Below are 50,083 nucleotides of genomic sequence, written 5' to 3' on the forward strand. Positions count from 1 at the left end.
ACATGCCCCCCTGGCGTTGGTTTGGAGGAAGGGGCGGAGGCGTTGGGTGTATGATCGGCCAAGAGCACACTGTCCGGTTACAGGATTTTGCAGCAAAGGACGCACAGGGGTGAGATCCGCAATACGTCTCCCGCTCCTGCACCCTTTATAGGGATGGGGTCAAGGATACTGGAACGTGCAAGATGCCATTCTGTTGCGGAGTGATGTTATGATGCCGCAATTGTGTGCGTTTTTAGGAGAGAACGAGCACGCCAGAATGTTTTGCCTTGTCGCTTGGCTCGACATGGATGTGGATGGAAGCGCGGCCGAGTTCGTTGCGGATGGCGGCTTCAACGCGGTCACAAATGTCGTGCGCTTCGTCAACGGTCATGTCGTTTTGTACGACGAGGTGGAATTCAACGAAGTGTAACTCACCAACCTTACGGATACGGACATCATGCGCTTCAATGGCACCTGTAGCGCTTTGGGAAATGGCGTATCGGACATTATCCATGCAGTCCGGGGCGGGCGCTTCATCCATAAGGTCAGACATGGATTGACGCATCATCGAAAAGCCGGCGCGCAAAACATTGATGGCGACGATGGCTGAGAGCAGTGCGTCGAGCCGGTCCCAATGTAAAACGGGGATGAGGGCAACGCCGATCACCAGTGCGACGGTAGCCCACACGTCAGACTGGACGTGTTCACCCGCTGCGAGGAGGGCTTGGGAGCTTTGTCGGCGGCCAACGCCGATCAAGATACGGGCCCAGATGAAATTAATGAGGCCCGCTAAGGCATTAAGCGCGACGCCGAAGAAAGGGGCATCGACGGGGTGTGGGTGCATCCAGTCAAGGATAGAGATGAGCAAAATGCCGAGTGCTGTCAGAACGACAAGGACGCCTTCGATGACGGCTGAGAGATATTCCGCTTTGCCGTGGCCGTAAGGGTGGTTGTCGTCAGCGGGGCGTGTGGCAACGATGAGGGCAAAGAGGGTGCCGCAGGCCGCAATGACGTTGAGGATGGTTTCAATTGCGTCAGAGAGCAGTGCATCGGAGTTTGAAACCCAATACGCGGCATATTTAACGGCCAGAACGATGAGACTGACGCCAATAGAAAGGCGTGCAACGGTACGGCGGTCTGTCATTACGCTGGCTTTTGGCAGTTTTGGTGTGTGGGAGCGCAAGACGCGTGGGCATCTTCGATCTGGAAGGTTGGGTGGCCAATGCTGAAGCGTTTGCGCAACTGTGCGCGGGCGGTATCAATCATGTGTGCGTTGGTGATGGTGTGGTTGTTGGGGTCTCTTAAAATATGAACGGTGAGTGCGGTTTCAGTGGTGCTCATGGGCCAAACATGCAGGTGGTGAATGTCCTGCACTCCGGGAAGCGCGCGCAGCGCTGCTTCGACTTTGGCGATATCAATGCCTGCGGGGACCCCATCCAGCGAAAGGGTAACGGCGCCGCGTAGAAGCGACCATGTGCCGCCGATGATGAAGAGGGACACGAGCAAGCTGACAGCAGGGTCAATAACCGTATGTCCTGTCCATGCGATGGCAAGCCCTGCGAGCACGACCGCAAAGGCCATGACCGCGTCTGACGCCATGTGTAGGAATGCTCCACGCACATTGAGGTCATCTTCTGCGCCGCGCATGAAGAGCAATGCGGTTCCGCCATTAACGAGAATACCAGCTAAGGCGACCCAACTGACGACCTCTCCAGCAACAGCGGATGGCGTTAAGAGCCGCAATATGGATTCCCATATGATTCCGCCGGTGACGAGGAGCAGGAAGACGGCGTTTGCGAGTGCGGAGAGAATGGTGGCGCGGCGCATACCGTAGGTGAAGCGGTTGCTTGGTGCGCGTCGGGCAAGAATTTGTGCAAACCATGCGCTGGCGAGGCCCAGGACATCGGACAGGTTGTGTCCGGCATCAGCCAGCAGGGACATGGAATGAACGCGCAGGCCCCAGACCGTTTCAACCAAAATATAGAGAATGTTTAGGCTGATACCGATGGCAAAGGCTTTGCCGAAGCTCGCCGGGGCGTGATGATGGTGCCCATGCCCATGCCCATGCCCATGCCCATGCCCATGCCCATGGTGATGGCTGTGGTCATGATCATCATCATGGTCATCATGGTGGTGCGTGTGTGTATCGGCTGCCGTGGTGTGGGCATGCTGATGCGAATCGCTACCGCAGGACGTCGGGCTCTGGGGGGAGGTATCTGTCATTTTCGGAGAAGGCTGTGAGATGGAGTGCTGTTCATAGCGTAGTTTTGGGGTGGAGCCAAAGAGATGTCGTGCAAGAGAGCGCATAATTTTGCTCAAGCTGCACAAGAGAGTGGCGAAAACACAGGCAAAATCGTAGTAGAGGGGCCATGACTGACATGCCACATAATCACACTCAAGAGGCCGCAGAGACGGTCTCTGTCTCATCTGCTGCGCCAGCTCCCAAGGCAAGCCGCTCCTTTGAAAAATACATCGAGCGTGGATTTTTCGCGACGCGCTGGATCGCGGCTCCGTTGTATTTCAGCCTGACGATTGGTTTGTTGTTGGTTGCGTTTAAGTTCTTCCAGCAATTGGCGGGGCTGCTCTTGCATGTGCAGCATTTGGACTTTGATGATGTTTTTGTTGGGGTTCTGGATCTGATTGATCTGGTGCTGTTGGCGAATCTTCTGCTGATCGTGATGTTTTCTGGCTATGAAAACTTTGTGTCGCGGTTGGATATTCGTGAGCATGCGGATTATCCGTCATGGATCGGGCATGTCACGTTTGGCGATATTAAGATCAAGCTGATGGCCTCTATTGTTGCGATGTCCGCCATTCATGTGCTGGCGGATTTTATCCGCGTGGATGAGACAACGACGCGTGCGCTGGAATGGAGCGTAGGGATTCATTTGGCCTTTGTTGTCTCTGGCCTTTTGATGGCGTTGATGGATCGGATTATGGAAGGGACGCCAGATACGCAGGCGGCTGAACCAGAGCACGCTGCCAAGCATCACGGTGGGCGCCCATGATACGCTTGACTGAAATACGCCTGCCGTTGGAGCACCCGGAAGGGGATCTGGAGCAGGCCGCGCGGACAAAGCTGGGTTTGGCAGCACATCAGAAATGTCAGGTGACAGTGGCACGGCGTGGGTATGATGCACGTAAGCGCGGTCATATTGTGCTGGTTTATAGCCTTGATTGTGACGTGGATGATGAGGCGCGACTTCTGGCAGCGCATGAGGGCGACCAGCATGTACGCCTCCGCCCAAACACGGAATATCGTTTGCCGCAGGTGAAGGTAGGGCCGCAAACGCCACGTCCGGTTGTAATTGGGGCGGGGCCTTGTGGCCTCATGGCTGCGTTGACACTGGCTCAGGCAGGGTTGCGCCCGATTGTGCTGGAGCGCGGTAAGGATGTGCGTTCGCGGACGAAAGATACGTTTGCGCTGTGGCGGCAGTCTGTTCTGACCACAGAAAGCAATGTTCAGTTCGGGGAAGGTGGGGCTGGTACCTTCTCGGATGGTAAGTTGTATTCTGGTGTGTCTGACCCTCGTAATTTGGGCCAGCGCGTATTGGAAGAGTTCGTACGCGCGGGGGCACCAGAAGAAATTCTGATGATTTCCAAGCCACATATTGGCACGTTCCGTCTGGTGACGATGGTGATGTTCATGCGTGAGGAGATTGAGCGCCTCGGGGGTGAATATCGCTTCAGCACGCGTGTTGATGATCTTGTTACGGAAGGAAGCGGGGAAGAGCGCCGTTTGACGGGGCTTCGCTTAGCGAATGGCGAGGTACTCCCGGCATCTCATGCTGTGCTGGCAGTTGGACATTCAGCGCGTGACACGTTTGCGATGTTACATCGTCAGGGCATTGGCATGGACGCCAAGCCGTTTTCGATTGGGGTGCGTATTGAGCATCCGCAAGCAGTGATTGATGCAGCGCGCTTTGGAGCGCAGGCAGGGCATCAACTGTTAGGGGCTGCGGATTATAAGCTGGTACATCATGCGTCAAACGGACGTGGTGTTTACTCTTTCTGCATGTGTCCGGGCGGGCAGGTTGTGGCAGCGACTTCGGAGCCTGAGCAGGTTGTGACCAATGGCATGAGCCAGTATTCGCGTGCTGAGCGTAATGCAAATGCCGGGATGGTCGTTGAGGTGAAGCCGGAGCTTGACTACCCTGATGATGTTTTGGCTGGCGTTGCGTTCCAGCGGCATTGGGAGAAGGCTGCGTATCGTGCGGGTGGTGGTGGTTATCGCGCGCCAGCACAGCGCGTTGGTGATTTCTTAGACGGTAAAGCCTCGACCACGTTGGGGAGTGTTGTGCCGTCTTATACGCCGGGTGTTACGCCGACGGATTTGACGCTGTGTCTGCCAGATTTTGTCACGGATGCCATGCGTGAAGCGTTGCCGCGTTTTGAACGTAAGTTGCGCGGTTATTCTATGGCTGACGCGGTGATGACAGGTGTGGAAACGCGGACGTCTTCTCCGATCCGTGTGCGCCGTGGCAAAGATGGACAAAGTCCTACGCTTAAGGGGTTGTTCCCTGCGGGTGAAGGCGCGGGTTATGCGGGTGGCATTTTATCAGCAGGGATAGATGGTATTCGCGTGGCGGAGTGGGTGGCCGAGGCTTTGTAAGCCTGTGTGGCCCGATATTTTTCTTGGTTATAAAATGCCTTAGTTTTTGGGGCGTATTGTCCTCTGCTGCTCTGCCGCCTTTTAACGCGCGGCAGAGTGAGTGTTTTTAGAGGTCTTCTTCACGCATATTATCATGGGGAATGCTGAAGGAGAGTGGCGGTATGTTCATAATTCGAGAAGATGATCTGTCTGGGGAGCAGACGCGTGCTTTGATTGCACTGCATCTTGCAGGGATGCATGCGTCTTCGCCGCCGGGGAGTGTGTTTGCGCTTGATCTGTCGGGCTTGCAGGGAGCAGGGACTACGGTCTGGACGGCGTGGCGTGGGGATCACGTGGCCAGTATTGGCGCGTTGAAAATGGGCAACGATGGTATTGCTGAGGTGAAGTCCATGCGTAAGCATCCAGATTTTTTACGGATGGGGGCTTCAGCAGCTATTTTGGAGACGGTTATCGTAGCCGCGCGGGAGCGTGGTGCACAGCGGTTAAGTCTTGAAACGGGTCGTGGGCCAATGTTCGAGCCAGCTTTGCAGTTGTATCGGCGTCGAGGCTTTGTAAGTGGCGCTGCATTTGGGGATTATGTGCCCGGTGCGTTCAATCAATTCCTGCATTTGGAACTGGTTTGACTTTTTTACACCTTCGAATGTTGAGAAAAAGAGGGGCTTAATGCCCCTCTTTTGGTTCGTCTTCATCCCCTTCCATGATGGCGCCGGGGAGATGTTTCGGTTGAAGCAGGGCAATGCCTGCGGTCAGAACGGATGAGCCGATGACGAGCGATTCTGCGGCGATTGGCAGTGTGAGAGGCGTTGGGCCAAAGCCGGGGATGAGACGGCTTGCAAGGCCTTGCCCTAAGGAGCCGAGAGCATAACCTAATCCCATGCCGAAGCTACGTGTCTCGGAAGGGAAGCACTTGGAGAGGTAGTGGGGGACGAGTGCGAAGATACCAGATGCCGCTCCGCCCATGACAAAGGCAGCGAGTAACAAGAGTGGCCATGAAACGGCATTAAGGAATGGCCAGATTGTTAAAACGATGATGCCGAGCGCGCCCAGCATGACTTTGAGGTCACCAAACTTCTGCGCGAGCCAACCGCAGAGCAGTTTCCCGCTCAAGGAGCCGATGCAGTACAGCGTGACGGGCCAGAAAATACTGTGCAGTACGGGTTGGTGTGCGGTGCGCAAAATGGTGGGGTAGAATGTGTAAATTGCAGCTTTTTGGAACTCAAGCACGGCCATAAAGGCGATGGCTTGTATGGCGGCGGCGTCAAAGCGGAATTTGGGGCGTGGACGCTTTGTGCTGGAATCATGCCCACTCAAGAGCTCCGCACGTTTGCGAAGCCAGACGGGGCTTTCTTTAACGCCGATGCGGATAAAGATGGCGAGGAGCGCCGGTAAAAGGCCGATGAAAAAGAGGGCACGCCAGCCGTAATGTGGTAAAATGAGCTCTTGTGCGGCATTGGCTGCAAAATAGCCGACTTCATAGCCAGACATCATGATGGCAGAGGCCATGGGGCGGGTGCGGGCTGGGACGCTTTCCATGAGCAGTGCAGCGGAAGCCGTCCATTCACCGCCAAAGCCAATGCCGAACATGAATTGTACGACAATCAGGAACAGGATGCTGTGTGCCAGCCCGGTCATGGCGGAGAAAACGGCAAACCATATAACGCCGAGCATAAAGGCAAAGCGGCGGCCGTAGCGATCAGAGAGCCAGCCCCAGCCGGTATTCCCAATAGCGCGTCCGATGGCTTGGGCCATTAAGACACCGCCAAGCGCGGTTAAGGTGCAGCCGAGATCTTTTGCGATGTCCGGCAAAGTGAACTGAAGGCTTGTTTGATCAAACGCATCCAGAAACCATCCCAAGAACGAGGCCAGTGTGATTTGCCAGAATGGGAGCAGCTCTCGGAAGGGGCTGCGGGCCGGTGTGGCGGGGCCGGTGCGTATGGCGGTAGCCGTCATGTGCAGGGTCCTTGGTCGAGCTAAGAAGATGTTTGGGAGGGATGTGCTGTGCTGTCTCGTGGCTGTGTGACGTCACTGAGGCATGCGGGTAAGAGTGGGTAGAACGTGAAAGGGATTAAGGCGTTGCACTCTGTATTGTGGAATAGCTTAGTCTATTTCTGCGGGTATGCGGAATGAATAATTTACGACGAAGTTTATCTTATGATGTTTGTGGCTGGTAAAATATAAAAATTATTTGGGAATTAAGGAAATATAAGGGGTCTCATCGTTAGTATCTTTGAAAATAGAGTAGGGGATGCCAGCATTGAACACCTTTGAAGAGCGTGTTGCCATGATGTCTTTAGGGCGGACAGAGGCTTTAATGCCAAAGGAAGAAGAAGCCGAAGGCGCGCCATGGTTGAAGCGGTCACGAGGTGATGTGCGGGTCACTTCTGTAGAGAGTGATGTGCTCAATACGCCTAGTTTTGCCAGTACGCTGCGCAGCCGTCGGGCACGGCAGAAAGGGGGGGCGCCTATTGTGCGGTGGCAGTCTCGGTTCGGTTTTGATGGTGCGGATAATGTACGGTTATTGGGGGCATCAGTGGATATGAATGCTTTGGGGCCGTCAGTGCCGAGGCATTTTGTCCGTAAAATACGCGGTCCAAAGGCTGAAACGACGTTCCAGAACATGGACCGAAATGTGCTGTCTTTGGCGTGTTTGCAAGCGGCGCAATGGGGGGCAGGTCTGCGCCTTATGGTGAGTCTGACGGATATGTTTGCGCCAGATCCGGCGTTTAATGTGCGGTTGGGGGAGGTTTTGGAAGAGACGGGGTTTGATCCCTCTTTGTTAGACTTGATTTTCCCGGAAGCGGGGTTGCAGCAATATGATGCTGAGACATGTTTTACCTTAGCGGCTTTGCGGGACCGAGGTGTTGGCATTTATCTTTCGGGTTTTGGTGAGGGGCCTTCAAGTTTGACCTTACTGAAAGAGCGGGCATTAGGCGGCCTTTTAGATGGTGTGCAGTTCGATTGTGCTGTGCTGTTGAGCGCGGGGCATGTGTGTAAAAAATTTGATGAAACATCTGTGTTGGAGCCGGTCAGTGTTGCGTTTTATCGCGACTCTTTGAGGGCCATGCGTTCTTTAGGGCTGAGGGTTCGTGCATGTGGTGTCGAATTGCCGGAGCAATTGGCTTTTACGCGTGATGTGGGGGTGGACGAAATTGCAGGTGGTTTGCTGGCGGCGCCGGAGACGATGCTACAGTCTTTGATGCCGAAGTCACGGAAGGGGCGGTATCGGGTGAAGAGGCTTCCTGAGTCTGTATGATCCATTTTTACAGGGCTCGGAGGTGCTGAGTACTTGGCGTTATGTGGGATGCCTCTTACATAGGGCCGAGCAGGAGAAAACGTGATGAATTATGATCAGATGTTCCAAGAGGCGCTTGATGGGCTGCATGCCGATGGCAGCTATCGTTATTTTGCGGATCTAGAACGTCGGGCCGGGCGCTTTCCGAAGGCATTTCATCACGGTTTGGGCCAAGAAGTCACGGTGTGGTGCTCCAATGATTATTTGGGGATGGGCCAGAATAAAGCAGTTTTAGACGCTATGCATGCTGCTTTGGATGAGACGGGTGCAGGTGCAGGCGGAACACGCAACATTTCTGGCACGAACCATTATCACGTTGAACTTGAAAAAGAGTTGGCGGCTTTGCATGGCAAAGAGGCGGCGCTGCTATTTAATTCGGGTTATCTGTCCAATTGGGTAACGCTCGGCACGATTGCTGGGCGTTTAAAAGAGTGTGTGGTGCTATCGGATGCGTTGAATCATGCGTCCATGATCGAAGGTATTCGTCATTCTCGTGCTGAGAAGCAGATTTTTCGTCATAATGACGTGGAAGATCTGGAGCGCCGTTTGCAAGCGCTGCCTGCTGATGTGCCCAAGATTATTGCCTTTGAGTCGGTATATTCAATGGATGGGGATATTGCCCCAATTGAAGCTTTTTGTGACCTCGCGGACCGTTATGGTGCGATGACGTATCTCGATGAGGTGCATGCTGTCGGTATGTATGGTGAGCAGGGTGGAGGGATCGCTGAAAAGCTTGGTCTGTCTCATCGTTTGACGATCATTGAAGGAACGTTAGGTAAGGGCTTTGGGGTTGTGGGCGGCTATATTGCTGCGTCTGCCCCCTTATGTGACTTTGTGCGTTCTTTTGGGTCAGGGTTTATTTTTTCAACGGCTTTGCCACCGATGATTGCGGCTGGTGCATTGGCGAGTGTGCGTTATTTGCGGGACAATGCGGCAGAGCGAGAGGGGCAACAGCATGCTGTGGCTCATTTGCGTGCTGCGCTGGATGCTAAGAGCATTCCTCATGTCGGTAATCCGAGCCATATTGTGCCGGTTATGGTGGGTGACGCGCAGTTGTGCCGTGAACTGTCTGATGCATTGTTACGACGGTTTGGTCATTATATTCAGCCTATCAATTATCCGACTGTGCCACGTGGAACAGAGCGCCTGCGGATTACTCCGGGGCCGCTGCATGATGATGGTATGATTGATGAATTGGTTGAAGCATTGGATACGTTGTGGCGTGAGTATCAATTGCGCCGCACAAATGGATTGTAATGTTTATATAGTGACTGGTTGATTGGAGTATCAAAGTTCTTCATTTATGATAAATGAAGAAATTTGAATTTTATATATTAGATATGACCATCAACAGTAAATCCAAATGCGCGGGGTTGACCAACTTGCGCTTGAAGGCCAGACCACAATTTTTGTCCGCTATAGATGATGTGGTCGTTTGTTAGGTTTTTTATGTATAGGCGTACGGTGTAGTATCGGGATACGTATCCGATATTAGCATTAAGAATATTGTAGTTCCCAGAAGGTACGCTTTGTCCGCTTGCTATTTGCGGTGAGTAACGCCCTACATGGTTGAAGTTTGTTCCGATGAACACGCCGTTCCTGAAGGTTTTTTCAAGCCCGACATTGAAGGTCGCAGTGGGAGCGTTACTGAATTTTGTGCCGTCAACGTTTTTATACTGAGCAGGTGCATCTGTAATTTTGGTGGCAAGTAAGCCCAATCCACCAAAAGCTCGGAAGCTGCGTGTGAAATTATAGAGGGCTTCGGCTTCAAGGCCCAAACTATGCCCATGTAGAATATTGACGAATGTATAGTTTAGGAGGTCTTGGTAAGAGTGGTAATCATTGTAGAATAAATTGGTATTAAGGTTGAGCTTTTTGTTGAGGATTTCTGTGTGTCCTCCTAGCTCATAAGTGGTAACAGTTTCTTTGTTATACTGGTAGTACGATCCCGTATACCAGTTAATGGCTCCGCCTCCGGGGTTATAGCCGCGTCGAACCGTAAAGCTGGCGCTGGTAACTGGGGTAAATGTATAGCTTAAACCGCCTTTAGGTAAGAACATTGTCGTGCCAATGTCGCTTTGTACTTTGCCCCATGAAAGAGACACATTGCGTTTCTGCTCTTCGCGTTCCACGCGTGCGCCAGCAATCAGGTTAAGGCCACCAATAAGATGAAGAGTGCCATCAGCATAAGCGGCGTAGGTCCGTTCGTTGTCGGGGCCATTTACACCTAAGCTAGACTTAATATCTTGGTCGCGGTTGAAGTAATATAAACCACCCACTGCGTTAAGTCGTGATGCTGTCGGTGCGTAAATGAAGCGGTCTTCAACGGTATTGTTTTGTTCTTTAAGCGTAAAATGAGCGAGGCTATTTTTGCTGGCAAGAGCATTGGATTGGCTGAAGATAGCATCGTACCAAATATGGCCGTAGGTGAGTTGGTTCGAAAGGGCGCTGGATATTTGGTAATTCGCTCGAAGGCTGGCTTCATTGATGCTCGAGTCTGTAACGCGGGTATTCATGTTGCTGTTGTCAAAGCGGTATTGGAATAGGTCCGGTGCTGTGGCGGTGTAGAGATATTCGCCATGTTGTTCACGGTGCCAACCCATGAGAGTTACGTTGAGTTGAGGGAGGGCTTTAGGTGTCCATAAAAGCTTTCCGCGGACTGAGGTTTGGTTAATTTCTCTTGGGTTAAAGGGCCATTTGGTGCCGGGGTAATGAATATAACTGTTGCCGCGCACGCCATCGGCAGTAATGCGGAAGGCAAGTTCGTCTTTAATAATGGGGCCTGAGAGCATTCCGGCAAATGTGCCTTTGCTACCAGCGCTTTCGTAACCGCCACGGATTGCGGCTTGCCAGAATTGAGTGGGGGCTTTGCTGGCGAGTGTGATGGCGCCGCCTATAGCGTTGCGGCCTTGTGTCGTTGCCTGAGGGCCGCGCAAGACGCTGACTTGTTCCATATCCCATGTGCCTGCATAGGCATAACGTTGGCCAGCGTATGTTTCGGGAAGACCGTCAATAATGACGGCGGTACGTGGGCGGCTTCCAGACATAATAGTGAAGACACCGCCGCCAGCACCAGAGCCTGTTAAGCCACGTATTGTTGGGATGTCTGCGGCATTGCCGATCATGTTCGGGACACGATTTACAACGTCATAGAGTGATCGATATTCGTTTGAATCGAGCTTTTTAAGCACAGTGATTGCGCTGTTTGTATTTTGTAAGTGATCAATCTTTTGCCCAACGACGACAATGGATTCTGTTGATCCGGTAACGGTGGGTGTATTTTTATCGGTAGTAGATTTGAAGGGTGTTTGAGCGGTTATCGCTTTAGGAACGATTGTGTCAGCAGCATATGCCTTTGGGGGGGCGAAGAAAGAAATGTTTGCGCAGATGATGGTAAGCGCTGTGCAAACGAGGAAGTGCTTTCTGTGAGAGGTGGTGTTGTAAGCGATGAACATTGCTGTTTCCGTAGAATTGTGTAAAAAATTTTACAAACTTATAAATGATAATAATTCTCATTAGCGATAGTGCGTATTTTGATATTTTTGATGTTGAGGTAAATCAGTGATATAAATGTCACGGTTATGTCAGTCTGACCGTAAGGCTGCACAGTGTTGTGAGCGGTGCGGTAAGGAATGCATGATTGACAAAATGAAGTAGAACGCTGATTCTTATCTGTACCAGGGGGAGCTTCACCGACGAAGCTGAGAGGTCATTGGTTTTCTTATGTGTGTGAGAAAACGGTGTGACGACCCTGCCGGGCGCCATGGTGTCGTCCGGGGAACCTGATCCGGTTAGGACCGGCGGAGGGAATGGTTATGCAGGGCGCTTGGACTCTTATGGTCTGTCGTTTCGTGTCTTCCCCCGTTGGGGTGTGGAGGACGTATGGGCGACACTATACAAAATTTGAACGGGCATGCTGCGAAGGCACAACGTACAGTTGGGCAGGTGACAACAGGGCCCATTGAAGGCTCTATTAAGAAGTGGTCTGCGGCTCCGGGACATGATGATATTGTGGTCCCGTATCGCGAAATTGCTCTGCATCCTTCGGCAAAGGAAGAGCCAGTACGGGTGTATGATACGTCTGGCCCCTATACGGATACGAATGTTGAGATTGATGTTGCCAAGGGGCTGAGTAAGCCGCGTGCGCCGTGGGTTGCGAAGCGTGGTTTTCGTAAGGTGGATGTGCGCCGCCGGGTGAAGCCAGAAGACAATGGTTACGTGAGTGAAGCTCAGGCGGTACCGTCTTGCCCGGCCGAACATGAGGTTTTTGACGGGCAGGACGCGCAGTACGTCACGCAATATGAGTTTGCGCGTGCGGGTATTGTCACGGAAGAGATGATTTACATCGCGCATCGTGAGAATGCGTGCCGTGCGGAAATGGCCGAAGGTGCGCAAGAGCGCCGTGCAGATGGTGAGGATTTCGGGGCCGAGATCCCAGCCTTTATCACGCCAGAATTTGTGCGAGATGAAGTGGCGCGTGGGCGCGCTGTCATTCCGGCAAACATTAATCACCCTGAAATTGAGCCGGTGATTATCGGGCGCAATTTTTTGGTGAAGGTGAATGCGAATATCGGTAATTCTGCTGTGACGTCATCGGCAGCAGAAGAGGTTGAGAAGTTGGTGTGGGCCATTCGTTGGGGTGGTGACACGGTGATGGATCTGTCCACGGGGCGGAATATTCATAATATTCGTGATTGGATCATGCGTAACTCTCCTGTGCCGATTGGTACGGTGCCGCTCTACCAAGCGCTGGAAAAAGTCGGTGGCGTACCAGAGAAGCTGACATGGGAAGTGTTCCGTGACACCTTGATTGAGCAGGCGGAGCAGGGGGTCGATTACTTCACGATCCATGCTGGTGTGCGTTTGCAGTATATCCCTCTGACGGCAAAGCGGACGACGGGCATTGTGTCTCGTGGTGGTTCTATTATGGCCTCATGGTGCTTGGCGCATCACCGTGAGAGCTTCCTTTATGAGCATTTTGAGGAAATCTGCGATATTATGCGCCGGTATGACATTACCTTCTCATTGGGTGATGGGTTGCGTCCGGGGTCGATTGCGGATGCGAATGATGCTGCGCAGTTTGCTGAGCTTGAAACGCTGGGTGAGTTGACCAAGATTGCGTGGGCCAAGGGCTGCCAGGTCATGATTGAAGGGCCGGGTCATGTGCCGATGCACAAGATTAAGGTGAACATGACCAAGCAATTGGCTGAATGTGGCGAAGCGCCGTTTTATACGCTTGGCCCGCTAACGACGGATATTGCGCCGGGTTATGATCATATTACGTCCGGTATTGGTGCGGCGATGATTGGTTGGTTTGGCACGGCGATGTTGTGCTATGTTACGCCAAAGGAACATCTTGGTCTGCCGGACCGATCTGACGTGAAAACGGGTGTCATTACTTATCGTATCGCGGCTCATGCGGCGGATTTGGCGAAAGGGCACCCAGCAGCGCAATTGCGTGATGATGCGATTTCGCGTGCGCGCTTTGAGTTCCGTTGGGAAGATCAATTCAACTTGGCGTTAGACCCAGATACGGCGCGTAGTTTCCATGATGAGACGCTGCCGAAAGAAGCGCATAAGACGGCACATTTTTGTTCCATGTGCGGTCCGAAGTTTTGCTCAATGAAAATTAGTCATGACATTCGGCGCGAGTCGGAGCGTAAGGCTGGTATGGAAAAAATGAGTGAAACATTTCAAGGGCATGGCGCTCAAATTTATGTTCCGCAGGCAGAAGTCGTTAAATAAGGGTAATAAAATGCTCATTCCGCAGTGTTAACCTTGCATTGAGTGGAAAATTATACGCATCATCGGGGGGATGCCACGTAGAGACCTAAATCCCCCCTTTGAGCCGAATAAAAGTGTTAACCGTTTGGCACGAAAAACAGGCGGATGTGCAGCGCATTGTGTTGTGCAAGTCATGCAGAACAATCGCTCAGGTCTGGCGCGGGAAGGTGCGCTGTTGATGGGCTTCCTCGAACAAATTTGGCAGAAGAGGGGAGTCGATATCTGTGATGTATGGGCCGAATTGGAGGCGCGCTTAGAGCTAGCGCAGAATTTGCGTGAGCAAGGCATCCGGCCACGTAAGAATGGACGCTATCGTTCGACGAAGTTGCCGTAAACGGTAATCCGCTTTTTTGTGATGAGAACAAAAAGAGACTCTGTTGTATTTTTCCGGTACATATCGGTGCCATTATGCAGAGTTTTCCCGATGTGTCTTATGGTTCTCTTGATGCGTTAACCCGCTTTGATGATGTGGTGCTCGCGCTCATTATTTTGTCGGGCATCGGGGGATTCGTACGGGGCATTGCCACCGAAATATCGGGTCTATTTTCTTGGGTCATGGCCATCGTGATGACGAATCGCTTGCACATGATGTTTGAGCCTTATTTGGCGCCGTATGTACATGATGTATGGCTGTTGCAGATTTTTAGCGGTATTCTTGTTTTTCTGGTGACCCTTCTGTTCTTGGCGATGGTAGGGCGTAAGATTGCGGGTATCGCCCGTGTTGGGCTGTTGAGTGGTGCCGATCGTCTTCTGGGGTTTGGGTACGGTCTTTTCCGTGGGTATTTAGTCATCGTCACACTATGTTTGATAGGGGGGGCTTTTTTTGGGGCGACCACCTCTTATCTGATGCAAGGAAGTCTCACAGCGCCGTATATTGTTGCCGGAGAGACGCGTCTGGTAGGATATCTGCCCTTATCATGGCGTTCACATCTTGCATCCTCGGCAACAAGCAGTCATGACGCCCCGTGAGATCCGTCTAGTGGAAAGGCTACGCTGCAATGAACCTGAACGAAACATCCAACCGCCCTTATGAAGAATGTGGCGTGTTCGGCGTTTGGGGCGTTCCGGACGCTGCGGCGTTGACTGCCCTTGGCTTGCATGCGTTGCAGCACCGTGGGCAGGAAGCGGCGGGCATTGTGTCCTTCGATGGAGAGCGCTTTCACCAGCATAAGGGGCTTGGCCTTGTTGGTGATGTGTTTGGCGATAGCCGCGTTATCGCGTCATTGCCGGGGCCGGTGGCCATTGGCCATAACCGTTACGCGACGACGGGTGGCACGCATGTTCGTAACGTACAGCCACTTTATGCTGATTATGAGTTCGGTGGTTTATCCGTTGCGCATAATGGTAACCTGACGAACTCAGCGACGCTGAAGCAGGCCTTGGTTAAGCGTGGCTGTATTTTCCAATCAATGACAGACACAGAAGTGTTTATTCATTTGATTGCGATTTCGCTCTATTCAAATGTTTTGGATCGTTTCCTTGATGCTGTGAAGCAGGTTAAGGGGGCGTATTCTCTCATTACCTTGACGCCGAATGATGGGCTGATTGGTATGCGGGATCCGCTCGGTGTGCGGCCGCTGGTGTTGGGCCGTCTGCCGGGTCATGAGGCGGGGAATGGCGGCTGGGTTCTGTCATCAGAAACCTGTGCTCTGGATATTATCGGCGCGGATTACGTGCGCGATATTGAGCCGGGCGAAGTTGTGGTGATTGATGAGCACGGTATTCGCTCGCTTCATCCATTTGGTGACCAAGGGGCACGTTTCTGTGTGTTTGAGCATATTTACTTTGCTCGCCCAGACTCTGTGTTGGAAAATGTTCCGGTTTATGAAGCGCGTAAAAAGATCGGCGCTGAATTGGCTCTGGAAAGTGGGGTTGAGGCCGATGTTGTGGTGCCTGTGCCGGATTCCGGTGTACCATCCGCCATTGGCTATGCCGCGCAAAGCAAAATCCCTTTTGAGCTTGGGATCATTCGCAACCATTATGTTGGCCGTACCTTTATTGAGCCTACGGATCAGATCCGTAATTTGGGCGTAAAGATGAAGCATTCTGCTAACCGGGCTGTTCTGGCTGGTAAGCGTGTGATTTTGGTGGATGACTCCATCGTGCGTGGTACGACGTCTCGTAAGATTGTGGATATGGTGCGTGCGGCGGGTGCATCAGAAGTGCATATGCGGATTACGTCACCGCCGACCAAGCACCCTTGTTTCTATGGGATTGATACGCCTGAAGAGAGCAAGCTGATGGCGGCGAACCATACGGTTGAAGAAATGGCAAAAGCGATTGGCGTAGAGAGCCTCGCCTTTGTGAGCTTTGATGGTTTGTATCGGGCGCTGGGTCACTCGGGGCGTGATGAAGGGGCAACCCGCTATTGTGATGCGTGCTTTACGGGCGATTACCCAATTTCATTGGTCGATAAGGAAGGCAACCTGGTCAGCTAAACGCGCTGGGCGGTTATTTTTGTTCTACCATAGGTTCGGGTTACCCGGAGTATTGGACTGCCGCGCTGGTATAGGTGCGGCAGTTTTTGTAAGAAAATATAGAAGGCGCTGCGCGTCGTGATGGTGTAACGGGCTGTGTTGGGGGGGAGGAGCACAGGGGGGGTGAACGATCATTTTTGAAGCGTTTTCACGACGTCTTAGTACTGTGATTGTGGCTTTCCCATTGAGAAAGGGGCCTTACCTAGGGCTTACATATGAAAGTCGTTCGGGTAAGTTTCGCGTTGTTTCCGGTCGTTGAAAACAAATTTTTGACGAAATACTCTCTTTAAAACTACTCACAACTCCGCCAAATCAAGGTTGATTACGAGCGATCCACAGGCCTTAAAATTTTATGCGTAAGCTCTGAGCCCTCACCATTGCCACATAGGGGTTGAAGCGGGGTCGTGCGGTATGTTCTTGCGCGGAGGGGAGCGGTTTATTCGGGTGATGTGTTTAAGGGCGTGCTGAGGGTGGCTGATCAGGCGGACTGTCAGTGTGTATAGCTCATGGTGCTATTGAGGGGGCAGGCGTTTTTCGATTTCTCTTGCGCCAGAAATAATTTCTAATGTTTGGGCATGCGCGATGAGGAGTAGGCCATAATGCTGTATGGCACCCGGGCGATAAATAGTTCTTGGTCGTACTGTGTGGGGGGAGGAAGAGAGTGTTGTTGAACATCAATGAGGGATGTCGACGAGGCACTCTTTCCTAGTCTTGGGGTTTAGGGTGCACTCGGCAGCGTGTAGTATTTTGGCGTGAGAGAAAAGCGGAAGAAGGCTTTTAGCTTCTTCCGTTTCGGTTCATATTGCCTTTTAGTGTGTGTTTGTATTTATCCAACTTTGTACGTCGGAAGAAAAAGCGTGACGGCTTTCTGGCCGTAGATACAGCATGTGCCCGCCTTGGTAGAGATGCAGGGACACGCGATCAGAGCCGACGGTCAGGTGATCTTTCATCCAGTGCGCCGTGCCGAAGGGGCAGGCGAGGTCATAATAACCATTCGCGACGAAGATGCGCAGGGATGGGTTGAGGGCAAGCAAGCGATTCAGAACCGGGATTTGGTGAACAGGGCTTGGGCCACCGTCGCTCCATTTCCAGCTTGCATTGACGGACATAGAGAGAAGGTCATAGGTCAGTGGAGTGTGGAAGCCGAGTGCGCTGGCTGCATAGCCTGAGAAGGCATTGCCGTATGCTCGCCCAAAGCCAAACAGCGTAGGGTCTGGGCTTTCATCTAAGCCATCTGCCGCCGGGTCTGCGATGGTTTGGGTGTAGTCATACAAGCCATGCAAGCGACCATCGATGGACATGACATCATGAGAGCCAATGGCAGGGATGCCGTGTTGGCGTGCAATGACGCTTTCTGGCAGGCCCGTGCGTGTCGCGACATCGTGGTAAAAAGCGGTGTCATTATCCGTAATCTTGCCAGCGACTTTGGTGAGGTAGGTCGTCATAGCCCACTGGTAGGCAGCATCAGCCGTTTGAGGGGTGGTGCTGGGGCTTTGATGTGCGGAGATGAGTGTGGGCAGCATGAGGGCTGCGGAGAGGGGGTTATCTTCTGTATCTAGCAGCGGCATTTCGATGGCGGGGGAGAGCATGACGAGCCCATCGAGCAGTGTATTTTGCTCAAGTTGAAGTGCATTTGCCACTTGGATAGCGCGAATACCGCCATAGCTTTCGCCGACGAGATAGTGGGGAGATTCTTGGCGGTTGTTATTAGCAATCCAAAGCTGGATGACTTTTGCAAAAGCGCTGGCATCTTGCTTCACACCATAAAATTCACCAGCAGCTTTTGCTGGGTCGGTCGGTCGTGAATAGCCGGTGCCGATGGCATCAATGAAGACCATGTCGGTTGTTGGCAGCCAGCTATCGGGGTTTTCACCGAGTGTTGCGTGTGCGCCGTCTGTTGGGTCTTTGCTCGGCATAGTGAGGGCAACGGGGCCAGCAGCGCCGAGGTGCAGATAAGCGGTGCCACCACCAGGCCCGCCGTTGAAGAAGAAAGAAACGGGGCGTTTGGCTGCGGTTGCACCGTCTTTTGTGTAGGCCACGTAAAAGACGCGGGCTGAAGGTGCGCCGTTTGCGTCACGCAAGGTCAGGGTGCCCGCATGTGCGGTGTAAGCGATGGAGCCGTAGTGATGTTTGGTGGTGCTATCTGCCGGGAGCAGCGCAGCAATACCCGTAAAATGGTCGTCTGGCTGTGCAGAGGGGGCAGGCTTTGGTGCGGTGTCTGCGGCGCTGATTGTGGCCGCGCTGCTGAGAAGGGCGCAGCCGAGGAGGGCTGCACGGAGTGGAAAGCGCATTAGAGCAAAATCCTGAGGTGGTTATTCATAAAGTTATATTATTACGAATAACCACGCTCATTGCGAAAGCGCTATGGATTCAAGGTAAAGTTTTTGTAATCAAACTTTAGGTGTGACGCGGATATTCGGTGCCAGCATGTGCCGTGGATCGGCGACGCGGTCATAGTCTTCTCCGGTCATAACACCGAGGGCCAGTGCGGATTCACGTGGGCTGTTGCCAGTTTCCACGGCATGATGCGCGACTTTAGAGGCTGCATCATAGCCAATGGCCGGAGACAGTGCTGTCACGAGAACCAAAGAGCGGTCTAGGTCTTGTTTCAGGCGTGTTTCGTTGGCGCGGATGCCTTCAACCAAGAAGCGGCGGAAGTTTTCAGAACCATCATTGAGCAAGGTGATGCCTTGCATGACGTTGTGAATAATGAGCGGCTTATAGACATTCATGTCCAGCATACCGCTCGCCCGCCCATGCCCAACTACGACGAACATCATTGCTCATGACTTGCAGCGTGAGCATTGCCAAGGCCTCGGCTTGGGTTGGATTGATTTTTCCGGGCATGATGGAGGAGCCGGGTTCATTTTCCGGCAGATGCAGTTCGCTTAAGCCTGCGCGGGGGCCGCAGGCGAGGAGGCGAATATCATTCGCAATCTTGAACAATGCGCCGGCTGTTGTGCGGAGACAGCCAGAGAGATGCACGAGGGCGTCATGTGCGCCTTGAAGGGCAAATTTATTCTCGGCGGCGGTGAAATTGATGCCCGTTTGTTCGGCCAGTGCCGCGCAGGCACGCTGGTCAAAGCCGGGGTCTGTATTCACGCCGGTCCCGAGGGCTGTTCCACCGAGGGCGAGGGGAAGCAAGCCATCACGCGCGGCTGTGAGGCGTGCGATGTTGTCCGTGAGCATGCCTGCATAGCCGTGCCATTCTTGGCCCAATGTGATGGGAACGGCATCTTGCAAATGGGTGCGGCCTACTTTGACGAGGTCTTTCCACTCTTCAGCTTTAGCGGCAATTGCATCCCGCAAGCGTGTCAGAGCAGGGATAAGGCGGTGCTCTACGCCGAGGACGGCGGCAACATGCATGGCAGTGGGGAAGTTACAATTGGTGGATTGCCCCATATTGACGTGGTCATTGGGGTGCAGAGGTGTTTTGCTGCCTAAAGGTGCACCTGCAATTTGGCTGGCGCGGTTGGCGATGACCTCATTGACGTTCATGTTGAACTGTGTGCCTGATCCGGTCATCCAGACGCGCAATGGGAACATGGCGTCGTGCTGGCCAGCAACGATTTCATCACAGACGACATGGATGAGCTTGGCGCTTTCCGTATCTAGTCGGCCGCTTTGTGCATTGGCCGTCGCGCAGGCTTGTTTGACCAAAGCATAAGCTTCGATCATTTCAGGCGGCATGAGATCTCGGCCGATGCTAAAATACTGCAATGAACGCTGTGTTTGCGCGCCCCAGAGAACGTTTTCTGGCACATTTACCGGGCCCATGCCGTCCGTCTCGGTACGGTATCCAACTGTCGTCATCGTTTTATTTTCCCTTCACCTTTGAACCAGCGATCAACACCAAAGCGGACATGGGCATAAAAGAAACCGACGCCGATGCCTATGAGCGCGAAAAGAACGGTCCATAATGAAAAGGGGCGTACAAGCAAAGAGACACCGGGCAGCAAAACGCAACCGCCAACCATGCTGCTGATCACTTCAATCTTGCGCGGGCCAAAATGCCGCTCTGCACCGCAGGATGTGCAATAATCTGCGGTACTGCGCAGGGGAGCGCGGCACAGTGGGCAGGGTATGACAGCAGTGCTGTTAGGTCGCATCACGGGGCGGTTGTATCCTTACTGTTGTTCACCAAGGTCATGTTCACCTTCAGCGACCCGTGCTTCTGCTGCCATGCGCCATGAGGCATCATGTGGGGCTGCGGCAAGGGCACGCCGATAGAGGCTGAGTGTATCACGATTGATGTGACCGTCGCGTTTTACCATAGCTTCGGCAAGGCTGAGGGCTAATTCTGGTGAGAATTGTGTCTGGAGTGCAGCTTGCCAATCGGCAATTGCAGCGTTGGTTAGGCCGGAGCGGAGTTCGACCTGCCCCAGAAGCGTGTGGCCCGGAACGTAAGATGGGCTTTCGGGCGGGAAGGTAGCGACTGAGGCTTGTAACTTCTGGATGAGTGCCATTGTGTGCGGGTCTGGTGCAATCCCACGGGAGGCAAGGGGTTGGGGTGGTAAGGCTGGGTGGCCGTTTGAAATATACAGAATGCCCGCGCAGACGGGGATGCTGATTCCAAGGAGCAGGAAGGGGAGAAGCCGCCGTTTTTGTATGGTTGAGGCGGTAATACTGTTGTCAGTGCTGCTATCCGCAGCAAGGAGGCGGCGTTGGATTTCAAGCTGTGCGGCTGAATAGTCAGACCCCGTGACGAGGCCGAGGTGCTTATCACGATCAAGTTCGGCTAACTGCCCACGATACAACGCGAGGGCCGATTGACGTGCGCCAACGCGGAGTTGTGCCCAACGCAGGCCGACCATGACAGGGAGCAAAGTGATGAGGGTGATGAGCAGAAAGCTGATCCAACTCATGATTGATTCTCCCGGGTAAGCATGGCGAGGCGTGCGCGTTCGTCTTCGGTTAAGTCATTGCTGGGTGTTGCGTTATTGCGATGGCGGAACTGCCACCATGCCAGCCCGATGCCACTGAGAAGGGCAAGGCCCGGCATGATCCAAAGGAGGGCGGTGGTGATGGACAATGGCGGGGAGAGGCGAATGAACGTGCCGTAGCGGTCTGTCATCCACATCATGATTTGTTGGTCTGTTTTGCCCGTTTCGACCTGTTCACGCACAACGCGGCGGAGGTCACGCGCGAGGGGGGCGCTGCTATCCTCGATGCTCTCATTTTGACAGACGAGGCAGCGCAGCTGTGCACCAATGGTTTCTGCACGTTGTTCTTGTGCCGGGTTTGGCAGCATTTCGTCCGGGCTATCAACAGCAAAGGCTACCCCCACAGCGCTGATGCTGAAGGTTAGGGCGCAGAGAAGGGAGAGGTGTTTTTTCATCGGTAAGGCGCCAGAAGGGGGCGGATTTCCGCGTCAAAAAGCTGGGGGGTGAGGCCGGAAGCATTGTGCCATAAAATGCGTCCTCCCGGTGCTATGAGGAAACTTTCAGGTACGCCGGTGACGCCCCAATCAATGGCGGCACGTCCGTTTTGATCGGTGGCAACGCGGGCATAAGGGGAGCCATCACGGTGGATGAAGGCCGTGGCATCTTCTGGTTTATCTTTATACGCAATGCCCCAAATGGGGATCTCTTGAGCGATGATACGTAACCCCGGCATTTCGGCCACGCAGGGAATGCACCAAGATGCGAAGAAATTGAGCAAAATGGGTGTGTGCTGGCTTTGTAGCTCTGAGGCATTGAAGCCGGTGGTTTGATCGGCGTTAGCCCCGGATGCTGGAAGGCCGGGGAGGGAAAAATGAGGTATTGGGTGGCCAAGCTGGGGTGTATTGACCGCACGGGGGTCAAAGCCGCCATTTTGCATGCCGTGCAGCATCCGCCAAAACCCGAAGCCTAAGGCGCTAGCCCCCACAATGGGGAGAGCCGTCAGGAGTTTACGCCGTGATGTCGTGCTCATGATGTTTTCTCCGCAAGGGCTGTTGCGCGGCGTGGGGCACCGATGCGTAGGCGGCGGTCAGACAGCGAGAGGCCACCCCCAATAGCCATAATCAGCGCGCCGAGCCACATCCATGGGGCGAGAGTGTTGTTGTGCAAACGCAAGACATAGGTTGTGTTCGCACCTGTGCCTTGTTGGTCACCGATGACGCCGTAGAGATCACGTAGGAAATTGGTGTGAATGGAGACCTCGGTTGTGGTTTGATGCTGTGAGGTGAAATCTCGCTTTTCAGGGTGCAAAATGGTGATGACATGCCCGTTATGGCTGATGGTGATGTCGGCTCGTAGGGCATTATAATTCGGGCCGCGCAGATGGCGGATGTTCGTTAAGGTCCAATCATCCCCGGCGAGGTGGGTTGTATGTCCGATGGGGACTTCAACAATGGCGTGCTGTGCGCTGGACATGCCACTCAGGCCGAGAACCGTAATACCCGCGCCGATATGGGCCAGTGTAGCGCCCCATGAGGAGCGTGGGAGTGAGCGCGCGCGTGAGAGCACGGAACGGAGAGTGCCGCCGGGCAGGCCGAGGCGGCGCGCCATATCCGCGATGGATGCCGCGATAACCCAAACAGATAAAACACCACAGGCGATGGGGAGAATGCCTGAGAAGTGCCACCAGCAGAGCGCTAACCCGACGAGGGTGAGGGGAATGGCTGTACGCAAATGAGCAAAGCTACGGGGGAGATGCGCACGTTTCCACGGTAGGGCGGTGCCGAGGCCCATGGCCAGCAAGAGCGGGAGGGTTAGCGGGATAGTGGCTGCATCAAAAAATGGTTTGCCGACGGAGATGGTCCGCCCGGCGAGGAGTTGCATAAAGGGCGGGTACATTGTGCCCGTGACGACAACGGCACAGATGGAGCAGAGCAGAATATTATTGAGCACCAAGGCGCCCTCACGGGAGACGGGAGCAAACAAGCCGCCCGCCGTGAGGGAGGGGGCACGCCATGCGAACAGGCTGAGTGAACCACCAATGACGATGGCTAAAAGTGCCAAAATGAACACGCCGCGTGCGGGGTCATTGGCAAAGGCATGCACGGAATTCAGGATACCGGACCGGACGAGGAAGGTGCCGGAGAGTGAGAAGGAGAAGGTGGCGATGGCGAGCAATACCGTCCAGATCTTTAGGCCTTCTCGCTTTTCCACCACGATGGCGGAATGTACGAGGGCCGTTCCCGTGAGCCACGGGATAAGGGAAGCGTTTTCCACCGGGTCCCAGAACCAATATCCGCCCCAGCCGAGGACGTAGTAAGACCACCATGAACCGAGTGCGATGCCACAGGTGAGGAAGGCCCAAGCCGCGACGGCCCAAGGGCGCACCCAGCGACCCCATGCGGCGTCAACGCGGCCTTCAATAAGGGCGGCGACGGCGAAAGCAAACGGCACAGCAAAGCCGACATAACCCGTGTAGAGAATGGGTGGATGAAAGGCGAGGCCAGGGTCTTGCAGCAAGGGGTTCATGCCTTGCCCGTCCATAGGCGCGGGGTATAGCCGCTCAAAGGGGTCTGAGGTCAGCAGGCAGAAAAGCTGAAAACCAGCAGACACACCGCCAAGAATGGCAAGGACACGGCCGCGTAAAATATCGGGGAGGTTGCGCCCAAAGAGAGACACAGCACCACCGCACAGGGCCAAAATTAAGGTCCAGAGGAGGACGGAGCCTTCGTGGCTGCCCCAAACGCCGGTGATTTTATACAGGAGGGGTTTGGCAATGGCGGAGTTTGCTGCGACGTTTTGGACGGAAAAATCATCGTGTACGGCGCATAAAATCAGGCTGAGAAAAGAGAGGCTGAGCGCAATAAGTTGGCCAACGGCTAAAGCTGGTGCCAGTGCGACCAAGCGTTGATGTTTGGCGCTATGAGCCGCCCAGAGCGGTATAGCGCATTGGAAAACGGCTAAGACGCAGCCAAGGGCGAGGGCAAAGTGCCCTTCTTCAGGTCCAAAAAACATGGGTCGTTAACCTCCCGTTTTTGTATTTTTGTGGGAGGAATCCTCGGAGGAGGTCATCGTGTTCCAACTTGCCGCATCTGGCGCTTTGCCAAAGCGTGGATCCCATTTCCCTGTGCGGCGCAGTTCTTCAGCCACTTCTTTGGGCATATAGGTTTCATCATGCTTGGCGAGGACTTCGCTGGCGGTGAAGGCTCCACCACGCTCTACGGTGCCAAGGGCGACCACACTTTGTCCCTCACGGAAGAGGTCAGGCAGGATGCCAGCATAGCTCACGGTGATGGCGGCCTGGCCATCGGTAATTTGGAATTCATTGACGGGTGTATTGTGTACCACAATCCGGTGCAGTGATCCCGCTACGACCATACCACCAAGCCGGATGGTGCGGTCTGGGCTTGGTGGGTGCGCTCGAACCTGTGATGGTGCCATGAAAAACACGATATTGGAGGAGAAAGCGCGGAGCGTTAGGCCAGCAGCAAGCCCCAAGCAGGCAAGGCAACTGATGACCAGCCAGAGGCGGCGTGTTTTGCGTGTCACGATGCTTCCTCCTGTGTGGTGGTGCGTGTGGCGGCGGGGGAGCGTCGGTGGTCAAGCTGGGCCAGACGTGCGCGGGCACGGCGTAAACGCAACGTGGCCGATACGCCGAGGAAAAGCGCGGTGCCCAAGACCAAGCCGTAAGATGCGACGATATAGTCCCAGTGGTGCGGCAGGGTTATCATAGGGGTGGGGCCTCTGGCAGTTCGGTGGCGTGCGCTGGTGCAGTGTGAGGAGTGGAGATGGATGCTGTACGATTGCGCGAGCGGGTGAGAATTTGCCGGGTGCGGCTCTCAAAAATGCCAGAGCTAATACGGGCAATGATGACCGCCCCAGTGCCGAAGCTAAAGCCGATCGTGGTGATGAGCAAAGGCCAGAGCATGCTCATGGACATGGTGGGGGCGCCGGTGAGGGTGATGCTGTCCGGCTGATGCAGGGTGTTCCACCATTGGACGCTGAATTTGATAATCGGCAGATCAATGGCGCCAGCAAGGGCGAGGATACCTGCCGCGCGTTGTCCACGGGCGGGGTCATCAAACGCACGAATGAGCGTGATATGCCCAAGATAGAGGAAGAACAGCACAAGCATGGAGGTCAGGCGTGCATCCCAAACCCACCATGCTCCCCACATGGGTTTGCCCCATAATGAGCCAGTGATGAGGCAAAGTGCTGTTGCGCACGCGCCGACGGGACCGATCTCAAGGGCGGCAAGGTCGGCTAATGGGTGCCGCCAGACGAGGGATAGCAACCCGCAGATAGCCAGGCTGAGATAACAGGATGAGGCCAGCCACGCTGTTGGGACGTGAATATACATAATCCGAACAGTATCGCCCTGCTGCCAATCGGCTGGAGCGTAAATAAGCCCCCAGATCACGCCGACGGTCAAAAAGATGAGTGCGAGGGCTGTGAAGATCGGAAGGACAATACGGGCCAAGCGTAAGAATTGGCCGGGATTGGCATAGCGATGCAGTAAGCTGGGCGTTGTTCGCACTGTTTCTCTCATCTCCGTTGCGCTAGGGCTTGTTCCAGATAGTCGTTACCGGTTTTTGCGGGAAGAGGTGTGCTGTCTCTTTCTTCCTATGACTGTTATCACAAAATCCGTGATCGGCGGTGGCAGGTTATGTCAGAGGCTTCATGAAGGAGAACGATGCAGTGGCTTATTGGTTGATTAAGTCTGAGCCTGAAGCGTTTTCATGGGCACAGCAAGTTGAGAATGATGTCGAGCCATGGACGGGGGTGCGTAACTACCAAGCGCGTAATAATCTCTCTGCGATGCGCTGTGGTGATTTGGCGTTATTTTATCACTCTGTGAGTGAAAAGCAGATTGTTGGTGTCGTTGAGGTGGTGAAAGAAGCTTATGCGGACCCTACGACGGATGATGCGCGTTGGGTCTGTGTGGACGTGCAGGCTAAAGGCGCTTTTTCAGAGCCGGTGACGCTCGCGGCGATTAAATCCGACCCTGCTTTGGTGGATATGGCGCTGCTGAAGCAGTCTCGTTTGTCCGTCGCGCCGGTAACGGATGATGAGTTTGCGTATTTGACCCGTTTGGGGGCTTGGCACGGCAACAGATAAGGTATCACTGGAACGAGGCTAGCCTCGTTCCAGTGTGTTTGGTTAGTGAATGTCGGATGAATCACCATTTACGAGGAGGTCTGTAGAACCTTTGGTGGTCTGGCCGGCATAGCTGCTGGGTGTGCGGTCGCTCTGATAAGGGGCGATGACAGGCGCGTTAAATTTTACGGGCATGCCGAAGATACTGAAATGAGAGGGCAGATTATTGGGGCCATTTGTGCGCTGCTGTGCGTTGCCGCCGGGTAGGCCGAGTGGTGCGTGGGTGCGGGCTTGTGCGCTGAAATTGCTCAACGTTGCCTCTGTGTCTTCCACTTCTGTGTAGCCATGGGGTGGGGGTGGGGCGCCGCCATCCGGCAGGGCGACTTGCTGTGCCGGTGTGAGGGGTTTTGCTGGGCTATTGTTCAGCATATGCGCAGCGCTGGGGGGAATCTGCGGTAGGGTGCTTGTATTGCCAGCATGATGTGTGTGTGCGGCGTAAGCAAGGCATGGGGCCATACTGAACAGAAGGGCGGTTGCACGGAGTTTTTTGAGAACAGCAGCCCGTATATTTGAGGGAGCGTCCCTGTAAAAAGCGATGGTCATGCTGCCGTCCTTCACTGCGGGATTATTGAGCTTGATTGCCAAGTTTCCCAATACTGTATGAAACCTGCTATCCACTAAACGGTTTCCCGTCCAATAAACAGGAGTTTTGACCGTCATGACTGTAACGAATGGCGCACAGCTTCCGTCTAGCGAATTCGTCTCGCGGGCGCTGGATGGTGAGGCATTAGCCCAATTACAAGCTGTATTGGCGCGGGTTGAACAAGGGCGTGGGACTCTTGTGCGCTTAGCTGACTTGATGGGCGGTGCCGTGGGGCAGGTGACGCGTCTTGGTATGCGTGGCCTAGGGATGGCGCCTGCTGTTCAGCAGCGAATCGAACAAACTGCCGAGAAAGCGTTGCGGCATGCTTTTGACGTCGCGATTGTTGGGATGGTTAAGGAGGGCGAGGTCACGCCCTCTGTGTGGCGTGAGAATGCGAGCCAAGCCGTGGTTGCCGTTTCTGGTGCGCTGGGCGGCTTTGGCGGTGTGTTCGGGTTAGCGCCTGATATTGGCGTAACCACACTGACGATCATGCGCGAGATTGCGCGGATTGCGCGTGAAGAAGGCGAAGACCTGACATCAGAAGACACGCGCCATGCGTGTTTAGAAGTGTTTGCACTGCGGAGTTTCCCATCGCGCAATAGTGGTGAGGAGGGGGAGCTTGGTTTCTTCTCTGCGCGCGCGTTGTTGCGTGGCCGCCCGATTGTCATGTTGATGTCTGAAGTCGCGGCGCATTATGGCATTGGGCTGTCACGCAAATTTGCATTGCAGATGGTGCCGGTTGCGGGGGCTTTGTGTGGTGCGTCTTTGAATGCGGCGTTCTTGTCACATTATCGTGCGTTGGCACGTGCGCATTTTACCATTCGCCGTCTTGAGCGGAAGCATGGTCGTGCTGTGCATGAGGCCGCGGTGGATTTGCACGCGGCAGGCCCGGATTCTTCTGAAGCCTTTTAGAACACTCTGGTTTGAGCCGAATGTTCTGGGGGTTAGGACGTTCGGCTGAGTTTTCTGATCTCAAAGAGTGCGGAGACGAAAAAACCTGCCAGCATGAATTTTCCGAGCAGGAACATAAGGGGGGCAGCGTCCGGTTGGAGGACGCTCATAATGGCGGTGATCAGTGCGCCGGATAGATACACAAAGGCGAGCGGCATCGTGTAGGCTCCATAGTTGTGATGTGGGGAGGGTGGAAACCACGCATGATGCGTATCATATGCCGTGTTCATGGTGCTAGCGCACGATTCCAGGAGTATGGCGACGCATGATTGAAACGCTGTTGGAGCGTTTGACGCCGGATATGCTGCTGCAAGCTTATGCTGCGGGTGTGTTTCCCATGGCTCCAGACCGGGAAAGTCTTGAGTTGTCGTGGTACAGCCCGGAGGAGCGTGGCGTTATCCCGTTGGATGGGATGACGATACCGCGGCGATTGATGCGAACCGTTCGTTCCGGGGCTTTTACCGTAACGGCAGACCGTGATTTTCAAGCGGTGATCAGGGCCTGTGCGGAGCCTGCACCCGGCCGTGAAGAAACATGGATTAGCGAACGCTTGCAGCATCTTTATGAAGCGCTCTTCGCTTTGGGGCATGCCCATTCAGTTGAAGTATGGGACGGTGAGGCGCTGGTTGGTGGTTTGTACGGTGTGTCTCTCGGCGGTGTGTTTTGTGGTGAGAGTATGTTCTCACGTGTGCGTGATGTTTCGAAGATTGCGTTGGTGCATTTGGTTGCCGGGTTAAGGCATGGCGGATTTTGCTTGTTGGATACGCAGTATACAACGCCGCATTTGATGCGTTTGGGTGGGGTTGGTATTTCTGGGCAGCGTTATCGTGCGCTGTTGGAAAAAGCCTTGCCGGTTGAGGCTGTTTGGCCTGAGAATTTTTCATTGGCTGCGCTGCGGTCAGAGATCGAGAGACTTCATCCTTCGGAAGGGATACGTTCATGAAAGCAGCTCTAGACCGATTGAAGCGAACGGCACCGCAGGCATTGCGTCGTGGTGTGTGTGCGGCTGTTATTGGGGGGTTAGGCGCGGGGCAAGCCCTTGCTGCGACGGATGGAGATCATCCGCGCTTGGCACCGATGCGTGATGTGACGGTGGTATACCGCCTTTCGCCACAGACGGTAGGCGCGGTGGGGGCCGGTAAGGATGTGAAAGTTGCCTTTTCAGGCTCGGGCGACTTGGTGCGTATTGATTCTGCTGATGGGCAGGGTGTGACGATTTTGGATCGTCCGCATAATGTGGTCACGTTGATTATGCTGGAGCAGCATCTTTATACGCAACTGCACGCGAAGCAGGGGCTGCATAATCCGTTTTTGCTTGATCTTTCGATGACCTATACGCGCACGGGCCACGATGTGATTGCAGGGGTGCCGTGTGTGAGCTGGGACGTATCGAACACGCATGGCAAGGCGCAAGCATGCGTGACGGATGATGGCGTTATCCTTTCAGAAAATGGTGTGGATGCGGATGGTGCGGAAGGGTCTATTCGTGCTGTCTCTGTAACGTATAAGGACCTTCCAAGCGCGACCTTTGCGCCGCCGGACGGTTTCCATCGTTTGTCTGCTAAGCCCCATGCACCGGGCACGTCATCCGCGGTGGCACCGCCGCCTTCTGCGCCTTTGGTGGATGGTAATGGCACAGTGGTGCCTAATGTAGAGGGTGGGGAGCCGCCGGTGTCGAATGATTCTGTCACGGATGGGACGGTTTCTCAGCCGGATCAGCCACCAAGTCTTTCGGGGAGTGCGCCTGAGGGGGGGCCTTCGCCGAGTGTGGGGGGCGGGCAGTGACATTGTCGGTGAAGTCTTGGTTGGCTTGTGGTGTTTTGTGGTGTGGTCTGGTTGGGCAGGTCGTGGCGCAAGATGCAGGGACAGAAGGGCAAAGTGTTAGCCCACTTTCTGCACCGTATGTGACGCCCAGTGTTGATGCGGATATTGATTACGTCATGAACGGCCCCAATGGAGCAAAACTGCACCAGCGGATGCGTTGGAGTGCGGCTTTGTGGCGTCAGCGTGTTGAGTTGGAAGGTTCGGCCACGGTGATGCTGACCGATTACCGGAATCACCGTTTGATGGTGCTGAACACGGCAGATCATAGCGCGACGGTTGTACCGGCTCCCGGCAGTTCTTTTACGCCACCGGGCGTATCTGCGCCGGGTGTATGGCACCAGATTGGGCCAGCAATGATTGCGGGCCAAGCGTGTACCGTGTGGGAAAGTGGCGATAACGTGAAGCAGCCGACGGATTTCTGTTACACGACAGATGGTTTGTTGCTGGGCGCGACGCAGGGTGGGCGCTTGGTTGTTCAGGCGCATCGCGTGGAGCGTAAAGTACAGGATACGGCTCTTTTTGATCCGCCATTAGGGTATCATCGGCAAGATCAATAATGCTGCGTGCAGGGTGTTTGGTAAGGCATGGAGGGGTGTTACAATTTCTTCCGTTCTTGCCATGATCTGTGTCTTTTTCCGCCATGATCGGGGTGCAGTCTCCTCAAAATTAGGAGGGGCATCAGCAGAGTGATGTCCGGTCGGGCCAAGCGGCGCCAGTATTGCTGGCGGTGGTTTGTGCTCAGGATAACAAGGAGAATGGCCATGCGTCGTTTTGCACGTGCTGCAGTGGCTGCTGTTTCTGTTTTAGCTCTGTCGGGTGTTGTCGCTCCGGGAATGGGTGTGACGCAAGCTCATGCACATGGTGGCTGGGGTGGTGGCCCTTCCGGCTGGGGTGGGCGTGGCCCCGGTTGGGGCGGTGGTCCGCCAATGGGTGGTGGCGGCTGGCATCATCATAACAACACGGGTGCGGTGATTGGCGGCATTTTGGGTGGGTTGGCTGTCGGTGCTGTGGGTGGGGCAATACTGAGCCATCAGGGGCCGCCTCCTGTGATGTACGGTCCTCCGGCTCCGCCCGTCGTGTATGCGCCACCACCTGTCATTTATGGGCCGCCTCCGCCGCCTGTGGTGTATGCAGCACCGCCAACGGTTGTGTATGGCGCGCCGCCGGTTGTGATGTATCGGGGTTATTGATGATTTTAGGGCGCCTTTTCCTTGCTTGGGAAGGGGCGCTCAGGCAATGGTAGCGTATGACTGATACTGTGCTGAAACCGGGTGATCTTGCACCTTCTGTCTCTTTGTCTTTGGCTGATGGGCGCGTGTTGCAAAACGCTGACCTCGCTGGGCAGCCTTATCTTTTGTATTTTTACCCGAAGGCCGATACGCCGGGCTGTACGACGCAGGCATGTGCGATCCGCGATAGTAAAGACAGCTTAGCCGCTTTGGGTGTGACCATTATTGGGGTCAGCCCTGATCCAATCACGAAAATTCAGAAATTTGATACGAAATACACGCTGGGTTTCCCGTTAGCGTCTGACGAAGATCACGCTGTTGCTGAGGCCTATGGCACATGGGTGGAGAAATCCATGTATGGGCGTAAATATATGGGGATGGAGCGTAGCTCTTTCTTGGTGGACAGGGCCGGTGTGATCCGCTTTATCTGGCGCAAAGTGAAGCCAGCGGATCATGTGCGCTTGGTGACAGAGGCTTTGGCGCAGCTTTCGTAAGCGCTGATCGTGTTTGAGTGTCTGGCGTTTTGGTTTGAAGGGTTCTCGCTAGGCTGTTTCTGACGTTGAACCTAGGGAACCGGGGTGCCCGGATTTTTTGAACATGTCCTCCCGTCACAGACATGCGGCGCACTCTTATTATCACGATCTTATAGAGCATGGCCGCCGCTTTCGCGGTGGTGTGCATTTGCCTCGTCATTGGCATGTGGCGCGCTGGGTCTGCCTTGCGCTGATTTTGCCATGTGCGGTCTGTGCCGTGGTTGGCGCTGTATTGGCGTGGCGCTTAGCGCATGGGCCATTAGAGGTAACGCGGGTTTCGCATCTGTTGGGGCCGGTGCCTGTCGTGGGGGGGCGTGTACCGGGGCATCCAGCGGGGCAATTGGCGTGGGAGCGGTTATTCCTTCAGTGGCAGCCGACGCGTGATGGTGTGCCCGCAGGTATTATGCTGGAAGCACATGGCCTGACTGTACGGGGGCTTGATGGGCGCGTTGCTGAAAGTGCGGGTGAGGTTGATACGGTTCTCTCTCTGGCACCGCTCTTGCATGGGGTTATTGCGCCGCGACGGCTGCGGTTACAGCAAACGCATATTGCCCTGCGCTCCATGCCGGGTGGGGCTTTGGAGTTAGATTTACCCCAGCAGGGTCATTCTGGCCGAGGTGTGCCGACGCAGTTAGATCGCCTGGGGGTGTTGGATATTCATGATGTCACCGTGTCGGTGGCGGGGTTATTGCCGGGGCAGATGGTGGTATTGGGGCCGGTTGAAGCACATGGTATTTGCCGTGCCTTATCTGGTGGTGGCTGTGCATGGGTTGGGCGTTGGGCAAGTACCTTGCATGTGGGCGATGTCAGCTCAGATTTTCATGCGGAGGGAGTAGAAAAGGGGCAGATGGGGGCGTGGCATTTTGCAATGACGCCTATTGCGCCATCAGCCCTTGGGTCACTGCTTCCGTTAGCTGGGCAATGGAAACTTCCTGTTTCTTTGGAAGGTGATGCGCTTTTAGTATCACGCGGCTTTGAGGCGCGCCCCGCCCATTTGGCGCTGGCCGTACAGTTGGGTGATGGGCAAGTAGAGCAGGTTCAGGGGGATCCCATTCATGTGGTGAATGGAGGAGCGCACCTTGTTCTGGCTATGGATAAACCCGGTTTTTCAGGGGGGGTTAAAGCCGACATCACGGATGCTTCTATCGTGGTGCAAGATAGCGCCGGTCATGTCACGCATGTGACGGCGGCGGGTGAGGTGACTGCGGATAATGTGCGCGACCCGGTGCATCTGGATGGGCAAGCACATGCGCAGATTGATGCGCTCGATTTAGAGCATCTTAGGACGATTTGGCCTTTACGCTTTATCAAGGGCGCGCGGCAATGGGTGACACGTAACCTAACGTATGGTCAGGGTCATGCGTTGACGTTGGTGTCTCATGTTCATTCGGATCATGGTGTGGATGGTTTGCGCCCGACGGTGATGGATGGTCATTTTACGGCCGATGATGTGACCGTGAATTGGCTGCGGCCGGTTCCTCCGGCGGAGCATGTGGCAGCTGAGTTGCATTTTGATGGGCCAGAGACATTGGTGATTGATGTCGCCCATGGGCAGCAAGGGACGTCTGCCGGTGTGGTAACAATCCCAGATGGTGTGGTGCGGATTGAGCATCTCTATGATCGGGGGCCACCAGCCACCATTGCTGTGCATGTGGCTGGGCCGGTCGCAGGGGTGCAGAATATTTTGTCGCACCCGCGTTTGCATCTTTTAGCAAAACATCCTCTGCCGTTTACGGAATATGCGGGTGCGATGGATGGTCACCTGACGTTGACGATGCCGTTGCTGCCAAATGTGCGAGATGACGCAATGCATGTTGGGGTGCAGGCGTCTTTCCGTGATGTTGCATTAGGCAATGTACTTTTGGGGCGGCGTTTGGATGGGGCGGAAGGTACTTTACAGGCTGATGAAAACCGCTTGACGCTTCATGGTGCCGGCCGTCTTTCTGGGGTGCCGGTGCAAGCGCAAGTGCTGGAAGTCTTTCGGGCAGCAGGGGCGCAAAGTGTGATGCAAGACATCACGGCACATGCGTTGTTTACTCCACAACAAGCCGTGCAAGCTGGCGTGAATATTCCCGGTTTTGTTGCGGGGCAGTCTGCTCTTCAGGCGCATTATGTTCAGACGGCTGATCATCAGGCGGATATACGCTTGGGGCTGGATTTGGCATCTGCGACGGTGGATTTGCCTATGTGGTCGAAACCTGTGGGGGAGGATGCGCAGGTTTCCGCGCATATGGTGCTTTCCGGGAACGAAATGACGGCGCTGGACGGGTTGCAGGCGCATGGGCAGGGCTTGGATGTGGCCGGGCGCGCTTTTACGGATCATGGGCGTGTGAATCGCGTGGTTCTGGAAGGTTTCCGCGTAGGGCGGAGTTTGGGGGATGCTCAGGTGGATTTCCCAGAGGGGGGGGCGCCAATGCGCGTGCATGTGCATGCGGATCCTTTGGATATTATGCCTCTTTTAACACGGCTGAATGATCGTTCTGAGCATCATGCGGAGTGTATAAAGTGTACAGCGCAGCCAGTAACGCATGATGGGTGGTCAGTCGTGCTCGACGCGCCGCATGTTTATTACAGTGCGCGTGGCATGCTCTCGGGGGTTAAGGCACAGATGGAGTTGCGAGATGGGCAGTTACGGTCTGCACGTTTTGCGATGGAAACGCCAAGCCGCGTGCGTGGTGTTCTAGCAGATGCTGGGACGGAGCAGCCTTTGGTTTTGGATATTGATAATCTGGGCGCGTTATTGAGTGGCCTTGGGTTATTTGACCGGATTAGCGGTGGTGTAACCCATTTAGATGGGCGTTTTAAGAACGGTGATCGTGTGTTCGGCAGTGCGGGGGTGGGGCTTGGGTTGCCGCCTTTTACTGGGCATGTGGACGTAGGTGCGTTTGATGTTCTGAAGCCGCCTTTAGGGGTTACAGTCGCGTCAGATCTCTCGCCGTTGCATTGGGCGAGTACGCGTGTGGATCGGTTTACGATTCAGCGTTTTACCAGCAGTCTCGCGCTTTCAGATGGGCAGGTCATGCTGCGTGATGGGGCGATTGGCAATACGGCGCTGGGAGCGACGCTTGAGGGGCAGATCGGTGTTAATGATATGGCTTTAATGTTGGATGGAACGATTGTTCCTTTGTTTGGATTGAATGCGCTGCCCGGGCACTTGCCGGGGGTTGGGCGGCTGTTAAGCCCGGAGAAAAATGGCGGTTTACTGGCGGCGACTTTTCGTGTGCGTGGGCATTTATCGGACCCGGCTCTGACGATTAATCCGTTCTCGATGTTGTTGCCGGGGGCACTGCGTACGTTGGTGCATTAGGGGCTTATCAGGGTATGTGCCTTAAGCTGTTGGTGGGGCTGCGACAGTGTAGGGGTATTCTTGTGAAGAGGATTTTCTTGGTCAGTGTAAAGGTTCATCCCATTTGAGGGATTCTCTATGTGAGAGGCGTTAGGGGCTGTAGTGGCGGAAAAGGGTGATTGTGACGATGTCTGACTTGTTCGGTGAGATGCCCACGGCTCAGGGAAGGGGTACGTCTAGGAAGGAAAATGTCGGGCCGGGAGGGCAGGGCAGTGTGCGTCAGGCAGGTGCTGCGCCGCCCCATAGTGGAATGCGAACACCTATGCCTAATGTGCAGGCAGCGCCACGGACGCAGCCTTTAGCAGATCGTTTACGTCCCAAGCGGTTGGAAGATGTGTGTGGGCAGGATCATTTGCTGGGGGCGGAGGGTACGCTTACGCGGATGTTGGCGCGGGGGACATTGTCCAGCTTGATCCTGTGGGGCGGTCCGGGGTGTGGAAAGACAACGATTGCGCGGCTTTTGGCTGGACAATCGAATCTTGCTTTTGCACAAATATCGGCTGTTTTTTCGGGTGTAGCGGAACTGCGGAAGGCGTTTGATGAGGCCGAGCGCCGTCAGCAAATGACAGGGCGTGGCACGTTATTATTTGTGGACGAAATCCATCGTTTTAACCGGGCGCAACAGGATGGATTTTTGCCATTTGTTGAGCGGGGGACTGTGGTTTTGGTTGGCGCGACGACGGAAAACCCGTCTTTTGCGTTGAACTCAGCCTTGCTGTCACGCTGCCAAGTCTTGGTGTTGAATCGCTTAGATGATGCCAGTTTGGAAGGGCTATTGAAGCGTGCGGAAGCCGTGCTGGAGCGTGGTCTCCCATTGGACCGAGAAGCACGGGCGAGTATCCGAGCGATGGCTGATGGTGATGGGCGTTATTTGCTGAATATGGTTGAGCAGATTGCTGCCTTAGGGGATGTACCGTCGCTGACGCCGAAGGATTTGACCGGTCTGCTGGCGCGGCGTGCCGTATTGTATGATAAAGACCGGGAAGAGCATTATAATCTGATTTCAGCGCTGCATAAATCGCTGCGGGGTAGTGACCCGGATGCCGCGCTATATTGGTTTGCACGGATGCTCGAAGGGGGCGAGGACCCGCGTTATATTGCACGGCGTTTGGCACGTTTTGCGGCGGAAGATGTTGGGCAGGCTGATCCATCCGCGCTGAATTTGGCGGTGGCGGCGTGGCAGAGTTTTGAGCGTTTGGGTTCTCCTGAAGGCGAACTGGCATTGGCGCAACTGGTTGTACATTTAGCAACCGCGCCGAAGTCAAACGCTGTGTATGCGGCGTATAAAGCAGCACGGCGCTTGGCCCGTGATACAGGGAGTTTGATGCCGCCGGCTCATATTTTGAATGCTCCGACCAATTTGATGAAGGACATTGGGTACGGGCAGGGCTATGAGTACGATCATGATTCGGAGGGGGGCTTCTCCGGACAGAATTATTTCCCGGATGGTATGCCGCGCGCTGTGCTTTATCAGCCAACAGAGCGAGGATATGAAGGAAGATTACGAAAACTTCTGGACAGCCGGGCCGCGAAGAGGGCATCCCGCGAGGCATGAGAGTTAACAATCGTATCGTAACTGAAGATGAGGCCGATCTGCGCCTTGATCGTTGGTTCAGACGTCATTACCCGAACTTGACGCAAGGCGCGCTGCAAAAGCTGTGCCGTACGGGGCAGGTGCGTGTGGATGGTGGCCGTGTGCAGACCAATACGCGTTTGCTTCCGGGGCAGAATATCCGTATTCCGCCTATGCCGGATGTGAGCCGTCCAGCACCACCGCCGCCGCCTGATCCGCATTTGGTGCGCGAAATTGAGAAAATGGTCATTTATCGTGATGATCATTTGATGGTGTTGAACAAGCCATCTGGTCTGGCCACGCAAGGCGGTCCGGGGATCATGAAGCATGTCGACATGATGTTGGATGGTTTGCGTGGGGAAGATGGTGAGCGCCCACGTTTGGTGCATCGTATTGACCGTGACACGTCTGGCTTGTTGTTGATTGCCCGTACGCCGGGTGTTGCGGCGAAATTGGCTGAAGCGTTCCGTGGCCGGGATGTGAAGAAGACATATTGGGCGATTGTCGTTGGGCGTCCGCAGCCAGCATCGGGCGTGATTGATCAGCCTTTGGCTAAGGTTGGCGCGGGCGGTGCGGCGCTGGTTGTGCCTGTGGACCGTGGTGAAGAAGACGCGCAGTCTGCCAAGAGTGAGTATGAGACGATTGATGCGGCGGGCAAGAAGATCACATGGCTTGCCCTGTCTCCTTTGACGGGGCGTACGCATCAATTGCGTGTGCATTGTGAATCTCTTGGTACGCCGATTTTGGGTGACCCGCGTTATGGTGGGAAGACGGCGCATCCGGATGGGTTCTTGGACCAGTTGCACTTGCATGCACGCGAGTTGGATATTCCGCATCCAGCAGGTGGGCGTTTGATCGTGACAGCGGCACTGTCCCCGCATATGCGTGAGACGTTTCGGACGATGGGTTTTGTGGCGGGTGATACGCCAGCACCAAAACGCATTCGGGGTAAAAAGGCTTAAGCGCAGCTCTTAAGATGTTTTAAGGGGCGCGACTTTGAAAAAGGCACTGACCATGTGCGTAACGTGGTTCAGTGTCTTTTCGTATGGTGAGGGAAAGCTTCGGCATGAGAAAGTTGGTTGCTGCCGTTATCGTGTTTGTGGTGCTGCTTGTGAGTGTAAGCATCGCGGCCAATGTCCTAGTGGACCAAAAGGCCTTGCGTGCGCGCGTTGCGATTGCACTGAAGCAGGAAACGGGGTTGGACCTGAAGGTCGAGCAGTCAGCGGTTCAATTTTTGCCGTGGCCCTCTATTGTCGCGCAAAATGTGGTGTTGTCCCGGGCGGGTGATGTTCCGGTATTTCAGGCGCAGTCTTTGCATGCGGGTTTGTCTGTTCTCGCACTTTTGCAGCGTGAGATACGGTTTCAGGATTTTGTGGCTGATGGTGCGCGGATTTTTGTGCACCGGCGGGCTGATGGCCGTATGGACTGGATGGCGCATGCGTTGAACAGTCAAGAGGAAGAAGCCCCTCTGCCAGTCAATGGTTTTCAAGCGCGGCGTATTGAAGCGCATTGGGCTGTGGCGCTGGACGCGTTGCATCTGACGAATAGTACCGTGCAATGGGATGACCGCCGCTTGGGCGTGAGTGGTGGTTTTGCCGTTCAGGCTGTGGATTTGGCGGGGCTACGGACGCCGAGTCCATGGATCAATCTGGCCGGGCAGCATGCGGGTACGCCTTTTACCCTCAAAGGGCATGTGAGTGCGTTGGGCGCATTGTGGTCCTCTGCCTTGCCGGCGGGCGGGGCACCGTGGTCGTTTAGTTTAGCAGCAACATTAGGGCCGGACAGCCATCGTGATTGGTTGGAACTGGATGGTTCTTTGCAAGATCCGCGCCATGTGCAGGGAATGACGGTCCATCTGCGTGGAGAATGGTTGGATTTGCAGGATGCAGAAGAGCTGTTCCCGCACGCCGGTCTGCCGCATGTGCCGGCACTAGGGGGGGATGTGACCTTGGCAGGGAATGTGGATTGGTCCGCATTGCGTGCGCAAAAAGGCGGTGAGCGGCAAGGCTGGTGGCCCGTACCGGGTTTGACGCCGGTCGCGCTTCATCTTCATGTGGGGTCTATGCCTGTCTGGGGGGTAGAGCTGGGTCATGTGACGGTTGCGGCTGATTCTGTGCAATCCCCTTTGACGGTCGAAACTGACATTGAGTGGCGTGGCCGTGATTGGCATGCTTCGGGCCAGGCCGGTACATTGGGTGGCATGGTCGGGTTTGTGCAGAGTGCGGGGCAAGGGACTTCTGTGCCCGTGCAGGCAGAAATACGCAGCCAGTCTCTATCTCTTTCGGCAACGCTAAATGCGCCGCATGCAGCACCACCGTTGAACAGCCAAGATGCCTTAGTGGTGACGCTAAAGGGCGCTGTGGGTGCGGCCTCTCAGCTTATGGTACAGGGTCGTGCGGGTCAGTTGTCGACGCCGTGGGCTCTTTTGCATGATGTGACTCTCGGTGGACACATAGCGCTGGGTGGGGAAGGTGCATACGCCTTGAAGGGGCTGGATTTTGAGAGCCGTGAAGCAGCTTTGTCTGGGGATGTGAGTGTGGCGTTTCTGGCGCAGGGTACGCCCCATATTCATGGGGTGTTGACGTCTTCGCATTGTGATGTGGATGTGTTGCGCCAGATGGCTCCGGCAGAACCGGCATCAACAGATGAGCCTACAGCGCATGCTGCCACGGTGCCGCAAGCGGTTTTGAAAACGGCAATGGCGGCCGGGCATGAGGTGCAGGGGCCTGATGGTGTTTCTACCACTGCGGTGAGGAATACAGTATCCGTTCCGCATTGGGTGAAGCGACTGCGTGCGCAAGATATGGATGTAGCGGTTTCTGTTGATCAGTTGCATGTTGGTGGCGCGGATTATACGGGCGTATCAGGGCATGTGGCCTCTACGGCGGGGCATGCCATTCTGCATGTTGTGAAGGGGCAGGGAGCGGGTGTGACGTTGGGTGGTCTGGTCGATGTAGATGCTTCGATCTGGCCTATGCAGATGCATCTTCAAGCAGCTTCTTTAATGTTGCCAGCGCATTGGGTGCAGCAGGTGGTGTCTATGCCCGATATGCTGCATGGCGCCGTGCAGATTGTTGGTGACGTACGCGGGCAGGGTTATGATGTGCAGAGTGTACGTGACACGCTCGAAGGTGAGCTGGGCCTTTCTATGGTGGATGGTCAGGTGAGCGGTACGTTACTCGCGCGTTTGGCAGGGCCTCAGGCGGCCTCTTTCATTGGTTCCGGTCAGCATGGGTTGCGGTGTTTGGGGGCGCATATGGCTTTGCTTGGCGGTAAGGCTGAGATTGATCATTTGGGCTTGCAAGCCGGGAATGTGCAGGTGTCTGGTCAGGGGCAGGTCGGCTTGGTGGCGCAGACCTTGACCTTACATGTGCAGCCCTCCGTGGAGTTGGCGGGAGCCGCGGCTTCTGTGCCTTTGATGTTGGACGGGCCATGGACGAATGTGACGGTACAACCAGAGCGAGATGCTGATGGTAACGCGCAATTGACACTGGGTAGTGCAGCACCTGCGGAGCAAGACCCGTGTGTGGCGTGGTTGGCTGCCGCGCGGAAAGATCAGCCCGGCCCGCAGCCTGTTATGGCCGCGAAGCATCAGAGCCGCGCGGGTGATCTGCTAAAAGCATTAGGAGTATGGCATTGAGCGCGAAGAGACGGTTTTGGAAGACAGTATCTGTTCAGGAAAAGCAAGAGGATGGGCAGGGTCTTGTTTACATGCCGGTGCTGGATGAGCGCCCCATTCGTTTGCCCAAGGGCAGTGTGCTTGCCCTAGAGAAACGCGGATTAGCGGATGCCATTGCTGCGGAGTGGGCGCGTATTGGTGAAGGGAGTTTTCAGCCGGATGCTCTGCCTTTAACGCGCATCGCAGGGACTATGATTGAGCGTATACGGCCTGATCTTTCCGTGACGCGTGCGGCATTGCTCAGCTTCGGGCTGGATGATGCATTGTGCTATGATGGTGGTACTGGAGAGCCAGCCGTACAGGCTCTATTCGGCTGGTTGGAGGAGCGCGGGTTGCGCCCTGTGGTGACGGCGGGCTTGATGCCAGTTACGCAGTCTGATGCTTATGTTACGGCGTTAACGCAGTGGTTGGCGCGGTGTGATGAGGCAGAACTTGCCGTTTTGGGTGTCTTGGCTCAAGCGGGGGGGAGTTTGTTGGTTGGTTATGCGCTGCTGGAAGGCGGGCTGACATCTGAGCAAGCGGTGGCGATTATCACGGCAGATGAGCGCAAGCAGGAAGCTGTTTGGGGGGGCGATAAAGAACTTACAGCAACGATTCAAACCCGACAGAATGATGTACGGGATGCTGTGTCTTTTCTGCGCCTCTCTAGGTAAAGTTTTTTAGAAAATATGCATTCGTGGCAGGGTGGGGTTTGATTTTCATCTTGCCGCCATAATCTCCTGTCAGAGCATCAGCCAATGTGACATTTCGAGATGATACGTGACTGGCTTTTTACACCAGCAAGTCGTCATATCTGTTTCGAAAGAATATATGTGGCCCTGTGTCACATCGAGTGAATGAAGGCTGGATCTAAATGTCTGACGCGACGTGTAAATCGTTAAAGAATTTTCGTGCGCGTGCTGTGCGGTTTGGTTCATTGGGGGCGTGGGCTATTTTGGCCGCTACACCCTTAATTGTTATCGTATGTGCATTGCACGGTTAATTTTTATTGGGATTGCTTGCACAAGACAACTTGAACACTAAGCCTCTTAACCAATCTCCTTAAAAGGCGTTTACTAGCGCCAAAGCCAAGAGTCGCTGGAATGATGTGGCACTTGCGGCTTCGCTGATGAGCAAAGGAGCTTCCAATGGCTTACGCAACGATCAATCCCTATACGGCTGAAACGCTCAAAACCTTCCCTGAAGCGACAGATACAGAAGTGCATAAAGCACTGGATGATGCCCATGCGGCTTTTATCCAGTGGCGCGATGTTTCTTTTGCAGAGCGTGCGAAGGTTATGGCATCGGCAGCGTCTATTCTGCGTCGTGATATTGATAAATATGCACGTTTAGCGACGTTAGAAATGGGCAAGCTCTTCAGTGAAGCGAAGCTGGAAGTTGAACTCTCCGCTGATATTTTCGACTATTACGCGCAAAATGCTGAGACCTTATTGAAGCCAGAAGACCTGCCAGTTGCAAAGTCAACGGAAGGTAAGGCGAAGCTGGTTCATCAGCCGCAAGGTATTGTGTTCGCGGTTGAGCCTTGGAACTTTCCTTTTTATCAGGTCGCGCGGATTATTGCGCCGCAGCTTTCCGCAGGGAACACAGTGTTGTTGAAGCATGCAGGAAATGTGCCGCAATGTGCGGCTATTTCTGAAGAGTTGATGCTGGAAGCGGGCTTGCCTAAAGGGGCGTTCCAAAACTTGTATGCTGCCCGCCATCACACTGCGGTGATTTTGGAAGACCCGCGTGTATGTGGTGTAGCGCTGACGGGGTCTGAGGCTGCTGGTTCCGTCGTTGCGGGGGTTGCTGGTAAGGCACTGAAGAAAGCGACTCTGGAACTCGGTGGTGCAGATGCTTTTGTTGTGCTGGAAGATGCTGATGTTGAAAAATCAGCGAAGTGGGCGGCTTTTGGGCGTCACTGGAATGCAGGGCAAGTGTGCGTTTCATCCAAGCGCTTGATCGTTGTGGATGCGATTTATGATCGTTTTCTTGAAGTCTATAAAGCAGAGGTAGCGAAGTTGAAGGCGGGTGATCCGATGGACCCAGCCACGACTTTGGCGCCGCTTTCTTCTCAAAAGGCGGCTGACGATTTAGCCAAGCAGGTGGAAGAGGCCAAAGCTGAAGGTGCACAGGTTGAAGTGATTGGTGCGCCTGTTCCAGAAAAAGGTGCATTTTTTCAGCCACTGTTGATGACTGGTCTTCATGGTGAGAATAAAGCGCGGCATTGGGAATTCTTTGGGCCAGTGACGCAGCTTTATCGTGTGAAGGATGAAGCAGAAGCCATTCGCGTGGCGAATGACTCGCCTTTTGGCTTGGGTGGTTCCGTCTTTACGAAGGACGAGGCGCGCGGCTTTAAGGTGGCTGAGCAGATCGATACGGGTATGGTCTATGTAAACCACCCGACGATGGTGAAAGCCGATCTACCTTTTGGTGGTGTGAACCGTTCGGGCTTTGGTCGTGAACTGATTGGTCTGGGTATCAAAGAGTTTGTGAACCACAAATTGATTGATGTTGTGGATATTGATGCACCATTCTGATTGATATTATAGCACACAAACACTTAACCATTATACGGTTGAGTGTTTGTGTTCTTAATTAAATAATATAATTTTTATGTAATTATCATTTATATTTCCACAAAGTTGTGGTGTATTTCGTATCAATACTATTGTGTTCAACGTTGAATAGAGATGCTTGTTTTCCTAGAATAGAGGCTTCTTGATTCAGGGATGCGATAGCCGTCGTGTTTTCTTCGACGAGAGCTGCATTTTGCTGAATGGTTGATGTCATGTCATGTACGGTTGAATTGATGCTCTCTAAGGCCATTGATTGGCTAGTAGACGCTTTTGCAATTGAAGCAACAAGATGATCAATATCGTTCATTTGTTGAAAAATAGTGTTGAGAGCATTGCCAGCGCTGCGGACTAAATGAGCACCATCTGCCATAAAGTCTGCTGAATTTGAGATGAGGTTTTTAATATCGCGTGCGCCCTCTGCCGAGCGGAGGGCGAGGTTACGAATTTCTGTTGCAACAACTGAGAAGCCGCGACCTGCTTCTCCAGCACGAGCCGCCTCAATTCCAGCGTTGAGTGCCAGAAGATTAGTTTGAAACGCGATCTCATCGAGGAGGCGGACAACCTGATTTATTTCCTCAAACCGGGCTTCGATTTCGCTGATAGCTGTAACAGCAGAACGTACGATTTTGCCGGAATCCTCTGCGCTTTTACGTGCGCCATCAGTCACTTGTGCAGCTTGAGTCGCATTGGTTGATGATATACGCACCATTTCTACGACGCGGTTAAGCTCGCTAGAGGCTGTTTCAATATTTGCGGCCTGTAATTCTGTTCTCTGGGCCATATCTTCTGATGCGCTAGTGATTTGTTTTGCGCCGCTGCCGATGGTAATAACCCCTTTTTGTACAGCTGAGATAGTTTTTTGCAGTTGCGTGCAGGCGGCATTGAAATCGGTTTTCATGACTTGAAAGCGTTCTGGGAAGTCATCTGTAATACGATAGAGCATATTACCTTCAGCGAGTGCGGAGAGGCCCTCTCGGATTTTTTCGGATACGTGGTACTGTTCTTTCTCTTCCTGTTCCTTTTGCCGGGCGATTTGTGCGCGCTCTTGCGCATTTTTCTCGCGTTCTAGGAATTGTTGTTGGGTATTCTTCTCTGCTTGGGAAAGTGAAGAACGAAATTTTTCAAGTCCACGAGAAATGGCACCAATTTCATCAGTACTTTGCGTATTTTCAAATTTGTAGTTGTATTCTCCTCTTTCTAAAATGGAAATTTTATTTAAAACCTTTACTAGAGGATTTTTCAGTGAATTATTTAATAATTTTAACATTATAAATGAAGATAAGAATATTAAAAAAATTCCAGGAATAATGATTTTGGCAACATTTTTGTAAATTTGGATGTTAAGATCTTTTTTGGGAATGTTGGCAATGATAGTCCAATTTTCGTTAAATTCTGGAAAATTTATAGTTGAAAATATACGTATTGATGATCCATTATTGTATGAATAATCTATGTATGTTTTGTGATATTGAGTTGGTTTATTTTTAATATCCGTGGCTTTTTTAAGAATTATTTCTTTATTTTTATTAAAAATCCAAAAATCTTTATCAGACAATAAAGAAATAGATGAATTTGTTGTGATGTGTGTATTAGAAAGAAGATTGGATAACCAGTCTAGAGGAATGTCCACCCCGACGACAGCAATGCGTTTGCCATTGAGAGATATGGGGTAGGTTGGAGATACCATCGGGACTTTGGTTTCGAAATCTATATACGGTTCCAAGCCAGAGATTTTTCCAGTTTGGATAACGTTGTTATAAATATCACTGTAATGTTCTAAGGGAGTATGAACATCAATAGTATTGTTTTTATTTCTAATCAAATAAGGAAGGAATATACCGTGTTGGTTTGTACCTAAATTTGTTTCATCTTCCCTTTTGGGTGGTAATCCATTGGGTATTTCTTTGAAATCAATTCCATAAAGTTTTTTGTAGTCTTTCATATTTTCCATTAAAAGATCAAAAATTTCTTTTCGGCTTATCGTTTGGTTTTCTCCACTATTTTCAATGGATATTTTTAGTGAGTTAACTATATTGCATTGTTCATTTATTTCATTAATAATTGATTTTGATATATTGTCTAATTTTATAATAGATATTGTTTCTGTATTGTTTCTTATGTTTTTTATCATTAATATGCTGGCGATTAATGTTGCAAATATTTGAACGGATATTAACAATGACAACGTAATTATTAATATTTTTCTTGGAAGAGATGCTTTAATATAGTTTATCATGATAATTTCTGACTCCAAAACCATGACTATTATGGAGTTTGTTTAATTTTTTATTAAATTTATCTTTGGGCCGTAGAACGTCGATGATTATGTTGCGAGGAAAATCGCCTCAGAAGCTGCGAAGTCGCTGCTTCTGAGTGCTGTATTTAGCTTAAACCTCGCCGGAATCAGGCACCATAATACTGACGGTAGCCGTCGCGGCGATGCCCTCTTCACGTCCCGTGAAGCCAAGGCGTTCTGATGTGGTTGCCTTAACGGAAATACGGCTGGCGCTGACCTTGAGAAGATCGGCAAGGCGTTCTTGCATGGCTTGTGCATGTGGGCCGATTTTGGGGCGTTCACAGATCAGGGTGATGTCTGCATTCACTAAAAATCCACCGCGTGCGCGGATGCGTTCACCTGCATGAATGAGGAAGCGGGCGGAATCCATATCTTTCCACTCGGCTTCGCTGGGGGGAAAGTGACGGCCAATATCGCCTTCGTTCAATGCGCCATAAATGGCATCACAAAGGGTATGGATACCCACATCAGCATCAGAATGTCCGGCGAGGCCACGTGTGTGGGGGATTTCAATGCCGCAGAGGATCAGCTTACGGTCATCCGCAAAAGCATGAACGTCATAGCCCAGGCCAACGCGGGGTAGCATGTTTCCGGCGAGTATTCCTTCAAGGCGCATCATATCCTCCGCGACGGTCAGTTTAATGTTGTTTTCAGAGCCCGGTACGATAGCGACGTGGTGGCCACCTTGTTCCAGAAGGGCGGCATCATCCGTGCGGGCATCTGGGTGATTGCGGTGCAGGGCAAGGAATTCGTTGAAACGAAAACCTTGAGGGGTTTGGGCACGGTATACGCCATCACGTGGAACGGTGCCGGTGATGATATTGTTTTCAACTTTTTTAAGAGTATCGCTGACCACAACGGCTGGGATAGCCCCGGCATGTGTTTTGAGAGCGTGAATCACGCCTTGGACAACGTCTGCGGGTACGCAAGGGCGCGCACCGTCATGCACCAAGACAAGGTCCGGCGGTTCAGGCAGGGCGGTGAGGGCTTCTAGTCCATTGCGCACGCTGTCATGGCGCTCAGCACCGCCGGGAACGGGGGCAAGGATATCGAGCCCTGCAAGACTTTCGGCCAGTAATGGGTCATCCCCAACAGGCAAAAGAATATGGACATGGGGGAGCAAGGCTTCAGCCGCACGACGGATGACTGGCTTTCCGTGGAGCAGGCGGAATTGTTTGCTGGCACCGTCAGCATGCGGTGCAGATTCGACGAAGCGCCGACCACGGCCGGCAGCGAGGAGAAGGGCAGCGATACGCATGAAAGGAGGAATGGTCTGCCCATCGCGCTCCGTCAAGGGGAGAAGGGCTCTTTTGAGGGGTTATCTGCGCGCGCGTATGAGGGAACGGTGAATTGTAAGGTGATGGAGGGCGTTGAGGGGTATGCTGACGCGCTTTGGCAACAGGAGGTCAGCGGTATGAAGCGGTATCAATATGTCTGGGGTTTGGTCTTGTGGTCATTATATGCCGCACCTTTGGCGGTGGCTCATGATAAAACGGGCCAGACTGCGAAGGCGGATCGGTTGTTACAGGCTGATCATTCTTGGAACGGAGAAGCGTATCAAGCTTACCCACGAGGAAGGCCACAACTCACGGTATTAAGGATTACGATTGCGCCGCATACGGCGCTGCCGTGGCATACGCATCCGTTTCCGAACGCTGGTTATGTTTTAGAAGGTTCATTAACGATTGAGGATAAGGCCACAGGTCAGACAAGGACGTTCCATAAAGGGGAAGCCTTTGCGGAAAGTGTGAATGATCCTCATCGTGGTATTGCGGGAGATGAGCCAACAATTCTGCTGTTGACCTATGCGGGAACGTCGAACGAGCCGACGTCCATACCGTTGGCGGGTGAAAAGAAAGAGTATTAGTTGTTTGCTATAGGTCTTGGTGAATGTGTTGTCGGCGTTTTATGGAGTTAAATGGGCTGGTATCCTTGCCATTCTGCGTGCAGGGCGGTGCCGGTAGGGTGCGGTTCTAGATGGATGAATAGACCGTCGATTTTATCGATGAGGATGCAATCATCAATATCCATTAGGTTGTCGTGATGTTGTAAATTCCGGTCTGTGAGGAGGAGTTGTTTTGCCCGTGTTTTCGCCTCTTCTGCGGAAGGGGCGACGAGGAATGTGAAAGCGTGATCTTCACAGAGTGCTCCGGGCGTGTAGCCGCCCATATTGATAAAATAGAGCTTATTGGTGCTGGCTGACGGTGTTGTGTGGATGGATACAGCGTGCCCATCAGCCCATGTGACGATGCCATAGGCATCTAAGTGTAACGAATCTCGCGTGCCAAACCATTTTTCGATGAGGAGAGGATGTGCTTCTTCTGGGCGTTCAACTGCGGCGAATTGGACGTCATGGACCTCAATATTGGCTCCTGGTGCATCACCACCTAAGTAAAAAATGAAAAGCTTTTTTGATGAGAGCATGAGAACCAACTGGGAATTATATTCTATTTCGTTAGTGTACTAAACTATGCTCATGCGGGCTGTCGAGGCTAAAAACGGGGATTTTTATGTCGAAGCGTTGGCCTGATGTGGGTTCGACCATGTGATAGGTGCCGTGCATAAAACCGCTTGGGGTCGTGAGCATGGCGCCGGATGTATAAACATATGGTTCTGAGCGGCTGATGAAAGGTTGCTCCCCCACGACACCATCGCCGTGGACATGTTCTGTGCGTCCTAATCCATCGACGATTTCCCAACTGCGTGACACAAGTTGGACTGTGTCGCTGCGGGTACTCTCAATACTGATGTGATAGGCCCATGCGTAGCGGTGTTCTTCTGGTTGGGACTGATCCTCCAGCCAGAAGGTGCGTACAGTCACGGTGAGGTCCTGCGTGGTTTCTGAAAAGCGTGGTGCGCTTTCCATCGCCTCAGCGAGGGCCGTTTCCGGGTCGGTGACGATCTGCGGGGGGGAGGGCTTGTCTTGCATGGCCCTAGTGTAGCGCAGGGCCATGCAGATGTCAGGTTCTCTTATACGCTCTTTTGAGCAGCCTCTGCGCCGCGGCGGAGGTCATTAATCAGATCTTCCGGGTCTTCGAGGCCGACAGAGAGGCGAATAGCGCCGTCTGTAATGCCAAGGCGTGCCCGTTCTTCAGGTGCAACACGCATATGAGTGGTTGTGGCTGGGTGTGTTGCGAGGCTGCGTGCGTCTCCAAGATTGTTGGAAATAGCGATGAGCGAAAAGGCATTGAGGCATGCAAAAGCGCCTGCTTGTTCATTCTCAACGGTAAATGCGATGAGTGAACCGCCATTGGTCATTTGTTTCTTGGCCAGTTCTGCCTGCGGATGGTCCGCCCGACCGGGGTAACGCACGGATTTTACGCCGGGTAAGGTAGCGAGGGCATCAGCCACCTTCGCGGCATTATGTGCCATGGCGTCCGTGCGGAGTTGCAGTGTCTCAAGCCCTTTGAGGAGAACCCAGGCGTTGAAGGGGGAGAGGGCGTTGCCGGTGTTGCGGGTAAAGGGTTGGAGGGTCTCGGTAATCCAGCTTTTGCTGCCGAGTACGGCACCGCCGAGCACGCGGCCTTGCCCATCAATGTGCTTTGTACAGGAATACAGGACGACATCTGCACCCAGTTTAAGAGGGGACTGACCCAGCGGGGATGCAAAAACGTTATCCACCATGAGAAGGCCGCCCGCTTTATGCGTGAGGTCTGCGATGTATTGAATGTCCAACACATCAAGCATGGGGTTGGATGGGCTTTCAATCAGTACGGCCGCTGTGGGCTTGGAGAGAGCCTTCTTCCAGCCATCGAGATCATCACCATCAACCAGTTCGGTTTCAATGCCGTAGCGTGGGAGGAGAGATGTCACGATCCAGTAGCAGGAGCCAAACAGTGCGCGGGACGCGACAACACGCTCGCCTGTTTTGACGTGGGAGAGAATGGCTGATGAGACGGCGCCCATGCCGGTTGCTGTTGCGATGCACGCTTCGGCTCCTTCGAGGAGGGCGAGGCGCTCTTGGAACGTATCAACCGTTGGGTTGCCAAAGCGGGAGTATTGGAAGCGCTCGACATCGCCCGTGAAAGTGGCTGCGGCTTGTTCTGCGCTGTCATAGACGAAGCCGGATGTTAGGAAGAGAGCTTCAGACGTTTCGCCATAGGGGGTGCGGTTTGGGGCATCATGCAGGAGGCGTGTTGCCGTTTTCCAGTTGTTTGATGACATGGGGTCAGTCCCTCCAGTTGGGCAGGGTCCGCAAGGCGGGGCGCTGCACCGGTTGGTGGGCCGTGGAAGTCCTGGGGAATCGTGGGTGACCTCAGGGCCTCTTTAGCGCAATTCTTTAACCTCGCCGCAAGCCGGCCGCTCAAATCACGAGGGTGGTTCGCTGTTTGGCGCTTCCACAATCCATTACTATGTGCGTAGTTTTATCCCGCCGTCAACTGTAGATATCCGCAGGAATGTGGATTGCAGTTTCGGGCGGAAGGGATTATATGTCCGCCTGTCTGCGGGTGTAGTTCAATGGTAGAACGGCAGCTTCCCAAGCTGCATACGAGGGTTCGATTCCCTTCACCCGCTCCAGTTTTCCCTGAAAATTAGCGCAAATTCGGCATCGCTGGTGAATTCAGCGTGTCTTGATACTGGCTGCCATCCCAGACCCAGCGGTCATTACGGCCGACTTGTAGGTCACGCATGCCACGATGGCTGGTACCGAGGACTGAAATATCGCCGTTGACTGAGTCGAGTACGGTTGTCCAGTTATTGTTGTGCCGCAGATAAACGGATGTTGTGCACCCAGCAGAGCCACAAAGGCGCGCAGACTGAAGCTGTACGAATAAGGCTTCATCGCTTTTTTTGGATGAAAGCGGCGCTGAGCCGACTAAGACAACGGGGGCGTCATGGTGCTTGGCCGCGTCTGCCAGATCATCTTCATTGAGCGTCCGCGCGTCATGATCCAACGCTGTACCCGGATGCGCCGCGAGGATAACCGGGGCGGGGTAAGAGGAAGATGCCGTACTACGCGTATGTGATGCGCGGTGGCGGGCATCGGCAGGAGTGATGATAGACGCAGCAACAAGAATGGGCAGGGTAGCGCACAACAGGCGGTGGAACATGGAGTGTCTAGCCTTGGCTAAAATGTGGATGTGAGATGACTATAGCACGAAATGCGTGATCAGTTCCCTTTTGAGGGAGAGAGGGTGTTTATTCGTGCCGTAATGTGATCACAAGAACATCACGATGGGCGGGTTGTGTGGGGTCAATTGGGGTGACGGGGGTCACGCCATGGAAAACACGGTGATCATCCACAATGGCGGCGTCAAGCGGTTCGGTAAGGGTGAAGGAGCCGAGTAAAGTTTGGGCATCGTCATGGATTGTGGTGGTGCCTTGTTCCA

General features: G+C 53.7%; 48 protein-coding genes, 1 tRNA gene and 1 riboswitch. Of the genes, 25 read left to right on the forward strand and 24 right to left on the reverse strand.

All coding sequences use genetic code 11. The annotated features are described in order from the left end of the window. Window positions 1-232: 232 nt before the first annotated feature. The gene (locus NTH01S_RS08300; RefSeq protein ID WP_068172306.1) at window positions 233-1,123 is read right to left on the reverse strand and encodes a cation diffusion facilitator family transporter; all 891 of its coding nucleotides are present in this window, start codon (window positions 1,121-1,123) and stop codon (window positions 233-235) included. Then, window positions 1,123-2,286: a cation diffusion facilitator family transporter gene (locus tag NTH01S_RS08305; protein ID WP_245642290.1), complete on the reverse strand. Its 1,164-nt coding sequence runs from the start codon at window positions 2,284-2,286 to the stop codon at window positions 1,123-1,125. Before NTH01S_RS08305 ends, NTH01S_RS08300 begins: the two co-directional genes overlap by 1 nt. A 62-nt stretch (window positions 2,287-2,348) precedes the next feature. Here NTH01S_RS08305 and NTH01S_RS08310 point away from each other — a divergent pair, with 62 nt between their 5' ends. The 3 genes from NTH01S_RS08310 (at window position 2,349) to NTH01S_RS08320 (ending at window position 5,214) form a co-directional block, all read left to right on the forward strand. After that, the gene (locus NTH01S_RS08310) at window positions 2,349-2,987 is read left to right on the forward strand and encodes a TIGR00645 family protein (RefSeq protein WP_245642292.1); all 639 of its coding nucleotides are present in this window, start codon (window positions 2,349-2,351) and stop codon (window positions 2,985-2,987) included. Beyond that, window positions 2,984-4,591 (forward strand): NAD(P)/FAD-dependent oxidoreductase, encoded by a 1,608-nt coding sequence (locus NTH01S_RS08315; RefSeq protein ID WP_068172311.1) that lies wholly within the window; start codon window positions 2,984-2,986, stop codon window positions 4,589-4,591. The genes NTH01S_RS08310 and NTH01S_RS08315 overlap by 4 nt, the downstream gene beginning before the upstream one ends. Before the next feature lie 161 nt (window positions 4,592-4,752). Next, window positions 4,753-5,214 (forward strand): GNAT family N-acetyltransferase, encoded by a 462-nt coding sequence (locus tag NTH01S_RS08320; protein ID WP_068172314.1) that lies wholly within the window; start codon window positions 4,753-4,755, stop codon window positions 5,212-5,214. 37 nt (window positions 5,215-5,251) lie between these two features. Here the strand turns inward: NTH01S_RS08320 and NTH01S_RS08325 are convergent, their stop codons facing one another. Beyond that, window positions 5,252-6,541, reverse strand: coding sequence for an MFS transporter (locus NTH01S_RS08325; RefSeq protein ID WP_068172317.1), 1,290 nt, complete (start codon window positions 6,539-6,541; stop codon window positions 5,252-5,254). Window positions 6,542-6,836: 295 nt separating this feature from the next. Between NTH01S_RS08325 and NTH01S_RS08330 the strand changes: the two genes are divergently transcribed. Together NTH01S_RS08330 and hemA are read left to right on the forward strand one after the other, a co-directional pair. Continuing rightward, a complete protein-coding gene (locus NTH01S_RS08330) occupies window positions 6,837-7,844 on the forward strand; it encodes an EAL domain-containing protein (RefSeq protein WP_068172320.1) in 1,008 nt (335 codons plus the stop codon). Window positions 7,845-7,928: 84 nt separating this feature from the next. Beyond that, on the forward strand, window positions 7,929-9,140 hold the full coding sequence (gene hemA, locus NTH01S_RS08335; RefSeq protein ID WP_068172324.1) for a 5-aminolevulinate synthase: 1,212 nt from the start codon (window positions 7,929-7,931) through the stop codon (window positions 9,138-9,140). 77 nt (window positions 9,141-9,217) lie between these two features. Here the strand turns inward: hemA and NTH01S_RS08340 are convergent, their stop codons facing one another. Continuing rightward, on the reverse strand, window positions 9,218-11,338 hold the full coding sequence (locus NTH01S_RS08340; protein ID WP_068172327.1) for a TonB-dependent receptor: 2,121 nt from the start codon (window positions 11,336-11,338) through the stop codon (window positions 9,218-9,220). A 427-nt stretch (window positions 11,339-11,765) separates the two neighbouring features. Here NTH01S_RS08340 and thiC point away from each other — a divergent pair, with 427 nt between their 5' ends. From thiC to purF, 4 genes are all read left to right on the forward strand, one after another. Then, the gene (gene thiC / locus NTH01S_RS08345; RefSeq protein WP_068172330.1) at window positions 11,766-13,628 is read left to right on the forward strand and encodes a phosphomethylpyrimidine synthase ThiC; all 1,863 of its coding nucleotides are present in this window, start codon (window positions 11,766-11,768) and stop codon (window positions 13,626-13,628) included. A 124-nt stretch (window positions 13,629-13,752) separates the two neighbouring features. Next, on the forward strand, window positions 13,753-14,001 hold the full coding sequence (locus NTH01S_RS08350; protein WP_245642293.1) for a hypothetical protein: 249 nt from the start codon (window positions 13,753-13,755) through the stop codon (window positions 13,999-14,001). A 74-nt stretch (window positions 14,002-14,075) separates the two neighbouring features. Further along, the gene (locus NTH01S_RS08355) at window positions 14,076-14,636 is read left to right on the forward strand and encodes a CvpA family protein (RefSeq protein WP_084367175.1); all 561 of its coding nucleotides are present in this window, start codon (window positions 14,076-14,078) and stop codon (window positions 14,634-14,636) included. A 29-nt stretch (window positions 14,637-14,665) separates the two neighbouring features. Continuing rightward, on the forward strand, window positions 14,666-16,105 hold the full coding sequence (gene purF / locus NTH01S_RS08360) for an amidophosphoribosyltransferase (protein WP_068172339.1): 1,440 nt from the start codon (window positions 14,666-14,668) through the stop codon (window positions 16,103-16,105). An 848-nt stretch (window positions 16,106-16,953) separates the two neighbouring features. On the opposite strand, the gene NTH01S_RS08365 is transcribed toward purF, so the two are convergent. The 11 genes from NTH01S_RS08365 to NTH01S_RS08410 form a co-directional block, all read right to left on the reverse strand. Then, window positions 16,954-18,435 (reverse strand): S10 family peptidase, encoded by a 1,482-nt coding sequence (locus NTH01S_RS08365; protein WP_068172342.1) that lies wholly within the window; start codon window positions 18,433-18,435, stop codon window positions 16,954-16,956. A gap of 99 nt (window positions 18,436-18,534) precedes the next feature. Then, complete coding sequence (locus NTH01S_RS12235) at window positions 18,535-18,885, reverse strand: hypothetical protein (protein ID WP_456306300.1); 351 nt, start codon at window positions 18,883-18,885, stop codon at window positions 18,535-18,537. Then, a complete protein-coding gene (locus tag NTH01S_RS08370) occupies window positions 18,863-19,957 on the reverse strand; it encodes a class II fumarate hydratase (RefSeq protein WP_456306301.1) in 1,095 nt (364 codons plus the stop codon). Before NTH01S_RS08370 ends, NTH01S_RS12235 begins: the two co-directional genes overlap by 23 nt. Beyond that, window positions 19,954-20,253 carry a hypothetical protein gene (locus tag NTH01S_RS08375; protein WP_245642299.1) on the reverse strand — a complete coding sequence of 100 codons (300 nt, stop codon included), beginning with the start codon at window positions 20,251-20,253 and terminating at the stop codon, window positions 19,954-19,956. The genes NTH01S_RS08370 and NTH01S_RS08375 overlap by 4 nt, the downstream gene beginning before the upstream one ends. An 18-nt stretch (window positions 20,254-20,271) precedes the next feature. Further along, entirely contained in the window at window positions 20,272-21,009 is a 738-nt protein-coding gene (gene ccmI, locus NTH01S_RS08380; RefSeq protein WP_068172349.1) for a c-type cytochrome biogenesis protein CcmI, read from the reverse strand. Further along, entirely contained in the window at window positions 21,006-21,482 is a 477-nt protein-coding gene (locus NTH01S_RS08385) for a cytochrome c-type biogenesis protein (protein ID WP_068172353.1), read from the reverse strand. Before NTH01S_RS08385 ends, ccmI begins: the two co-directional genes overlap by 4 nt. Then, window positions 21,479-22,057 (reverse strand): redoxin domain-containing protein, encoded by a 579-nt coding sequence (locus NTH01S_RS08390; protein ID WP_068172356.1) that lies wholly within the window; start codon window positions 22,055-22,057, stop codon window positions 21,479-21,481. Before NTH01S_RS08390 ends, NTH01S_RS08385 begins: the two co-directional genes overlap by 4 nt. After that, complete coding sequence (locus NTH01S_RS08395) at window positions 22,054-24,039, reverse strand: heme lyase CcmF/NrfE family subunit (RefSeq protein WP_068172358.1); 1,986 nt, start codon at window positions 24,037-24,039, stop codon at window positions 22,054-22,056. Before NTH01S_RS08395 ends, NTH01S_RS08390 begins: the two co-directional genes overlap by 4 nt. 6 nt (window positions 24,040-24,045) lie before the next feature. After that, window positions 24,046-24,573 (reverse strand): cytochrome c maturation protein CcmE, encoded by a 528-nt coding sequence (gene ccmE, locus NTH01S_RS08400; protein WP_068172361.1) that lies wholly within the window; start codon window positions 24,571-24,573, stop codon window positions 24,046-24,048. Beyond that, window positions 24,570-24,755: a hypothetical protein gene (locus NTH01S_RS08405; protein ID WP_068172364.1), complete on the reverse strand. Its 186-nt coding sequence runs from the start codon at window positions 24,753-24,755 to the stop codon at window positions 24,570-24,572. Before NTH01S_RS08405 ends, ccmE begins: the two co-directional genes overlap by 4 nt. Next, complete coding sequence (locus NTH01S_RS08410; RefSeq protein ID WP_068172368.1) at window positions 24,752-25,573, reverse strand: heme ABC transporter permease; 822 nt, start codon at window positions 25,571-25,573, stop codon at window positions 24,752-24,754. The genes NTH01S_RS08405 and NTH01S_RS08410 overlap by 4 nt, the downstream gene beginning before the upstream one ends. Before the next feature lie 149 nt (window positions 25,574-25,722). Here NTH01S_RS08410 and NTH01S_RS08415 point away from each other — a divergent pair, with 149 nt between their 5' ends. Then, window positions 25,723-26,142: an EVE domain-containing protein gene (locus NTH01S_RS08415; protein ID WP_068172413.1), complete on the forward strand. Its 420-nt coding sequence runs from the start codon at window positions 25,723-25,725 to the stop codon at window positions 26,140-26,142. Window positions 26,143-26,184: 42 nt separating this feature from the next. On the opposite strand, the gene NTH01S_RS08420 is transcribed toward NTH01S_RS08415, so the two are convergent. Beyond that, window positions 26,185-26,724, reverse strand: a complete 540-nt coding sequence (locus NTH01S_RS08420; RefSeq protein ID WP_245642295.1) for a hypothetical protein — start codon at window positions 26,722-26,724, stop codon at window positions 26,185-26,187. 115 nt (window positions 26,725-26,839) lie between these two features. Between NTH01S_RS08420 and NTH01S_RS08425 the strand changes: the two genes are divergently transcribed. After that, complete coding sequence (locus NTH01S_RS08425) at window positions 26,840-27,676, forward strand: EcsC family protein (RefSeq protein ID WP_068172371.1); 837 nt, start codon at window positions 26,840-26,842, stop codon at window positions 27,674-27,676. A 32-nt stretch (window positions 27,677-27,708) separates the two neighbouring features. Here NTH01S_RS08425 and NTH01S_RS11780 read toward each other — a convergent pair whose 3' ends face one another. After that, the gene (locus tag NTH01S_RS11780; protein ID WP_157070919.1) at window positions 27,709-27,945 is read right to left on the reverse strand and encodes a hypothetical protein; all 237 of its coding nucleotides are present in this window, start codon (window positions 27,943-27,945) and stop codon (window positions 27,709-27,711) included. A gap of 35 nt (window positions 27,946-27,980) precedes the next feature. Between NTH01S_RS11780 and aat the strand changes: the two genes are divergently transcribed. The 12 genes from aat (at window position 27,981) to NTH01S_RS08480 (ending at window position 42,418) form a co-directional block, all read left to right on the forward strand. Then, complete coding sequence (gene aat, locus NTH01S_RS08430) at window positions 27,981-28,658, forward strand: leucyl/phenylalanyl-tRNA--protein transferase (protein WP_068172375.1); 678 nt, start codon at window positions 27,981-27,983, stop codon at window positions 28,656-28,658. Continuing rightward, entirely contained in the window at window positions 28,655-29,500 is an 846-nt protein-coding gene (locus NTH01S_RS08435; protein WP_157070920.1) for a hypothetical protein, read from the forward strand. The genes aat and NTH01S_RS08435 overlap by 4 nt, the downstream gene beginning before the upstream one ends. After that, window positions 29,497-30,096: a hypothetical protein gene (locus NTH01S_RS08440; RefSeq protein ID WP_245642297.1), complete on the forward strand. Its 600-nt coding sequence runs from the start codon at window positions 29,497-29,499 to the stop codon at window positions 30,094-30,096. Before NTH01S_RS08435 ends, NTH01S_RS08440 begins: the two co-directional genes overlap by 4 nt. Before the next feature lie 204 nt (window positions 30,097-30,300). Beyond that, window positions 30,301-30,729: a hypothetical protein gene (locus tag NTH01S_RS11965; protein WP_068172425.1), complete on the forward strand. Its 429-nt coding sequence runs from the start codon at window positions 30,301-30,303 to the stop codon at window positions 30,727-30,729. A gap of 56 nt (window positions 30,730-30,785) precedes the next feature. Beyond that, entirely contained in the window at window positions 30,786-31,262 is a 477-nt protein-coding gene (gene bcp, locus NTH01S_RS08450) for a thioredoxin-dependent thiol peroxidase (RefSeq protein ID WP_068172378.1), read from the forward strand. 103 nt (window positions 31,263-31,365) lie between these two features. After that, a complete protein-coding gene (locus NTH01S_RS08455) occupies window positions 31,366-34,608 on the forward strand; it encodes a YhdP family protein (protein ID WP_068172383.1) in 3,243 nt (1,080 codons plus the stop codon). Between the two features lie 289 nt (window positions 34,609-34,897). Beyond that, a complete protein-coding gene (locus tag NTH01S_RS08460) occupies window positions 34,898-36,202 on the forward strand; it encodes a replication-associated recombination protein A (protein WP_245642301.1) in 1,305 nt (434 codons plus the stop codon). Continuing rightward, window positions 36,199-37,182, forward strand: coding sequence for an RluA family pseudouridine synthase (locus NTH01S_RS08465; protein ID WP_068172387.1), 984 nt, complete (start codon window positions 36,199-36,201; stop codon window positions 37,180-37,182). Before NTH01S_RS08460 ends, NTH01S_RS08465 begins: the two co-directional genes overlap by 4 nt. Before the next feature lie 104 nt (window positions 37,183-37,286). Continuing rightward, window positions 37,287-39,860, forward strand: a complete 2,574-nt coding sequence (locus tag NTH01S_RS08470) for an AsmA family protein (protein WP_068172390.1) — start codon at window positions 37,287-37,289, stop codon at window positions 39,858-39,860. After that, entirely contained in the window at window positions 39,857-40,552 is a 696-nt protein-coding gene (locus NTH01S_RS08475; RefSeq protein WP_068172430.1) for an ATP12 family protein, read from the forward strand. The genes NTH01S_RS08470 and NTH01S_RS08475 overlap by 4 nt, the downstream gene beginning before the upstream one ends. Before the next feature lie 200 nt (window positions 40,553-40,752). Continuing rightward, window positions 40,753-40,881: a hypothetical protein gene (locus NTH01S_RS12160; protein ID WP_267288112.1), complete on the forward strand. Its 129-nt coding sequence runs from the start codon at window positions 40,753-40,755 to the stop codon at window positions 40,879-40,881. A gap of 145 nt (window positions 40,882-41,026) precedes the next feature. After that, window positions 41,027-42,418 (forward strand): NAD-dependent succinate-semialdehyde dehydrogenase, encoded by a 1,392-nt coding sequence (locus tag NTH01S_RS08480; protein WP_068172393.1) that lies wholly within the window; start codon window positions 41,027-41,029, stop codon window positions 42,416-42,418. Window positions 42,419-42,503: 85 nt separating this feature from the next. Here NTH01S_RS08480 and NTH01S_RS08485 read toward each other — a convergent pair whose 3' ends face one another. Next, window positions 42,504-44,693 (reverse strand): methyl-accepting chemotaxis protein, encoded by a 2,190-nt coding sequence (locus NTH01S_RS08485; RefSeq protein ID WP_169802064.1) that lies wholly within the window; start codon window positions 44,691-44,693, stop codon window positions 42,504-42,506. Between the two features lie 151 nt (window positions 44,694-44,844). Beyond that, window positions 44,845-46,011: a 2-C-methyl-D-erythritol 2,4-cyclodiphosphate synthase gene (gene ispF, locus NTH01S_RS08490; RefSeq protein WP_068172433.1), complete on the reverse strand. Its 1,167-nt coding sequence runs from the start codon at window positions 46,009-46,011 to the stop codon at window positions 44,845-44,847. 156 nt (window positions 46,012-46,167) lie between these two features. Here ispF and NTH01S_RS08495 point away from each other — a divergent pair, with 156 nt between their 5' ends. Then, on the forward strand, window positions 46,168-46,620 hold the full coding sequence (locus tag NTH01S_RS08495) for a cupin domain-containing protein (protein WP_068172436.1): 453 nt from the start codon (window positions 46,168-46,170) through the stop codon (window positions 46,618-46,620). Window positions 46,621-46,667: 47 nt separating this feature from the next. Here the strand turns inward: NTH01S_RS08495 and NTH01S_RS08500 are convergent, their stop codons facing one another. From NTH01S_RS08500 to metZ, 3 genes are read right to left on the reverse strand one after another with little or no spacing between them, the layout of a single operon-like run. Beyond that, window positions 46,668-47,177: a DUF1543 domain-containing protein gene (locus tag NTH01S_RS08500; RefSeq protein ID WP_068172399.1), complete on the reverse strand. Its 510-nt coding sequence runs from the start codon at window positions 47,175-47,177 to the stop codon at window positions 46,668-46,670. Between the two features lie 31 nt (window positions 47,178-47,208). Then, window positions 47,209-47,682 (reverse strand): Co2+/Mg2+ efflux protein ApaG, encoded by a 474-nt coding sequence (gene apaG / locus NTH01S_RS08505; protein ID WP_068172440.1) that lies wholly within the window; start codon window positions 47,680-47,682, stop codon window positions 47,209-47,211. A gap of 41 nt (window positions 47,683-47,723) precedes the next feature. Further along, window positions 47,724-48,917 carry an O-succinylhomoserine sulfhydrylase gene (metZ, locus tag NTH01S_RS08510; protein WP_068172402.1) on the reverse strand — a complete coding sequence of 398 codons (1,194 nt, stop codon included), beginning with the start codon at window positions 48,915-48,917 and terminating at the stop codon, window positions 47,724-47,726. An 81-nt stretch (window positions 48,918-48,998) separates the two neighbouring features. After that, a riboswitch (SAM riboswitch) is annotated at window positions 48,999-49,078 on the reverse strand. A gap of 119 nt (window positions 49,079-49,197) precedes the next feature. Here metZ and NTH01S_RS08515 point away from each other — a divergent pair. Further along, window positions 49,198-49,271, forward strand: a tRNA-Gly gene (locus NTH01S_RS08515). 14 nt (window positions 49,272-49,285) lie between these two features. Here the strand turns inward: NTH01S_RS08515 and NTH01S_RS08520 are convergent. Beyond that, window positions 49,286-49,804 (reverse strand): hypothetical protein, encoded by a 519-nt coding sequence (locus tag NTH01S_RS08520; protein WP_068172407.1) that lies wholly within the window; start codon window positions 49,802-49,804, stop codon window positions 49,286-49,288. An 88-nt stretch (window positions 49,805-49,892) separates the two neighbouring features. Next, the coding region (locus tag NTH01S_RS08525; RefSeq protein ID WP_174523614.1) for a 2OG-Fe dioxygenase family protein at window positions 49,893-50,083 on the reverse strand (191 nt) is incomplete at its 5' end.

The organism is Neokomagataea thailandica NBRC 106555, assembly GCF_001598495.1.
In the GTDB taxonomy this organism is placed as follows: Bacteria; Pseudomonadota; Alphaproteobacteria; order Acetobacterales; family Acetobacteraceae; genus Gluconobacter; species Gluconobacter thailandicus_A.

What these genes read in the sequence shown, in the direction of transcription:
- NTH01S_RS08300 (WP_068172306.1), bottom strand. Translation starts at nt 1,123, where the DNA reads ATGACAGACCGCCGTACCGTTGCACGCCTTTCTATTGGCGTCAGTCTC.
- NTH01S_RS08305 (WP_245642290.1), bottom strand. Translation starts at nt 2,286, where the DNA reads ATGCGCTCTCTTGCACGACATCTCTTTGGCTCCACCCCAAAACTACGC.
- NTH01S_RS08310 (WP_245642292.1), top strand. Translation starts at nt 2,349, where the DNA reads ATGACTGACATGCCACATAATCACACTCAAGAGGCCGCAGAGACGGTC.
- NTH01S_RS08315 (WP_068172311.1), top strand. Translation starts at nt 2,984, where the DNA reads ATGATACGCTTGACTGAAATACGCCTGCCGTTGGAGCACCCGGAAGGG.
- NTH01S_RS08320 (WP_068172314.1), top strand. Translation starts at nt 4,753, where the DNA reads ATGTTCATAATTCGAGAAGATGATCTGTCTGGGGAGCAGACGCGTGCT.
- NTH01S_RS08325 (WP_068172317.1), bottom strand. Translation starts at nt 6,541, where the DNA reads ATGACGGCTACCGCCATACGCACCGGCCCCGCCACACCGGCCCGCAGC.
- NTH01S_RS08330 (WP_068172320.1), top strand. Translation starts at nt 6,837, where the DNA reads ATGCCAGCATTGAACACCTTTGAAGAGCGTGTTGCCATGATGTCTTTA.
- hemA (WP_068172324.1), top strand. Translation starts at nt 7,929, where the DNA reads ATGAATTATGATCAGATGTTCCAAGAGGCGCTTGATGGGCTGCATGCC.
- NTH01S_RS08340 (WP_068172327.1), bottom strand. Translation starts at nt 11,338, where the DNA reads ATGTTCATCGCTTACAACACCACCTCTCACAGAAAGCACTTCCTCGTT.
- thiC (WP_068172330.1), top strand. Translation starts at nt 11,766, where the DNA reads ATGGGCGACACTATACAAAATTTGAACGGGCATGCTGCGAAGGCACAA.
- NTH01S_RS08355 (WP_084367175.1), top strand. Translation starts at nt 14,076, where the DNA reads ATGCAGAGTTTTCCCGATGTGTCTTATGGTTCTCTTGATGCGTTAACC.
- purF (WP_068172339.1), top strand. Translation starts at nt 14,666, where the DNA reads ATGAACCTGAACGAAACATCCAACCGCCCTTATGAAGAATGTGGCGTG.
- NTH01S_RS08365 (WP_068172342.1), bottom strand. Translation starts at nt 18,435, where the DNA reads ATGCGCTTTCCACTCCGTGCAGCCCTCCTCGGCTGCGCCCTTCTCAGC.
- NTH01S_RS12235 (WP_456306300.1), bottom strand. Translation starts at nt 18,885, where the DNA reads ATGCTGGACATGAATGTCTATAAGCCGCTCATTATTCACAACGTCATG.
- NTH01S_RS08370 (WP_456306301.1), bottom strand. Translation starts at nt 19,957, where the DNA reads ATGACGACAGTTGGATACCGTACCGAGACGGACGGCATGGGCCCGGTA.
- NTH01S_RS08375 (WP_245642299.1), bottom strand. Translation starts at nt 20,253, where the DNA reads ATGCGACCTAACAGCACTGCTGTCATACCCTGCCCACTGTGCCGCGCT.
- ccmI (WP_068172349.1), bottom strand. Translation starts at nt 21,009, where the DNA reads ATGAGTTGGATCAGCTTTCTGCTCATCACCCTCATCACTTTGCTCCCT.
- NTH01S_RS08385 (WP_068172353.1), bottom strand. Translation starts at nt 21,482, where the DNA reads ATGAAAAAACACCTCTCCCTTCTCTGCGCCCTAACCTTCAGCATCAGC.
- NTH01S_RS08390 (WP_068172356.1), bottom strand. Translation starts at nt 22,057, where the DNA reads ATGAGCACGACATCACGGCGTAAACTCCTGACGGCTCTCCCCATTGTG.
- NTH01S_RS08395 (WP_068172358.1), bottom strand. Translation starts at nt 24,039, where the DNA reads ATGTTTTTTGGACCTGAAGAAGGGCACTTTGCCCTCGCCCTTGGCTGC.
- NTH01S_RS08405 (WP_068172364.1), bottom strand. Translation starts at nt 24,755, where the DNA reads ATGATAACCCTGCCGCACCACTGGGACTATATCGTCGCATCTTACGGC.
- NTH01S_RS08410 (WP_068172368.1), bottom strand. Translation starts at nt 25,573, where the DNA reads ATGAGAGAAACAGTGCGAACAACGCCCAGCTTACTGCATCGCTATGCC.
- NTH01S_RS08420 (WP_245642295.1), bottom strand. Translation starts at nt 26,724, where the DNA reads ATGACCATCGCTTTTTACAGGGACGCTCCCTCAAATATACGGGCTGCT.
- NTH01S_RS08425 (WP_068172371.1), top strand. Translation starts at nt 26,840, where the DNA reads ATGACTGTAACGAATGGCGCACAGCTTCCGTCTAGCGAATTCGTCTCG.
- NTH01S_RS11780 (WP_157070919.1), bottom strand. Translation starts at nt 27,945, where the DNA reads ATGAACACGGCATATGATACGCATCATGCGTGGTTTCCACCCTCCCCA.
- aat (WP_068172375.1), top strand. Translation starts at nt 27,981, where the DNA reads ATGATTGAAACGCTGTTGGAGCGTTTGACGCCGGATATGCTGCTGCAA.
- NTH01S_RS08435 (WP_157070920.1), top strand. Translation starts at nt 28,655, where the DNA reads ATGAAAGCAGCTCTAGACCGATTGAAGCGAACGGCACCGCAGGCATTG.
- NTH01S_RS11965 (WP_068172425.1), top strand. Translation starts at nt 30,301, where the DNA reads ATGCGTCGTTTTGCACGTGCTGCAGTGGCTGCTGTTTCTGTTTTAGCT.
- bcp (WP_068172378.1), top strand. Translation starts at nt 30,786, where the DNA reads ATGACTGATACTGTGCTGAAACCGGGTGATCTTGCACCTTCTGTCTCT.
- NTH01S_RS08455 (WP_068172383.1), top strand. Translation starts at nt 31,366, where the DNA reads ATGTCCTCCCGTCACAGACATGCGGCGCACTCTTATTATCACGATCTT.
- NTH01S_RS08460 (WP_245642301.1), top strand. Translation starts at nt 34,898, where the DNA reads ATGCGAACACCTATGCCTAATGTGCAGGCAGCGCCACGGACGCAGCCT.
- NTH01S_RS08465 (WP_068172387.1), top strand. Translation starts at nt 36,199, where the DNA reads ATGAGAGTTAACAATCGTATCGTAACTGAAGATGAGGCCGATCTGCGC.
- NTH01S_RS08470 (WP_068172390.1), top strand. Translation starts at nt 37,287, where the DNA reads ATGAGAAAGTTGGTTGCTGCCGTTATCGTGTTTGTGGTGCTGCTTGTG.
- NTH01S_RS12160 (WP_267288112.1), top strand. Translation starts at nt 40,753, where the DNA reads ATGTCTGACGCGACGTGTAAATCGTTAAAGAATTTTCGTGCGCGTGCT.
- NTH01S_RS08480 (WP_068172393.1), top strand. Translation starts at nt 41,027, where the DNA reads ATGGCTTACGCAACGATCAATCCCTATACGGCTGAAACGCTCAAAACC.
- NTH01S_RS08485 (WP_169802064.1), bottom strand. Translation starts at nt 44,693, where the DNA reads ATGATAAACTATATTAAAGCATCTCTTCCAAGAAAAATATTAATAATT.
- ispF (WP_068172433.1), bottom strand. Translation starts at nt 46,011, where the DNA reads ATGCGTATCGCTGCCCTTCTCCTCGCTGCCGGCCGTGGTCGGCGCTTC.
- NTH01S_RS08495 (WP_068172436.1), top strand. Translation starts at nt 46,168, where the DNA reads ATGAAGCGGTATCAATATGTCTGGGGTTTGGTCTTGTGGTCATTATAT.
- NTH01S_RS08500 (WP_068172399.1), bottom strand. Translation starts at nt 47,177, where the DNA reads ATGCTCTCATCAAAAAAGCTTTTCATTTTTTACTTAGGTGGTGATGCA.
- apaG (WP_068172440.1), bottom strand. Translation starts at nt 47,682, where the DNA reads ATGCAAGACAAGCCCTCCCCCCCGCAGATCGTCACCGACCCGGAAACG.
- metZ (WP_068172402.1), bottom strand. Translation starts at nt 48,917, where the DNA reads ATGTCATCAAACAACTGGAAAACGGCAACACGCCTCCTGCATGATGCC.
- NTH01S_RS08520 (WP_068172407.1), bottom strand. Translation starts at nt 49,804, where the DNA reads ATGTTCCACCGCCTGTTGTGCGCTACCCTGCCCATTCTTGTTGCTGCG.